This is a genomic window from Streptomyces sp. NPDC025273, assembly GCF_040638585.1.
Classification (GTDB): Bacteria; Actinomycetota; Actinomycetes; order Streptomycetales; family Streptomycetaceae; genus Streptomyces; species Streptomyces cinereorectus.
Map to the genome: position 1 here is coordinate 1 of NZ_JBEZYP010000008.1, position 54,947 is coordinate 54,947.

A 54,947-nucleotide genomic window follows, 5' to 3' on the forward strand; every position below is an offset into this window, starting at 1 on the left:
GTTGATAGGCCAGATGTGGAAGCCCGGTAACGGGTGGAGCTGACTGGTACTAATAGGCCGAGGGCTTGTCCTCAGTTGCTCGCGTCCACTGTGTTAGTTCTGAAATAACGAACGGCCGTGTTTTTTTCCGGTGTTGGTTAATTTCATAGTGTTTCGGTGGTCATTGCGTTAGGGAAACGCCCGGTTACATTCCGAACCCGGAAGCTAAGCCTTTCAGCGCCGATGGTACTGCAGGGGGGACCCTGTGGGAGAGTAGGACGCCGCCGAACAATTTTTCCGGGGAAGCCCCGTGCCTTTGTGGCACGGGGCTTTTCTGCGTTCTGAGCGTCTAGGGTCGGACCATGCGCTACGAACTGGTCATCTTCGACAACGATGGTGTGCTCGTCGACAGTGAGCCGATCTCCAACACCGTCCTCGCCGGCTACCTCACCGAGCTCGGCCACCCCACCTCGTACGAGGAGTCCCTCCACGACTACATGGGGGCAGCCGTCCACCGCATCCACGACCTGGTGGAGGAGCGGACCGGCCAGAAACTGCCCGCGGACTTCGACGAGGAGCTCCACCGCCGCACCCTCGCCGCGTTCCAGGAGGAACAGCTGGTCGCGGTGGACGGGGTCGACGAGCTGCTCGGCGAGCTCGTCGCCGACGGGGTGGCGTACTGTGTCGCCTCCTCCGGAAGCCACCAGAAGATCGCGGCCGGACACGGGAAGGCCGGGCTGGGCCAGTGGTTCGAGGAGGAGTGGATCTTCAGCTCCGAGGACGTCGGACGGGGGAAGCCGGCCCCGGACCTGTTCCTCCATGCCGCCGAACGGATGGGTGTCGCCCCCGAGCGGTGTGTCGTCATCGAGGACAGCCCGCTCGGGGTCGAGGCAGCCCGCGCCGCCGGGATGGACGTGTACGGATTCACCTCGATGATGCCGGCGGACCGGCTCGTCGGCGTCACCGGATGTTTCTCCGACATGTCGCAGCTCCCCAAACTGCTGGCCTGATCGAGCTACCCAGGGGTAGCTCCTGGCTCTACGCTCGCGGCCATGACGGATGCGCGGCTGCGGTACGGCAGAGCCTCACTGGCGCTCGGCTTCCTGGTGCAAGGGGTGACCTTCGCCCTGCTCGTGACGCGCATCCCCGCCATTCAGGACCGGTACGGGATATCCGACGGGCTGCTGCCCGCCTTCCTGGCCGCCGTGCCTGTCCTGGCGGGGGTCGCCAGTGTGGCCACCGAGAAAGTGGTCGCACGGGTGCGGCCCGGGACCGTGCTCCGGTGGGCGCAGCCCGTGGTGCTGCTGGCGCTGCTCGGCGTGGGCGCGGGCAGCGAGGTGTGGCAGCTCGCCCTCGCGCTGGGTGTCTTCGGCCTGGGCGTCGGGGCGCTGGACGCGTCCATGAACATGATGGGCGTCAGCCTGCAGCGGGCCTACGGTCGCAGCATCATGCTCGGTTTCCATGCCGCGTTCAGCCTGGGTGGTATCGCCGGGGCGTCGCTGGCCTGGGTGGGGGCGCGCGGGGACCTGTCGCTGTTCGTGTCCTGGCTGCCGGTCGTGGGCGTGCTGTTGCCCGTGGCTCTCGTCGGGAGCCGGTGGTACGTGGACGGGCGGTCCGTGCCGGCGGCGGAGGCCGGGGGCGCCGGCGCGGCGCCCGGCGCCGGGGCGTCCGTGCCGTTCAAGCTGCTGATGCCGCTCTGCCTGGTGATGGCGTTCGCGTACATAGGGGACTCGACGGTCTCCAACTGGAGCGCGAAGTACCTGCGGGACGTGCTGGGTGGTTCGGAGCAGCTGGCGACCGTTCCGTACAACGTCTACATGGCGACCACGCTGATGGGGCGGGCCGTGGGGGACCTCGGGGTGCGGCGGTTCGGGGCGGTGGCCGTCGTGCGGGGCGGGAGCGTGCTGGCCGCGGTGGGCTTCGGGGTGGTGGCCGTGGCGCCCGGGGCGTGGTGGGGGATGCTCGGGTTCACCCTGCTGGGGCTGGGGCTCTGTGTGATCGTGCCGCAGACGTTCGCCGCCGCGGGGCGGATGTTTCCCGGGGCGAGCGACGTGGCCGTCGCCCGGCTGAACGTCTTCAACTACGTGGGGTTCCTCGTCGGATCGCCGCTCGTGGGGGCGCTCGGGGACGCCTGGAGTTATCGGGGCGCGATGCTCGTCCCGATGGTGCTGGTTCTGGCGACGCTGCTCTACGCCCGGTCGTTCGACCCGGAGCCGGCCCGATACGGTGTCGGGCATGAGCGGGCGCGCGCGGCTGATGTGGGATGACGCAGTAACGGGATACGACTTCGGAGCCAGTCATCCCATGGACCCGGTCAGGCTTGCCCTGACGATAGGGCTGGTGCGGGCGTTCGGGCTCGACGGAGCGGTGGACGTGCGGTCGGCCAAGGCCGCCGGGCAGTCCACGCTGCGGCTGGTGCACCGCGAGGACTACGTGGCGGCCGTACGGGCCGCCTCCGCGGATCCCCGGGCGGCCGACCAGGCGTACGGCATCGGGACGGAGGACGATCCCGCCTTCACCGGCATGCACGAGGTGTCCGCGCTCATCGCGGGGCTGTCCGTGGGGGCCGCGGAGGCGGTGTGGCGCGGGGAGACCGCACACGCCGTGAATTTCACCGGCGGGCTGCACCACGCGATGCCCGGAGGTGCCGCGGGCTTCTGCATCTACAACGACCCGGCGCTCGCCATCGCCCGGCTGCTGGAGCTGGGGGCCGAGCGCGTCGCGTACGTCGATGTGGACGTGCACCACGGGGACGGGGTGCAGGCGGCGTTCTGGGAGGACCCGCGGGTGCTGACCGTGTCGCTGCACGAGCATCCGCGCACCCTTTTCCCGCAGACCGGATGGCCGGAGGAGACCGGTGCGGGTGCGGGGGAGGGCGGTGCGGTGAACGTGGCGCTGCCGGCAGGTACGGGTGATGCGGGATGGCTGCGGGCGTTCCACGCGGTGGTGCCGGAGCTCCTGGCGGACTTCCGGCCGCAGGTGCTGGTGACGCAGCACGGGGCCGACACGCACTTCGAGGATCCGCTCGCCCATCTCGCGGTGTCGCTGGACGCGCAGCGGGCGGTCATGGCGGCCTGCCACGAGCTTGCCCACGCGTACGCCGAGGGCGGTCGCTGGGTGGCGCTGGGCGGGGGCGGTTACGCGGTGGTGGACGTGGTGCCGCGGTCCTGGACCCATCTGGTGGGAATCGCCGCCCATGCGCCGGTGGACCCGGAGTCGGTCATTCCCTCGTCGTGGCGGGACGAGGTCTACGCCCGGACGAGGCAGTTGGGGCCGGCCCGGATGACGGACGGCCGTACGCCGTCGTGGCAGTCGTGGGAGGACGGGTACGACCCGGCGGACCGGCTGGACCAGGCGGTGCTGGCGGCCAGGCGGGCGGTGTTCCCGCTGCGGGGGATGCTGGCCTGAGCCAGGGTTACGCCAACGGTGGGGCATCGTAGGGGTTCTGGTCCCGGGACGGTCCCGGTGCGGGAGCATCGAAAGGTGTTGAGCACCGGAGCGCTGCGCGCTCATCTGCTGGCGGCCCGGCTGGCCGGGCCCGTGGCCACGTCGCGGGAGACCAGCCTGCGGAGTTATCGCCTCTTCGCCGCGAGAGATCCGCGCGTGTTGCTCGGCCTGGATCCCGAAGGGGCGTGGGGAGAGCGTGATCTCCTGCGCCTGATGGCCGACAAGTGCGGGGTCTCCGACGATCCTGGCCATGTGTCAGGTCCTGATCTGATCGATCCGGAGCGGACCCTGGCCGGTCTGCGCGCCTTCGCGGAACGGCTCGCGGGTGCTGCGCGGAGAAGGGCCCCGGTGCTGTTCGGGACGGGGCATCCGCATCGGCTGCTGGGGTTCTACGCCGGGCTGGCAGACGCCATGTCGGCGGCCGGGTGTGCGGTACTCACCCCCGCGCAGGGCCGATGTATCGACATAACGACCCGGTTCGGCGTACGCACGTACCGCCTCGACTACGTACGAGGAGTCGCACTGGTGCGTGAACCGGGCGTGCGCGCTGTGGGGGGTGAGCCCGGCGCGCACACTCATTCGCCGCTGCCGGTTCGGGCCGTTCTTGAGGGGGTCGTGGAGACCGGAGGGGTGCTGCCGGAGCTGGTGGTCGGGGATCACGGATGGGTCTGCGGGGCAGGTCAGCTGGGCATCGAGGCCATCGGCCTGGCCGACACGGACGATCCCGCGCTGTTCGTGGGCGAGGCGGAGGGTCTGGTGTCCGTCGCCGTTCCGCTTGATGACGCCGTGCGGTCCGATCACTACCGCCCGCTCGGTCGGTATGTGCTCAATCGGGCGTTTCTGTCACAGTAGGCGGCCGATCACCCCTCCTCTTCCCCACTCGCATCACGCGCCCCTAATCTGGGGAGTGAGCGCACAGCGACGAAGAGTCACCGGAGGGGAAGCCGGTGCGCGTCTCGTGCGGAAGGTACAGGTGGGTCATGGCTGCTGGCAGCGAGAGGCCTCTCAACGAGGTCAAGTTTCTGACCGTGGCGGAAGTCGCCTCGGTCATGAGGGTGTCGAAGATGACCGTGTACCGCTTGGTGCACAGCGGTCATCTGCCGGCGATCAGGGTGGGAAGGTCCTTCCGGGTCCCGGAGCAAGCGGTTCACGAGTATCTCCGCGAGTCCTTCGTGGGGGTGGAGTCGGCCTGACGTTGCCCTCGGATTACGCCCCTCACCCAGTGGCGGGTAGGCTAGGCCGACGTAGGTCGTGTGGGCCCAGACGCCCCGCACCAGTGAAGAAGAAGTGAGCGAGGGTAGTCGTGGGCTCTGTTATCAAGAAGCGGCGCAAGCGGATGGCCAAGAAGAAGCACCGCAAGCTGCTCAAGCGCACGCGCGTTCAGCGTCGCAACAAGAAGTAGGCGAACGCAGTTCGTGCATCCGAAGCCCTCCCGCCTCACCCGGCGGGAGGGCTTCGGTGTGTCCTGCCTCGCCCTTTCCGGCCATCGGTTCGGTAAAGCACGCCATGGGGTCGTCACAGGGCGACATCCAGCGACTACGGTGACGGCAAGGGGAAGACCCCGCTCGACGAACGAACGACGGAAGGCGCTGATCTTGGGAAAGATCGTGCTCGTCACAGGCGCGGCCCGGCAGCTGGGCGGCCGCTTCGTGCGCCGCGTCCAGCGCGATCCCGGTGTCGACCGGGTGATCGCCGTCGACGCGGTCGCGCCCGCCCATCAGTTGGGGGACGCCGCATTCGTGTCGGCGGACATCAGGCAGCCCGCGATCGCCAGGGTCCTCGCCGAGCACTCCGTCGACACGGTCGTCCACCTGGACGTCTCCGGCAAGGCGCTCGGCGCCGGCGGCCGGACGACGGTCAAGGAGACCAACGTCATCGGCACCATGCAGCTGCTCGGTGCCTGCCAGAAGTCCCCGACCGTCCAGCGACTCGTGATCAAGTCCAGCACGAGCGTGTACGGCTCCGCGCCCCGCGACCCCGCGGTCTTCACCGAGACGACCCCGCCCAAGTCCCTGCCCAGCGGCGGCTTCGCCAAGGACGCGGTGGAGGTCGAGGGGTACGTACGCGGCTTCGCGCGGCGCAGGCCGGACGTGGCCGTGTGCGTGCTGCGGTTCGCGAACATCCTGGGCCCGAAGCCCGATTCGCCGCTCGCCGACTATCTGTCGCTGCCGGTCCTGCCGACGGTCTTCGGCTACGACCCCAGGCTGCAGTTCGTCCACGAGGACGACGTCATCGACGTCCTGGAGATCGCCGCCCGGGAGCCGCGGCGCGGGACGCTGAACAGCGGCACCTTCAACATCGCGGGTGACGGTGTCCTGCTGCTCTCGCAGTGCTCGCGCAGGCTGGGACGGCCGACCGTGCCCCTGCTGCTGCCCGCCGTGACCTGGGTCGGCTCGGCTCTCCGTACGATCGGTATGACCGACTTCTCTCCGGAGCAGATCCGGCTGCTCACCCATGGCAGGGTCGTCTCGACGGTGCAGATGCGCGAGACGCTGGGCTTCCGCCCGCGGTTCACCACGGCGGAGACCTTCGAGGAGTTCGTGAAGGCGAGAGGGCCGGGGCTGCTGCCGCCGGAGGCGGTGAGCCGGGTGATCGGCCGGGTGGCGGAGCTGCCGCTCGCCGGGGGCCCGGCCCGCGGCGGGCCCGGTGCGGCACATTCGACTGACGGCGCCAGGTAGAGGAGCGCGACCGACGATGGCGGACGCCAAGGTGATCCCGTTCGACGACGACCGTTCGCGCTCCGGCGCGGCGCGACGCAGAGGCGTGCTGCCGGGCGGCGGACGGGGCCAGGCGCCTGCGGCGGCGCCCGGTACGGCGCCCGTGAGCGCCCTGCCGGGCGGCCAGGTGCCGGAGGCGGCGGCCCAGGAGGCCGAGCCGCCCCAGGAGCCGCAGGAGGGCTCCGGGGGCAACACCTGGGACCGGCGGATCGCGAGCGGGCTCGCGTTCCTGCGGCGGCGGGTCACGGGGGACTACGACGTCGACGAGTTCGGCTACGACAAGGAGCTGACCGACCAGGTCCTCATGTCGCTGCTGCGTCCGCTCGCGGACAAGTACTTCCGCGTCGAGGTGAAGGGCATCGAGAACATCCCGTCCGACGGCGGGGCGCTCATCGTGGCCAACCACTCCGGGACCCTGCCGCTGGACGGGCTGATGCTCCAGGTCGCGGTGCACGACAACCACCCGGCCGAGCGTCATCTGCGGCTGCTCGCGGCCGATCTGGTCTTCATGCTCCCGGTGGTCAACGAGCTGGCCAGGAAGGCCGGCCACACACTTGCCTGCGCACAGGACGCGGAGCGGCTGCTGGAGCGCGGCGAGGTCGTCGGGGTGATGCCCGAGGGCTTCAAGGGCATCGGCAAGCCGTTCGGCGAGCGGTACAAGCTGCAGCGCTTCGGGCGAGGCGGTTTCGTGTCGACGGCGCTGCGGGCCGGGGTGCCGATCGTGCCGTGCTCGATCGTGGGCGCCGAGGAGATCTACCCGATGATCGGCAACGCGAAGACGCTGGCGCGGGTCCTGGGCATCCCGTACTTCCCGATCACTCCGACGTTCCCGTGGCTGGGACCGCTGGGTGCGGTGCCGCTCCCGACGAAGTGGACCATCCAGTTCGGGGAGCCGATTCCGACGGACGGGTATCCGCCGGAGGCGGCGGAGGACCCGATGCTGATGTTCAACCTGACGGACCAGGTGCGGGAGCAGATCCAGCACACGCTGTACAAGCTGCTGGTGCAGCGCCGGTCGGTCTTCTTCTGACCTGGCACGCGAAGAAGGGGCCGTCCGAACGCGACGGCCCCTTCTTCGCGTGCTGCGGCTACGGCTCCTCGCTGTCGATGCCCAAGCCGGGCAGCAGGCCCGGGAGCAGCGGCGGGAGGGTCACCTCCGGTGCGGGGGACCCGCCGGTGGTGCCGCCATTCGGGGCGGACGTCGTGCCGCCGTCCGTCGGGAGGTCGTCCAGCAGGCCGTCCGTACCGCCGCCGAGGAGGCCGTCGGCCGGGCTGCTGTCCGAACCGGACGGCGTCGGCGTGCTGTCGTCCGAGCCGGAGCCCGGAGCCTTCGACGTGGAGGGCGCCGTGGGGTCCGTACCGGAGGGGCCGTTGTCCTCGTGGGTGGAGCCGGACCGCTTCGCGTCCCCGCCGGTGCCCGGGGTGCGGGGGAGCAGGGACTGCAGCGGGGCGACTTCCTGGTCCATGGCCTCGAAGACGGAGCTGACCTTGTCTCGGATGTCGGTCAGCTGGACGGGCAGCCGGTCGCGGAGGCTGCTCCAGCTCGCGCGGTGCGAGCGGGAGAAGGAGTCCAGCGTCTGGATCGGCCCCAGGGAGCCGTCGCGCTGGTATGCGGCGTGGAGCAGGCGGTGGCCCTCGCCGGCGTCGTGCGTCATGCCGTTGAGCGCGCGTCTGACCTCGCCGAGAGACTCGTGGTCCAGCTCGCCGGCGCGGCCCCGCTCCATCAGGCGGCGGGCCTCGTTCAGCCGGGTCGACGCCTGGTCGAGGTAGATCTCGCCCCGGTCGGCGTCGCCGTTGGCCATGCCGAGGCTGATGTCCTCCATGCCGCGCTTGAGCCCGTACAGGGAATCACCCGGCAGGGCGTCGGAACTGGCAGCGGCCACTCCGCCGAACGCTCCCGCGGCCACACCGACCGTGAGTCCGCCCGCGGTGAGGCCCTTCGCCCAGCGGGAGCGTGGGCGCAATTTCCGGAGCGGGGAGGCCCGGTGGGCTCCCTTGCTCCGTTGTTCGGGCACCGTAGGGCCCGTGGACACACCGCCTTCGGCGAACATGGTCTCCATGGCCGCGACGAGCTGCGCTCGTTGCACCACTTTGACCTCGGGATCCAATTCAGGCTTCGGTAGCTCACCGAGGCCGTTCGCCAGGGCCAACAGCGTTCCGTGGTCGGCCTGTTCGGCCTGTTCCTCGGGCTGCACGGCCGTCGCACCCTGGGGCGACTGCTCCTCCAGGGCCTGGGCGAAGGCGTTCGCCCGCCGGTGTGCCGAAACGTTTGCGATCACTGGCGGCACCTCCTCTCGTCATGACGGTCGACTCCCCTGAGGGTCCGGAAGGTTGCCCACCGGACGCGTTTCCACACGATCGAGCGCGTGTGGATGCGGTCAGGTGGGGCGACAGGGGGCCTGCATCCGGCACAACGAGGGGCGCGGCAGTTGGGTTACGGACGACCGATGATCCGACCAGTGTGTCACGAGCACGTCACGAACAGTGAGGTCAGCGGGCGTCGTCGGGCAGGAGTCTGGCGAGTGTCCGGACGGCACGGTACTGCAGGGTCTTGATCGCGCCCTCGTTCTTGCCCATCACACGGGCGGTCTCGGCGACCGAGAGGCCCTGCAGGAATCTCAGGGTGACGCACTCCTGCTGTTGTGGGTTGAGCCGGCGCACGGCCTGGAGCAACGCGGCATTGGAGAGGGACTCCAGGACGGAGTCCTCGGGGCTGCGCGCGACCTCGTTGGCGTCGAGCATCTCGCCGGTGGTCACTTCCAGACGGAAGCGACTGGACTTGAAGTGGTCGGCGACCAGGTTGCGGGCGATGGTGACCAGCCAGGCGCCGAAGTCGCGGCCCTGCCAGGTGAAGGTGGAGATGCGGCGGAGCGCGCGCAGGAAGGTCTCGCTGGTGAGGTCCTCGGCCGTCGCCTTCGCTCCCACGCGGTAGTAGATGTACCGGTACACGGTGTCGCTGTACTGGTCGTACAGGCGGCCGAAGGCCTCGGCCTCACCGGCCTGTGCGCGCTCGACGAGATCCATCATGCGCGCGCTGTCGCTGTCGGCCGTCGGCCGGCGAACGGCTGACGTGGTCGTGGCGCCGCGGCTGCTGCGTCTTCCGACCGCCGCGCCGCGTTCGGCCAGCGCATAGCAAGGGCCGGCAGGTGCAGGGGTGGCAAACGCGGGCGCGGCGTACGCGGTGGGGACGAAGCCGCGCATGTGGTCGAGGACCGTTGCGCGCAGCGTAGCCAGGCCCGAGGCGTCAACCCCGACGTGTGGGTACACGGGACTCCCAGAGGCAGAGCTTCCATCACGTGCAGTTCGAAAACCGTCACTCGTGGTAGCGGTGGCGGGCTTCTGATGCGTCTGAGGAGAATAACGCTTCGTACAGGCTGTGCTACACCCAGTTGCTAAAATCGCCGGTTACGTCGCTTTCCTAACCTCTAAGTGATGGTTAGAGCGGCACATCGTGACCGCTTACTGATCGAATTGCTTCGTGATTTGCCTGCGGGGGTGGCCGGTTGTGCTCGCCCGTACGCAACGCGACTGGCCGGAGCGATGGGTGCGGACGCTGCGGAGCCTGTCCCGATCGGCGGTACGTCCCCGGGTGCGGCCGGGGGCCGGGGACGCGTCCTGCCCGTCAGGGGCGCGTCGGGCGGCCCGGCGCGGGGGCGCAGGCCGCGCCGCGGGTCAGCGGCGGCGGCGGTGGAGGGCGACCGCGGCGGCGGTGCCGCCGGCCAGTGCGCCGACGCCGGCCGCGGCCGGGATGCCGACCTTGGCCGCCTTGCGGCCGGTGCGGTAGTCGCGCAGCCGCCAGTCCAGGGCGCGGGCGTGCTTGCGCAGCTTGGTGTCCGGGTTGATCGCGTACGGGTGGCCCACCAGTGACAGCATCGGGATGTCGTTGTGCGAGTCGCTGTACGCCGCGCAGCGCTCCAGGTCCAGGCCCTCCGCCGCCGCCAGCGCGCGTACCGCCTCGGCCTTCGCCGGGCCGTGCAGCGGTTCGCCGACCAGGCGGCCGGTGTAGACGCCGTCGACCGATTCGGCGACCGTGCCCAGTGCGCCGGTCAGGCCCAGGCGGCGGGCGATGATCGTGGCGGTCTCCACCGGTGCGGCGGTGACCAGCCAGACCTTCTGACCGGCGTCCAGGTGGGCCTGCGCCAGGGCGCGGGTGCCGGGCCAGATGCGGTCGGCCATGTACTCGTCGTAGATCTCCTCGCCGATGGACATCAGTTCGGCGACGCGGTGGCCCTTGACGATGGACAGCGCGCTGTCGCGGGCGTCCTGCATGTGTTCGGGGTCCTCGACACCGGCCAGCCTGAACCAGGCCTGCTGCCAGGCGAACCGGGTCAGCTCGCGGCGCTGGAAGAACTTCCGCTTGTACAGGCCCCGGCCGAAGTGGAAGATCGCGGCGCCCTGCATCACGGTGTTGTCGAGGTCGAAGAAGGCGGCGGCCCGGTCGTCCCCCGCGACGGGGAACGCGGGCTCCCCGGCCTCCTCGGCCGCGGTCAGCAGCTCCGCGGCGTCGGCGGGAAGGGAGGACTCGTCAGCGGGAAGTGCCGACTTCTGCGCGGCCTCGGCAGCGGCCTCGCCTGCCAGCACGCTCCGTGCTGTCGCGGGGCGTCTGCGGGGTGTGAGCCATCCAAGAGCGGCCATGCGGTAACCATAGCGATTCTGTTCGGCCGTTCCCGACCCGGCGGGATGCGTCGGTGTGAACTCTTCGGGACCGGAGTGTTGAACGGGTGACCCCCCGAGGGGCGCAGAATGAGGGTATGAGTGCCCTGCTGCGTCGTGCGAAGAAGAAGCCCGCTGACCGGGTGGTGACCCTCGTGGGGAAGCCCGGCTGTCACCTGTGCGACGACGCGAGGCTGGTGGTGCGCGCGGTCTGCGAGGAGACCGGCGCGTCCTGGGTGGAGGAGGACATCACTCGGGACGAGGAGCTGTACAAGGAGTACTGGGAGCAGATCCCGGTGGTCCTGATCGACGGCGAACAGCACACGTTCTGGCGCGTGGACCCGGCGAGGCTGCGTACGGCACTGGGTGCGTGAAGGAGGTCACCTGGTGAATCCCGGTTAACATCGTGGGCGTTTTGAGTGGTCTCGGGGGCGAGGACATGAGGAGTGTGTACCGCTGTGCCCCCTTCGGGCCTGCAACGGCCCTATGCGGTCCCGGGTTCCGGGATCCCGCACGGAATATGCGTGACCCCGGTCACTTTGACCGGACAAAACGGACACTATCTTTGTGCACGCGTTCACAAAGACATAGCCTGCTGTGGACGGGGCGGTCTTTGGACATACGGCCGCCTGCAGCCCCGCTCATCCCGCAGGAGCACCGTGGCAACTGGCCGAACTCACCGACCGGCGACCCGTAGCCGAGGAATTCCCGAGGCCACCGTCGCCCGGCTACCGCTGTACCTACGCGCACTGACGGCGCTCTCCGAGCGCTCGGTCCCCACGGTCTCCTCCGAGGAACTCGCCGCCGCCGCGGGGGTCAACTCCGCCAAGCTGCGCAAGGACTTCAGCTACCTGGGTTCCTACGGCACGCGTGGTGTCGGGTACGACGTGGAGTATCTCGTCTACCAGATCTCCCGCGAACTCGGCCTCACCCAGGACTGGCCGGTCGCCATCGTCGGCATCGGTAACCTCGGCGCCGCGCTCGCCAACTACGGCGGCTTCGCCTCCCGTGGTTTCCGGGTCGCCGCCCTGATCGACGCCGACCCCGCCATGACGGGTACGCCCGTGGCCGGGATCGCCGTCCAGCACACCGACGACCTGGACCGGATCATCAGCGACAACGGTGTGTCCATCGGCGTCATCACCACCCCGCCCGGCGCGGCCCAGCAGGTCTGTGACCGGCTCGTCGCCGCCGGTGTGACCTCCATCCTGAACTTCGCCCCGACGGTGCTCTCCGTGCCCGAGGGCGTGGACGTGCGCAAGGTCGACCTCTCGATCGAGCTGCAGATCCTCGCCTTCCACGAGCAGCGCAAGGCCGGCGAGGAAGCCGCCGCCGACGGCGCCGCGGCCGAGGACCCCGACGAGGACCAGGCGCCGCCCGTGCGCGCCACCCCCGCGCACCGGAAGGGACCCGACGGGGACATGCCCGCCGTGATGCCGGCATGAGTCTCCTGGTCGTAGGACTGAGCCACCGCAGCGCTCCCGTCTCCGTGCTGGAGCGGGCGTCGCTGGCGCCCGAGGCCCAGACCAAGCTGCTGCAGGACACCCTCGCCGCGGAACCCGCGACCGAGGGCGCCGTGCTGGCCACCTGCAACCGCATCGAGCTGTACGCGGACGTGGACAAGTTCCACGCGGGTGTGGCCGAGCTCTCCACGCTGCTGGCGCAGCACAGCGGCGTCGGCCTGGACGAGCTCACTCCGTATCTGTACGTGCACTACGAGGACCGGGCCGTCCACCACCTCTTCTCGGTGGCGTGCGGGCTGGACTCGATGGTCGTGGGCGAGGGGCAGATCCTCGGACAGATCAAGGACGCGCTCGCGCTGGGGCAGGACCTGCACACTGCCGGACGCCTGCTGAACGACCTCTTCCAGCAGGCGCTGCGGGTCGGCAAGCGCGCCCACAGCGAGACCGGGATCGACCGGGCCGGACAGTCGCTCGTCACCTTCGGGCTGGAGCAGCTCGCGGACGGCACCGAGGTGCCCGAGTGGGCCGGGGGCAAGCGCGCCCTGGTGATCGGCGCGGGCTCGATGTCCTCGCTCGCCGCCGCCACCCTGGCGCGTGCCGGAGTCGCCGAGATCGCTGTCGCCAACCGGACCCGGGCCCGGGCCGACCGGCTCGTCGAGATCCTCGGTCTGGGCGGTCAGGTCACGGCCCGCGCCGTGGAGATGGCCGCCGTGGCGGACGAACTGACACGTGCAGACGTCGTCGTCTCCTGCACCGGCGCCACCGGGCTCGTCCTGACCGCGGAGGCCGTCGCCGAGGCGCTCGGCGTCGACTTCGACATCGCGGAGAGGCCCTCCACGGCTCCCGCCGTCGCGCCCGACCCGCTGGACCAGCACGCCGCCTGGGTGGAGAACGGTTCCGCCACCGCGGCTTCGCAGGCAGCTGTGCGGGTGCCCGCGCAGGCCCGTTCCGGCGGCCCCGCCCGGCTCCACCTGCTCGACCTCGCCATGCCGCGTGACATCGACGGAGCGGCCCACCGCATCGACGGTGTGCGCCTCGTCGACATCGAGTCGCTCGCGGAGGCGTCCGCGGACGCTCCGATGGCCGCCGATGTGGACCAGGTGCGCACCCTCGTCGCGGACGAGGTGGCCGCCTTCGGTGCCGCCCAGCGGGCCGCCCACATCACGCCGACCGTCGTCGCCCTGCGCACCATGGCCGCCGACGTGGTGGCCGGCGAGATCGCGCGGCTGGACGGACGCCTTCCCGACCTGGACGAGAAGCAGCGCGCGGAGATCACGCAGACCGTGCGCCGCGTCGTCGACAAGCTCCTGCACGCGCCCACCGTGCGGGTCAAGCAGCTCGCCAGCGAGCCCGGCGGCGCCGGGTACGCCGATGCGCTGCGGGAACTCTTCGACCTGGACCCGCAGACGGTGGCCGCCGTCTCCCGGGCAGACCTGAACGACCCGAATAGAGGGCGGTCATGACCGACAACTCACCCCTGGGTGGGGAGACCACGAAGCCGCTCCGGCTCGGCACCCGGCGCAGCAAGCTAGCCATGGCGCAGTCCGGCATGGTCGCCGATGCGGTCCGTGAGGTGACCGGGCGCGCCGTCGAGCTCGTCGAGATCACCACGTACGGGGACGTCTCGCGGGAGCAGCTCTCGCAGATCGGCGGGACCGGCGTGTTCGTCGCGGCGCTGCGTGAGGCGCTGCTGAGCGGCGAGGTGGACTTCGCGGTCCACTCGCTCAAGGACCTTCCGACCACTCAGCCGGAGGGCCTCGTCCTGGCCGCCGTACCGGAGCGCGAGGACCCGCGCGACGTACTGGTGGCCCGGGACGGGCTGACCTTCGGACAGCTTCCGTCCGGCGCCCGTATAGGCACCGGTTCGGCGCGCCGCATGGCGCAGCTCAACTCGTACGCCCGGTCGCACGGACTCGACATCGAGACCGTGCCGATCCGGGGCAACGTCGATACGCGTATCGGATTCGTACGGAGCGGAGAGCTGGACGCGGTGGTACTCGCCGCCGCCGGGCTCAGCCGCCTCGGGCGGACCGGTGAGGTGACCGACTTCCTGCCGGTCGACACCGTCCTGCCCGCTCCCGGCCAGGGAGCACTGGCGATCGAGTGCGCTGCGACCAGCGCCGACCTCGCCGCAGCTCTCGCCGAGCTCGACGATCCGTACACCCGGGTCGCCGTGACCGCCGAGCGCGCCCTGCTCGCCGCCCTGGAGGCCGGCTGCTCCGCACCCGTGGGTGCGCTGGCCGACCTCCTGGCCGACGGTCAGACTGTCAACGAACTGCGCCTGCGCGGTGTCGTCGGTTCCCCCGACGGCACTTCCCTGGTGCAGCTGTCCATCACCGGTCCCGTTCCCACGTCGCACGGCGACGCGGTGGCCCTCGGACGCGAGCTCGCGTCCGAGATGCTCGCCAAGGGTGCGGCCGGTCTTATGGGGGAGCGAGCACTTTGAGCCCCACCGGCCCCGTCGTATCCGACTTCCCTGTCCTGTCCTCAGGGCACGTCACCTTCCTCGGCGCCGGTCCCGGCGACCCGGGACTGCTGACTCTGCGCGCCGTCGAGGCGCTCGCGAGCGCGGACGTTCTTGTGGCCGAGCCCGACGTTCTCGACGTCGTCCGCTGCCATGCGCGGGCAGGGGTAAGCACGCCTGAGGTAACGGTTGTTGACATGTCGTCAACAGCCGCCGGAGTGCCCGTTCTCAGGGACGCCGCCAATCTTGTCATGGAGGCAGCGAAGGGTGGCAGGCGGGTGGTCCGTGCCGTTACGGGGGACCCCGGCCTGGACGGCGACACGGGCGCGGAGATGCTCGCCTGCGCTGCCGCGGGTGTGCCCTTCGAGGTCGTGCCCGGCGTCGCGAACGCCGTCGGTGTACCGGCGTACGCCGGTGTGCCGCTGCGTGACGCGCAGGGCGCCGATGTGCGCTTCGTCGACGCCCGTACCGCCTCGGACCGCTGCTGGGCGGAGGTCGGCGCGAGCGATGCGACGGCCGTCGTGTCCACGTCGCTCGACTCGGTGGCCGCGGCTGCCGGTGAGCTGGTCTCGGCGGGCCGCAAGCCCGACACCCCGCTGACGGTGACGGTCGCGGGGACGACGACGCGCCAGCGGACCTGGACGGCGACCCTCGGGACGATCGCCCAGGTGCTGAAGCAGGCCAAGGTCCTCCCGTCGCCGGACGGGCACCAGCCCGTCATAGCCGTGGTCGGGGAGCGCAGCTCCGCCGCACAGCGTGAGCAGCTGTCGTGGTTCGAGTCCAAGCCGTTGTTCGGCTGGAAGGTGCTCGTGCCGCGTACGAAGGAGCAGGCGGCTTCGCTCTCCGACCAGCTGCGTTCGTACGGTGCGGTGCCGCACGAGGTCCCGACGATCGCCGTCGAGCCGCCCCGTACGCCCCAGCAGATGGAGCGTGCGGTCAAGGGCCTGGTCACGGGACGCTACGAGTGGATCGCCTTCACCTCGGTGAACGCGGTCAAGGCCGTGCGGGAGAAGTTCGAGGAGTACGGGCTCGACGCCCGTGCCTTCGCCGGGATCAAGGTCGCGGCCGTCGGTGAGCAGACGGCCGCCGCGCTGGTCGATTTCGGTGTGAAGCCGGATCTCGTGCCGTCCGGCGAGCAGTCCGCCGCCGGTCTGCTGGAGGACTGGCCGCCGTACGACCCGGTCTTCGACCCGATCGACCGGGTGTTCCTGCCGCGCGCCGACATCGCCACGGAGACCTTGGTGGCCGGGCTCATCGAGCTCGGCTGGGAGGTCGACGACGTCACCGCGTACCGCACGGTCCGCGCCTCGCCGCCGCCGGCCGACACCCGTGAGGCGATCAAGGGCGGCGGTTTCGACGCGGTGCTCTTCACCTCGTCCTCGACGGTCCGCAACCTGGTCGGCATCGCGGGCAAGCCGCACAACGTGACGGTGATCGCGTGTATCGGTCCCGCCACGGCGAAGACCGCCGAGGAGCACGGCCTGCGGGTCGACGTCCTGTCCCCGGAGCCTTCGGTCCACAAGCTGGCCCAGGCGCTGGCGGACTTCGGCGCGCAGCGCCGGGACGCGGCGAAGGAGGCCGGGGACCCCGTGACCCGGCCGAGTGAGCGGCGTCCGGGTGCGAGACGGCGCCGGTCGACGACCTGACGGTCGGTACGGATGTGTGGGGCCCGGCCGCTTCTTCGTGAAGCGGCCGGGCCCCTGTCCGTCGTCCCGCCTGTTTTCCCGGCTTGGGTGTCGGTAAATCGGTGATGTGTGCGGGTCTAGTCTCGAAGGATGACTGTGTACGGAAACTTCCCCGGCTCGCGGCCCCGGCGGCTGCGGACGACGCCCGTCATGCGGCGGATGGTCGCCGAGACGCGGCTGCACCCCGCGAATCTGATCCTTCCCGCGTTCGTGCGCGAGGGTATCGACGCCCCGGTCGCCATCTCGGCCATGCCCGGGGTGCAGCAGCACACCCTGGACACCCTGCGGAAGGCCGCGGTCGACGCGGTCGCGGCCGGTGTCTCCGGGATCATGCTCTTCGGTGTCCCGCTGGACGGGAAGAAGGACGCCCGGGGCACGGCGGGCACCGACCCGGACGGGATCCTCCAGGTGGCGCTGCGGGCGGTACGGGAAGAGGTGGGCGACGAGCTGGTGGTCATGTCCGACCTGTGCCTGGACGAGTACACCGACCACGGCCACTGCGGGGTGCTGACCGGGGACGGCCGCGTCGACAACGACGCGACGCTGGAGCGGTATGCCGAGATGGCGCAGGTCCAGGCCGACGCGGGCGCCCATGTGGTGGGCCCCAGCGGCATGATGGACGGCCAGGTCGGAGTGATCCGCGACGCGCTGGACCAGACCGGGCATGAGGACGTGTCGATCCTCGCCTACACCGCGAAGTACTCCTCCGCGTTCTACGGCCCGTTCCGCGAGGCGGTGGGCTCCTCGCTCCAGGGCGACCGCAAGACGTACCAGCAGGACCCGGCGAACATCCGTGAGTCGATGCGCGAGCTGGCGCTCGACCTGGAGGAGGGCGCCGACATGGTCATGGTCAAGCCCGCCGGACCGTACCTGGACATCCTGGCCAAGGTCGCCGAGTCGGTGGACGTGCCGGTCGCGGCGTACCAGATCAGCGGCGAGTACGCGATGATCGAGGCCGCCGCGGAGAAGGGCTGGATCGACCGGGACGCGGCGATCCTGGAGAGCCTGACGGGCATCCGGCGCGCGGGCGCGCAGATGATCCTGACCTACTGGGCGACGGAGGTCGCGCAGCGGCTCGGGCGCTGAGGCGGGTGGTGGCGGGAGAGCGGGTCACGGGTGCCGTGGCCCGCTCTCCCATGCCGTGAGCCGTTCGCCCTGGGGAGGCGGCTTCGGGACCCGGGTGTCGAGGGTCGAGCTCCGGGAGGGGCGGGATCACTCTTCCGGGTGGTGGCGGGAGCCGTCGGGCCCGACGCTTGAGCTTCGGGCTCCGAGGGTCGGGATGCGGGCTCCGGGATTCGAGCGCCTTCTTTCAACCGGTAGGGAAAAGAAGGGTGGGGGAAGACCTTCCCGACCTCCCGGACCCGTCACGGCCAGCAAGTATGACTAATAGTGGCCGACTTGCGGCGGAGAGTCGCGGCTGCTTACGGTGCGGGAAACGAACGACCCCGACACGGTGCTAGCAACACCAGGCCGGGGTCTCACCCCAAGATCGGAATGGAAGACGATCTCGTGGCTACCGAGCACCCTAGTCCCGCCCCGTGCGCACCCGCATCCTCGCGCCCGTACCCGATGGCCAGTCCCGGCTACGGCAAACGGTCCGCCCCGGACCAGCAGCCGCGCAGCGCAGACGACTTCATGCTGCTGCCGCCACGGGAGCGCAGCATCGCCGGGTTCATCGACCAGCTGCCCGACGGTGCGGCCATGGACGTGAAGGGCCTGGCCAAGCAGCTGCCGCTCTACGGTCAGCAGGCGGTCGGCTCCGCCCTGAAGGCCCTGTCCGTCGCCGGGTATCTGCGCCGCGTGCGGTGCCTGGTGACCGGTGAGGGCGGGCAGGTGCGCTGGGTCTTCCGCACGTTCTGGTCCGCACCGCCCGCGACAACGAGTGGTGGGGGACCCTCGTCGGCGCCGAGCGCGAGCAGCCGGCGGTCGCCGAGCCGGTGGCCGTCCAGTCGGTGGCCGTCCGGCCGGTGGCCCCCGTCGTACCGCAGCAGCGGACGCAGGCACCGGTCCCGCCCGTGCCGGAGGGCCCTTCGGTCGCGTACGCGGCCCTGGCGCGACTCGGCCGCGTCGATGCCCGTCTGGCGCTCTCCGCAGCCGACTGCGCGGTCCTGGAGCCGCTGGCCGCAGGGTGGTTGGCGCGTGGCGTGGACGCCGACTACCTCATCGGCGCCCTCGTCGCCAGGCTGCCCGCCCAGGTCGACTCGCCGGTCGGGTTCGTCCGCCGCCGTCTCACGGACAAGATCCCGCCCCATGCGCCCGCCGCCCCCCTGCCGCCCGCTGCCGGTGCGCCTGCGGGGCGGGCGATGATGGAATGCACCGAGTGCGGTGTACCCGGTCGAGCCGAGGTGCTTCCGGACGGTCTCTGCCGCGCCTGCCGGCTGCCTGGGCACGGGGCGCCACAGGCCCCCGTCGAACTGCCCGCCGAACGGGACGTGCGCGCGTACGTCGCCGGGCTTCGCGACTTGCTCAAAGCCCCCTGACCGCCTGGTCAGGGCCAGTCGACGAGGCCCATGAAGGCGATGAACGCGCATAGCACGAAGCCGGGCGCGGCCCATGCGAGCAACACGCGGGTCGGGTCCTGCCGTTGGCGCCACGGCAGGACCCAGCTCGCCACCAGCATGGCCAGCGACACCAGCAGGCCGACGCAGAGGACGCCCCAGCCCACCGCGAACGAGTCGGTGAAGCGGTCGGCGGCGGCGCCGTTGCAGGAGTCGCAGGCCATGGGGGAGAGCGCGCCGTAGAAGAGGGCCGCGCCCGCTGCGGGCAGGGTGACGAGTGTGGAGAGCAGCGGTGCGATCCAGGCGTACGGGCTACGGGGATCGAGCAGGTCGTCGGGCATGCGTACGAGTCAACCGGGGTGGGCGACCGGACACATGAGCGCTCCTACTCAGTCCCACCAGAACGACCACGTGTCCTGGCCCAGGAGGTACTTCTCGGCGTAGGTGTCCAGACCGTTCGGAGGGGCCGCCTCGATGTTGTCCGGGCAGAACGCGAAGTGCTCAGCCGCCAGCGCCCGCGCCTCCGCGTGGGTGCTGGGGGGCCGTCCCACGGACACGGTCAGGGTGTCGAAGCCGAGCGCCACGATCCGGATGTCGAAGCGGTCCTCCCAGGAGCGCAGCACCGCACAGAGCCGGGCCACATCGTTCTCGTAGTTGAGCGGACCCGACCAGCCGATCGCCGCCGGTATGTCCGCGCTGCGCCGGGCGGGCACGAGCGCCGTCCGCGCGCCCTCCGTGAGCTGGTCGGCGATCTCCGCGGCCAGCTCGTCCGCGGTCTCGGGCGTGCTCACGGACGAGACGGGTGCCAGGCCGGGCCACTGGGCCCCGTCCTCCAGCTCTTCGGAGGCGTACTCCTCCCAGAACTCGCCGAGGACGTCATCGGCATCGTGGTCACCCGGATACGAGGTCCCGCCCGGGTTGAGGTCCCAGTCCTCGGGCCACTGGCTGCGCCGTCCGCCGTCGATGAGCACCGGGAGCAGACCGAGCGGCCTGCCGGTCGCCCTCAGCCGGGCCCAGTCCCCGGGCTGCGCGGGCTCGTCGGCGTACCAGAGCAGGGGCTCGTGCCACGGGTCGTCGATCGTGGTGTCCACGAGCGTGCCCGGCGGAAGGGCCAGCAGGGGCAGGGGATTCGGGAGCGTCGCCATACAGGTGACTCTAGGAGCCGCCACTGACAACGCCCGGTTCAGCTGCGGGCGGCGAACGCGGCGAAGGTCGACCAGGTGGTGGGGGCGACGGTGAAGGTGGGGCCTTCGGGGTTCTTGGAGTCGCGGATGTGGATGGCGGAGGGGTGCGCGGCGACCTCGATGCAGGCGCCGCCCTCGTCGCTGCTGTAGCTGGACTTGCGCCAGTCGTAGGCGACTTCGAGGCAGTTACCGCCGTCGCTGCCGCTGTAGCTCGACTTGAACCACGTCAGTGCGGTGCTCATCAGTCTCCTAGCATCCGATCCAGCAAGCCCGTGGTGTCCTCAGTGTTCAGGGCTTGCGTTCGCAGCATTGCATATCTCTGAGACAGGATGCTGACCTCGTCAGGGTCGGAAATGAGCTGACTGCCACGTTGGGTCTCGGCGTACCCGAGGTGCTGGTGGTCCGCTGTCTCCAGAAGCACGAATGGGCCGTCAAGCGCGGCGTGCGACTGCCGCCCGACGGGCATGACCTGAATAGTGATGCCCGGCAAGGTCGAGCACTGCCGCAGATGCCGCACCGCGTTCCTCCTGACTTCGTTGCCACCGAGCCTGTCCAGCAACACTGCCTCGGCAATGATGAAGCTGACAGATGGTGGAATGCTGCTCCGGAGGATGCCCTGCCGTGCCAATCGAGTGGCTACTTGGGTATCGATCTCGTCTTCGGAGAAGGCGGGGACTCGGCTGCCGAAGACCGCGCGGGCATAGTCCTCCCTTTGGAGCAGGCCGGGCAGAACTTGGTTCTCGTAGAAGGAAAGAGCGAGGGCTTCACGTTCCAAGTCGATGAACGTCTCCGCCCACGCCGGGATCAGGTCCACCTCCGGCATGTTGTCCACCGCCGTCTCCAGCGCCCCCTTCGTGTCCAGCAGCGCGTCCAGGCGGCGGGCCAGGTCGGGGAGGAGGGCGCGGCGGCCCTGTTCGATGGAGGCGATCGTCTCCAGTTGTACGGCCGCCCGGTCCGCGAGCTGGGCCTGGGTCAGGTCCGCCGCGATGCGGAACAAGCCGACCAGTTTGCCGACGAGTTTCATGGCCGACGCGTTCTTGCGTTGCCGTTTCCTGGGGTGCATACGGTTCGGACTCCCCGCCCTGGTGCGTACTTCACGCGTCGGCGACCCGTACAAGAAATCTGTACGCGTTCACCCACTGCTTTCCGTTGGGTGCACAGAGTGACTCTGGTCGCATGAACGAGACGATGCAACTCTCGCTGATCCGTGAGCGCTTCTGCCGGCGTGAGCGCCGGTCGGTCCCCGCGGTACGGGAGTTCGTGCGGGGGGCCGTGACCGACTGGGGGTTCGGGACGCGGCTCGACGATGTGCTGCTGTGCGTGAGCGAGTTGGCGACCAACGCGCTGCTGCACGGGGTGCCGCCAGGGCGTGGGTATCTGGTCCGGCTGCGGCTGGAGGAGAACGGGCGGGTGCTGTCCGCGGAGGTGCACGACAGCGGGGGCGGGGTGCCCGCGGTGCGGCGGCCCGACGGGGAGTCGGGGCGCGGGCTGCTGCTCGTGGACGCGCTCGCCGACCGGTGGGGCGTGGGGGAGCGGGAGCCCGGCAAGGTCGTGTGGTGCGCCTTCACGCGGCGCGAGTGAACGGGTGGCGCCGAGGATCCCGTGCGCCGCCGCGACCCGTGCAATCAGTGGATGCAGCGGTGGCAGATCCTGACGGGCACGACAGGTCACAGCCGGAACAGCACTCCGCGCCAGGTCCAGCCGGCATCGAGGACCGCCTGGCGCAGGGGGTCCTTCATCTCCCGGGTCTCGAAACGGAACGTCTCGACCCTGCGCTCGCGTCCGTCGGGCCCCACCTCCTTGCCCCACACCCGGTACACCGCGCTCGCCGGCCCGCGGGTGCGCTGCCCGCGGACGTGCTCGGTCAGGGAGACCTCCCACTGCTCGTCGACTGCCCGCACCTCGCACTTCGCCGCGTCCAGGCGCATCCTGGTCCGCAGTCTCACGCGCAGCTCAGGAAGCTGGCATTCGGCCACCAGATCGCCTTCCTTCGGGGTTGCGTTGCGTACGCCGAAGGGGACGCCCGGCCCGTTGAGCGCCAGCAGTGCCGACCGGACCTCCAGGGGCGTGAGCGGAACGACGCCCATCTCGGGGTGCCGGGTGCCGAGGTACCTGTCCCAGAGACCCATGGCTACGCCCCCGCGCCGGTGTCAGGGCGAACCGAGCGCACGAAGTCCTGAAAGTCCCCCAGGACGTCTGCGTGCTGGGCCGCTGTGGCGGTCAGCGCCAGCCGGACCACCGCCCGCCTGCGCGAGTCATGGGAGTCCGGGAAAGTCAGGAACACCTGGGACTGGACGAGGTCGCGTGGCGTGTCGTTGACGACGGCCGAGAAGGTCAGCCACTGCGTCAGGGCGGGCGCGTCCGCCGTCCCCACCTCGCGGCGGTGGGTCACCACGACTGGCTCGGCGACCTCACGCAGGCGCTGCGCCGACTCGTCCGCGAGTTCGGCCAGGGTCGCGGATTCCGGCGGGACTTCGCCGACGATGGTGATGTTGGCGGTGAACCCGTGGTCCGGGTGCGGGTGTACCGCGGCGAAGGCCACATCCGGAAGGTCGACGTCGTCCGGCGGCGCGGCCGGGAGCCAGCCCTCCGGCAGGCGAAATTCGATGGGTACCGGCAGTTTCAGGGGCATCGTGGGCCCTCCTTCTCCAGGGAAGTACATCAAGAGAACCAGCCGTCGACGGTGTCCTTGGCCGAGCCGGCGGCGTCACCGAGCGCGTCGACTCCGTCCCCCACCACGTCACCCACCGCTTCGGCGGCGTCGCCCACGCTCTCGGAGACCTTGGCCGGATCTACGGTGAACTCAAGTCCCACAGAGCCGCCGAGGGCAGGGGAGAGTCCCACCTTGCCTCCGAGCTTGTACACGCCGTCCTCGTTCTTCTCGAAGCCCCATTTGGCCTCTGCTCCAGGACCTGCCCACCCCTCGGCCGTGGCGCCGAAGCCTATGCCGGCGATCTCGCCGCCCCCTGCGACCGAGCCCTTGGCCCCTGCGAACGCCTTGGCGTTGACGACGACACCGTCCTTGCCGGCCTTGACACCCGCGCTGGCCTCCGCCCCGGCGAAGCCCTCCGTCCGCCCGTAGGCGCCGACGTAGGGTCCGTATTCGGCCCGTCCCTCGGCGAGCCCGCGGAGGCCCGCGGACGCCTCGGCCTTCGCGTTCAGGCCCGCGTCGGTGACGCCGAAGTTGGCGGTGGCCCGGGCTCCTCCGTAGCCGTCGGCGATCCCGGAGAGCTTCCAGGAGCCGTTGGTCAGCGATCCTTGGGCGGTGGCGTGGAAGAGGTCGGCAGCGGCCTTGACCGAGCCCTCCTTGCCGTACTTGGGGCCGGTGACCTTGAACTCGGCGCCGGGCCCGGTCGCCGAGGTCTTGCCCTCGGACTTCCAGCCGTCGGTCTTCGTCGTGGACTCGTCGGATTTGGGTGCCCCGGCCTTCGCCAAGCTTGCGTCGGGGTGGGCGTTGAAGCCGTTGAGGGTGGCGTCGTCACCCTTGCCGAAGGCGTCCTTGTTGCTGTCGACGACGGCGGCGCTGAGCGCGGCCTTCACGGCCTGGTCGGCCTCGGAGACGGCCCTGACGCGATCGTCGATGTACTTCTTCCACGCGGCGACGGATTCGCGGATGCTCGTCCGGCCATCAGGGTCGTGGTGGTAGGCGCTGCGCTCGGCGGGGGTGAGTTCGGTGTAGTCGAAGGCGACGTGCCCCTGCTCGGATACGGTCATGCCGGCGGCTATCGCATCGTCGCGGGCGCTCTCGAGCTTCTTCTTGAGGTCAGTGAACATCTCGTGGGCGTCACGCAGGAGGTTCGCGATCGCCTTGGCCTGAATCTGGGCGGCGGAGTATTCGTACCGGGTGGCGGTGAAGTTCGTCCCCGCGACACCGGCGCTCACTCCGGACCAGCTCGGGCCCGTGGAGATCTTCTGGACGGTGTCGCCGTAGCGGGTCTCCACCTTGTGCAACTCGCCCGCCATCGAGTCCCACTCGGAGGCGGCCGTCGTCAGCAGCCCGAGGTCGGTGGTCATGACTTCGTGATAGGTCAGCATCGCAACCCTTACAGGTTGTTCAGCTTGGACTGCGACAGCAGTTGATCACCCACGTGGGTGTCGTTGCCCGCGAAGAGGCCGGATGCGCCGCGCAACCCGTTCTTCTCGGCCGCCAGACGGCCCATCAGCGATTTCACCTGCCGGTCCCACGTGTCCGCGACCGTCTTCAGGCCGGCGGCGGTATCCCAGCCTTCGAAGCCCTTCCGGGCAGCGCCGGTGGCTTCGTCCGCATGCTTCGCGGCCTTCTGCGTGTTGGGCTCCAACTCGTTCTCTACGGTGTTGGCCGCCGCCTTCTTCTGTGCCGGCGTCGAAGCGAAGTCCGGTGTCCCACCGCCCGGTCCGGACGGCTCTGGCGGGATGCCGTTCAACTGCATGCCCACCCGGTGGGCCGCATCGCTTTCCCGCGCACGGTCCTGACTGCCAGTCGCTGACATGTTGCATTTCCCCCGTCTCGGCGAGTGTGATCATACGATCGCCTTGACCGGTGCTGCAGCCGCCCTCACGCTGAACAGAAGAGCGGACACCGAACGTCCCCACCCTCCACGACTTCGGCTCTCCCGCGAGGTGCGCGAACACGTGGGGGGCCGTCGCCTCCCGCGGAGACCGGTGACCGGTCCGGAGCGGCCCCGTACCAGTACGGATCCACGCCTGACGTGGCGGGAGAGGCGCTGGATCACACCGCGCGGGCCCGCCGTGTCCCTGTGGGGAGGCCGCGTTCGAGGCGGCGATCAGCGCCTCCCGTCCGGCCTGGTGTGCACCCGCGTGGTCGGGTTCCGCTCCGGCCGTCAGCGCCGTCAGCGCCGTCAGCGCCGTCAGCGCCGTCAGCCCGCAGGGCCGGCCGACTCCGTTCGCAGCCGCTGGTGCGGGCCCCCTGTGGCTCGGTGTGACGCCGAGCCACAGGGGTCGCTCAGGCGGGGCTGCGCAGGTGATCAGGCCCCAGGGCGGCGGGGAGCCTCAGTACATGAGGGCGTCGTCCATGTCCGTCTGCCAGTACGTGACGGTCAGCGTGCTGTCGACGTAGACGGCCTTGGCGAGCGGAATGTCCGTCGACGGGCCGCTGGAGCCGGAGCCCTCGCGGCCCTGGAAGCTGACCGTCAGGTCCTTGGTGGAGTAGCCGCCCGTGCCGCTTCCGTCGGCGGAGGAGGTCATGACCCCGGCGTAGGCGGACTCGCCGGGGCTGAGGGTGACGACGGCCTGCGGCTTGCTCTCCTCGAAGACCTGGGGGACCGCCTGCGCCTCGCCGAACCGCAGGAAGGGGTGGTAGTAGGCGTTGCAGGCCTTCGAACCCGTGTTGGTCACGGTGAGCAGCATGTGGTTGACGGGACGGGTCACGGCCGTGAGCGTCACCTTGGAGTTCCCGCCGTCGCACGCGAGGGTGACCGGGCCGTCGTCGTCACCGGTGTCCTTCGGCTTCTGCGCGGCGGGCTCGGCGTCGGTGGAACCGGAACCCGAACCGGAGCCCGGACCGGTGGAGGCCTTCCCCTGGTCCGCGGGTGCCTTCGGGGTGTCCGTCGGCTGCTCGGACGGGGCGGCCGGCGCCGGGGCGGCGTTGTCCGCTGCCGCCTGGCCGTCCTCCTGGCAGGCGGTCAGGGTGAGCGCGGCCAGCAGTGCGGCGGTGCCGAGGACGGAGGTGCGGGCGGTGCGGCGGAGGTGACGGTGACGCATGAGGTGGTTCTCCCCGTTCAGAAAGGTCTTCAGAAGGTCTGTCGTGTCCGGGGCGCCGCGTTGGCGCGCCGGGTGTTGCTGGGTGTACTGGACAATGACGAGTGGTCAGAGGTGCCACAGGAGAGTGATGACGGTCGCCGTGGAGGCGATCAGCACTCCTGCGGCGACCGCATCCGTGAGGCTCGGTTCGAAGCGGGTACGCACTGCGTCTCCCGGGGTGGACGAAGGTGGGGTCCAGCGGTGTGTCCACATCCTGTGCGGCGCCGGATTCCGGTGGCAACGGCTGCCGGGCGGTATGGGACGGTGGAACGGTTGAATGCCCTCTGACCTGGGGAAACAAGAGTCCTTGGAACGCGTTCCCGGGATGGATCAGAGGGAGGAACGGTCGGGGTGGGTACGGAGATCCAGGACTTCGCGGCGGAGCTCAGTGGGCTCAAGGAGCGTTCCGGGCTGAGCTACGGGGCGCTCGCCCGGAAGCTGCACATGAGCACGTCGACGGTCCACCGGTACTGCAACGGCGACGCCGTTCCGCAGGACTACGCACCGGTCGAACGCTTCGCCCGGGTGTGCCGGGCGTCGGCGGACGAACTGGTCGGACTGCACCGGAAATGGATCCTGGCCGACGAGGCCAGACGCCGGGGGGCGCGGAAGCCGGGGGCGGCCGTCGCGGCGGAGCCCGTGCCCGTCCCTCCCGAGAACACCGCACCGGAACCGGAATCGGAATCAGTACGGGTCTCGGAATCGGCACAGGTTCAGGGAAAGGGCCCGGTAGCCGGACCGGATACCGAGGACGTGACGCCGCCCGAGGAGCCCCGTATCCCGGCCGGGGGCGGGCCCGCCCCCTCCCGGCGGCCCTCCCGGCGGATGCGTGTGCTGCTCGCCGCGGCGGCCGTCGTCGCGCTCACCGTGCCCGGCGCCCTGGCCGTCCGCGGCCTCACGGACGACGACGGGTCCGGCGGCGGACACACCGAGGCGGCCGCGCGAACGGCCCCGGCCGTGCCGAGTGCGAGCGAGAGGGCGAGGGCGAGCAGCGGCACCGGCGGCGTGTCGGCGACGCCGAGCCGGTCGGCTTCCCCGTCGGCCGCCGCCACCGCCGAAGCCGCACCCTCCGCCTCCGCCGGTGCACCGGCGCGGCACGGCGGCGGGGCGGACGACCGGGGTGTCCCCGTGAGCGCCACCATCAGCTCGTACAACTGGGAGTCGCCCTGCGGGCAGTACTACCTGCTCGACCGCGAGCCCGGCACCGTGCCGCCGCCGCCCGCGCCCCAGGACTCCCGCGGCTGGGCGAAGGCGCTCGGCGGTGTGGACGGGGGCGACATGATGCTCGAGCTCACCCTCCAGGGGGCGTCGCGGGAAGCGGTCGTGCTCAAGGGCCTGCATGTGCGGGTCGTGGGGCGCGAACCGGCGCTCGCCTGGTCCGCGTACTCGATGGGGGAGGGCTGCGGGAGCGGTATCACCCCGCAGAGCTTCGACATCGACCTGGACGAGGGTCTGCCGCGTTCGCGGCCGGTCGCGGGGCAGGACGGCGGCGTCGTCGTACCGGCGAAGGACTTCCCGTACCGGGTGAGTTCCACCGACGTGGAGGTGTTCCACCTCGACGCGCACGTGGAGGGGCACGACGTGACCTGGTACCTGGAGCTCGAGTGGAGCAGCGGGGGCCGGAGCGGGACCCTGCGCGTCGACGACAACGGGAACCCGTTCCGTACGAGCAGCCTCACGGGGCGGCCGGAGTACCTCTACCAGGCGGATACGGCCGAGTGGGCGGAACCCGAGCGCTGACCGGGCGCGGAGTACAGTCGGAGAACCCCCATTTTCTCCCCTTCGGTCAGGTGCCCCATGTCCAGTGATACAGACGACAGACCGGACGCCGGGTACCCCGAGCGCATCCTGCGGTTGCGGCGACGGCTGGAGCGGCTGATCGGCATCGCCGCCACCGAGGGCAACGCGCTCGTCCCCCTCCACAACGGGGACGAGATATTCGCCGCGATGCTCGGCGCGATACGTGACGCCCAGCACACCGTGGACATGATGACGTTCGTGTACTGGCGCGGTGACATAGCCCGCGACTTCGCCGAGGCGCTGTCGGAGCGGGCCCGCGCCGGAGTGCGGGTGCGGCTGCTCCTGGACGGCTTCGGCAGCCGGCTGATCGAGAAGGACCAGCTGGCGATGATGGACGAGGCCGGGGTGGAGGTGGCGTGGTTCCGTAAGCCGCTCTACCTGTCGCCGCTCAAGCAGAATCACCGGTGCCACCGCAAGGTCCTCATCACCGATGAGGAGACCGCGTTCACCGGCGGTGTCGGTATCGCGGAGGAGTGGTGCGGCGACGCCCGTAACGAGCACGAGTGGCGGGACACCCATGTGCAGGTGCGCGGCCCCGCGGTGGACGGCCTCGCCGCCGCGTTCGCCCAGAACTGGGCCGAGTGCCACGACGAGCTGTTCACCGACCGCGACCGGTTCGTCGAGCTCCGGCCGCAGGGCGACGCGATCGTGCAGGTGGTGCGCGGTTCGGCCAGCTTCGGGTGGCAGGACATGCAGACCCTGCTCAGGGTCGTCATGGAATCCGCCCAGGAGCGGGTGCGGCTCACCACGGCGTACTTCGCACCCGACACGTACTTCATCGAGCTGCTCTGCGCCACGGCGGGGCGGGGTGTGACGGTGGAGATCCTGCTGCCCGGACCGTACACGGACAAGCGGGTCTGCCAGCTGGCGGGACAGCACCACTACGAGGACCTCATCGCCTGCGGCGTGAAGATCTACGAGTACCAGCCGACGATGATGCACACCAAGTCACTGACGGTGGACCGGGTGGCCTCGCTGATCGGCTCGACGAACTTCAACCGGCGCTCGCTGGACCACGACGAGGAAGTGATGCTCGCCGTGCTGGACCCGGAGTTCACCGCGGTCCTGGACGGTCACTTCGAGGAGGACCTGACCAGGAGCGAGCTGATCGAGGGCGGCCGGTGGAAGCGCCGCTCCCCGGTGCAGCGGGCGCGCGAGGCCGCCGTCCTGCCGATCCGTCGCTGGCTGTGACGGACGCGCCCCGGCCGTCGGGTGTGCCGGCCCCGGCCGGGGGCATACGGGCCTTCACCTGCTGTTCGTAGGTGAAGGGAGTGCGCCATGAGCGAGTCCGTCCAGGCACCACCGGAAGCGACCGCGGTGATCACGGAGCCGGTGCCCGATCTGCAGCTGCAACTGCTGATCCAACTGCTGGACAGAGAGCTGCGGTCCGGCCTGCCGATCACCCTGACCCTCACCGGCGGTGTGCTCCACGGGGACGTGATCGGTCACGAGGCGTGGAAGGCCGACTGGGCGAGGAGTCTGCGCCAGGTCGAGGGCGAGGGTGCCAACCTGATCGCCGAGTTCCCCGAGACGGTGGACCAGGGAATCCGGGAGCTGGTCGCGGGTGAGGGCGCGGGACAGCTGCCGCGCTGGATCCACCTGAGGGACGTCACGCTCCTCCTCGGCGGCACGGGAGCCCTGCACCTGCCCCTGTGGCGCGGCCGGCTGGCCGACGTGTCGGGATGGGCGCTGGGCCGGCCGCAGTAGGACGTCGTGGAACAGGTCCGGGCCCGGCGCACGAGGTGCCGGGCCCGCACGCTGCCGGACGGCGTCAGAGGCGCTCGGGCGTCCTGATGCCGAGCAGCCGCATGCCCTGGTGCAGGGTGCGTGCGGTGAGCTCGACGAGGAAGAGCCGGTTCTCGACGACCTCCGCCGGGTTCTCGTCGCTGAGCACCTGGCACTGGTCGTAGAACGTGGTGAGGTGCGAGGCGAGCTGGTAGAGGTACGCGGCCAGCTTGTGCGGCTCGTACGCCGACGCCACCTCGGCCAGGACCTCGCCGAACTGGTCCAGGTGCAGGCCCAGGGCGCGCTCGGCCGGAGCCAGCTCCAGCTCCGGGTGCGCGACCGGCTTCGCTTCCCCGGCCTTGCGCAGGATGGAGCGGATACGGGCGTACGCGTACTGGAGGTACACCGAGGTGTCGCCGTGCAGCGACACCATCTGGTCCAGGTCGAACTTGTAGTCCCGCACGGCCGAGGTCGACAGGTCCGCGTACTTCACGGCGCCGACCCCGACGTACCGGCCGTTCTCGACGATCTCGTCCTCGGACAGGCCCACCTTCCCGGCCTTCTCCCGGACGACGGCGGTCGCCCGCTCGACGGCCTCGTCCAGCAGGTCCTCCAGCCGGACGGTGACGCCCTCACGGGTCTTGAACGGCTTGCCGTCCTTGCCCAGGACCGTGCCGAACGCCAGCTGGTGCGCGTGGACGTCCTCGTTCAGCCAGCCCGCCCGGCGGGCCGTCTCGAAGACCATCTTGAAGTGCAGGGACTGCCGGACGTCCACCACGTAGACCAGGGAGTCGGCCTTGAGGTCCTGCACCCGGTCGCGGATCGCGGAGAGGTCCGTCGCCGCGTAGCCGTAGCCGCCGTTCGTCTTCTTGACGATCAGCGGGACGGGGTTGCCGTCCGGGCCCTTCACGTCGTCGAAGAACACGCACAGCGCACCCTCGGAGCGGACGGCGACGCCCGTCTCCTCCAGGATCCGGCAGGTCTCCTCCAGCATGTCGTTGTAGCCGGACTCGCCGACGATGTCGGCGTCGCGGACCTCCATGTCGAGCTTGTCGAAGACCGAGTAGAAGTAGATCTTCGACTCGTCGACGAAGCCCTGCCAGAGCGCCAGCGTCTCCGGGTCGCCGGCCTGGAGGGCCACCACCCGGTCCCGGGCACGGGTCTTGAACTCCTCGTCGGAGTCGAAGAGGACCCGCGACGCCTTGTAGACGCGGTTCAGGGACGACATCGCGGCCTCGCCGTCCGCCGCCTCGCCCTCCTGGTGGCCCAGCGCGCCCGGGTGCTCGATCAGGTACTGGATGAGCATGCCGAACTGCGTGCCCCAGTCGCCGATGTGGTGGCGCCGGATCACGTTCTCGCCGGTGAACTCGAGGATCTGCACCATGGCGTCGCCGATGACCGCCGACCGCAGGTGGCCGACGTGCATCTCCTTGGCCACGTTCGGCTGGGCGTAGTCGATGACCGTCGTGCCCGCGGCCGTGTTCACCGGGACGCCGAGCCGGTCGCCGTCCGCCGCGCGCGCGGCGAGGGTCCCGGTGATCGCCCGGTCGGTGAGCGTCACGTTCAGGAAGCCGGGGCCGGAGACCTCGATGTCCCTGATCAGGTCACCCGCCGGAAGGGCGGCCGTGACCTCGGACGCCAGCTCGCGCGGGTTGGCCTTGAGCTTCTTGGCGAGCGCGAGGATGCCGTTGGCCTGGAAGTCGGCCCGGTCGCTCCGGCGCAGCAGCGGGTCCGCGGCGCCGGCCTGCGGCAGAGCTGCCGTCAGGGCGTCCGCCAGCTGCTGCTGGAGCGTGGAAGCGAGGGAAGGGACCGAAGCCATGAGCCGGCTGCCGTTTCCGTAGGAGACAAGGGGACCGCCCAAGTATCCCACGCGGTGCAAAGCCGTTTTCGCGCTGCGGTCGGTACCTGGGAGAATGGATGACGCCCCTACGAGTCCTACACGAGAGAAGGACGTGCCGACCGTGGCTCAGAGTCAGAGCAGCACCGAGACCGACTGGGTCTCCCGCTTCGCGGACGAGGTCATCGCCGAATCGGAGCGACGTGCGCCTGGCAAACCGGTCGTCGTCGCGTCCGGCCTCTCCCCGTCGGGCCCGATCCACCTGGGCAACCTCCGCGAGGTCATGACCCCGCACCTCGTCGCCGACGAGATCCGCCGCCGCGGCCACACCGTGCGGCACCTGATCTCCTGGGACGACTACGACCGCTACCGCAAGGTGCCGGGCGGTGTCGCGGGCGTCGACGAGTCGTGGGCCGAGCACATCGGCAAGCCGCTGACCTCGGTGCCCGCCCCCGCCGGGTCCCCGTACCCGAACTGGGCCGAGCACTTCAAGGCCGCGATGACCCAGGCGCTGGACGAGCTCGGCGTGGAGTACGACGGCATCAGCCAGACCGAGCAGTACCTGGCGGGTACGTACCGCGAGCAGGTCCTGCACGCGATGAAGCACCGTGCCGACATCGACGCCGTCCTGGACCGCTACCGCACCAAGAAGGACGGGGCGGCGGGCGCCAAGGGCGGGAAGAAGCCGCAGCAGAAGAAGGTCGACGAGGCCGAGCTGGAGGCCGCCGAGGGCTCCGGCGCGGCCGACGAGGACGACGGCGGCAGCGGTGCGGCGGGCTACTTCCCGTACAAGCCCTACTGCGGCAACTGCGAGAAGGACCTCACCGTCGTCACGTCCTACGACGACGACTCGACCGAGCTGAACTACACCTGCTCGGCCTGCGGCTTCGCCGAGACGGTCCGGCTCAACGAGTTCAACCGCGGCAAGCTCGTCTGGAAGGTCGACTGGCCGATGCGCTGGGCCTTCGAGGGCGTGATCTTCGAGCCCAGCGGCGTGGACCACTCCTCGCCCGGCTCCTCGTTCGTCGTCGGCGGCCAGATCGTGCGCGAGGTCTTCGACGGTGTCCAGCCGATCGGGCCGATGTACGCGTTCGTCGGGATCTCCGGCATGGCGAAGATGTCCTCCAGCAAGGGCGGTGTGCCGACCCCGGCCGACGCCCTGAAGATCATGGAGGCGCCGCTGCTGCGCTGGCTGTACGCGCGCCGCAGGCCCAACCAGTCGTTCAAGATCGCGTTCGACCAGGAGATCCAGCGGCTGTACGACGAGTGGGACTCGCTGGCCCGCAAGGTCGCCGACGGCTCGGTGCTGCCCGCCGACGCCGCCGCCTACGCGCGTGCCGTCGGCACGGCCGCCGGTGAGCTGCCCAGCACCCCGCGCCCGCTGCCGTACCGCACGCTCGCGTCGGTCGCCGACATCACGGCGGGCGCCGAGGACCAGACGCTGCGCATCCTCAGCGAGCTCGACCCTTCGAGGCCGCTGACCTCGCTCGACGAGGCACGGCCCCGGCTCGACCGCGCCGAGAGCTGGATCACCAGCCAGGTCCCGGCCGAGGCCCGCACCATCGTCCGCGACGAGCCGGACAAGGACCTGCTCGGTTCCCTGGACGAGCAGGGGCGCGAGTCGCTGCGGCTGCTGCTGGAAGGGCTCGACTCGCACTGGTCGCTGGACGGGCTGACCACGCTCGTCTACGGCGTGCCGAAGGTGATGGAGGGTCTGGAGCCGGACGCCAAGCCGACGCCGGAGCTGAAGGCGGCCCAGCGGTCCTTCTTCGCGCTGCTCTACCGGCTGCTGGTCAGCCGCGACACCGGGCCGCGGCTGCCCACGCTGCTGCTCGCCGTGGGCGCGGACCGGGTGCGTGCGCTCCTGGGTGCGTAGTCCCGCGGCCGACGGGAAGCGGGCGGGCCGCCGGACGGCCCGCCCGCTTTTGCGTGCGAGGGGTCACGCGATGTGGTCGGCGGACATCTCGTTGTCGAAGCGCTGCCTGAACCCCGCCAGCAGACGCCGCAGAAGCGGGCCGCTGCGCGGGTGGCGGACGTTGTGGACGTCGGTGAGGTGGATGTCGAGCACCGCCGCGCTCGGGTAGTTCTGGTGCTCCTGCGTGTACTCGGCGAACACCTTGTACGCGAACTCACCGAACTCGGCCTCGGCCGCGGCCCACTCGGCCTCCTTCTCCGCGTCGAGGGGCTGCGGCGGGTCCTGGTCCTGGGGGTCCTGCGGATCCTGCGGGGCCCGCACGTCCTGCTGTTCCGGCTGCGGTTCCCGCTTGCGCAGCGGGTCCTGCGGCTCCGGATGAGGGGCGGGCTGCGGTTCGCCGCCGCGGGGGTGCGGGAACGCGCCGATGGTGCCCACGTTGCCGAGCGGGCGGGTCCGGCCGCCGGGACCGGACGGGATCATCACCGGAGTGGGCTCCAGGCCCTCGACGTACGTCGGGTTGTACGCGCTCTCGTACGCGTCCTGCGGCACCTGGGGCGCGGCGAACCAGGGGCTGTCGTGGGAGCCGGGGCCCTCCTGGGGCCATTCGTCCTGGCCGGCCGGCGGGTGCTGCTCGTGCCCGTGTCGCTGCTGTGCCCGCTGTCCCTGGTACTGCTGGGGTCCTGCAGGATCGTGCTGCTCGTGCTGCGGGACGTACGGAAGCTGGTGCTGCTGCGGCTCGCCCTCGACGGCCGGGGCGGGCGGCAGCAGGGCCGGTTCGATGCCCGCCGCGGCGAGGCCGGCCGGGGCTGTCTCGGCGAGCGGGACACCGTACTTCGCCAGGCGCAGCGGCATCAGTGACTCGATGGGTGCCTTGCGGCGCCAGCCGCGGCCGAACCGGGCCTGCAGGCGGGCCTGGTAGATCAGCCGGTCCTGTTCGAGCTTGATGACCTGTTCGTAACTGCGCAGCTCCCACAGCTTCATCCGGCGCCACAGCTTGAACGTGGGGACGGGGGAGAGCAGCCAGCGGGTGAGGCGGACGCCCTCCATGTGCTTGTCGGCCGTGATGTCCGCGATCCGGCCGACGGCGTGCCGGGCGGCCTCGACGGAGACGACGAACAGGATCGGGATCACCGCGTGCATGCCGGTGCCCAGCGGATCGGGCCAGGCGGCCGCGCCGTTGAAGGCGATGGTCGCCGCGGTCAGCAGCCAGGCGGTCTGACGCAGCAGCGGGAACGGGATCCGCATCCAGGTCAGCAGCAGGTCCAGCGCGAGCAGGACGCAGATGCCCGCGTCGATGCCGATGGGGAACACCAGTGAGAACCGGCCGAACCCCTTCTCCTCCGCGAGTTCGCGGACGGCGGCGTACGACCCCGCGAAGCCGATCGCGGCGATGAGCACCGCACCGGCGACGACGACCCCGATGAGTATTCGGTGCGTGCGTGTCAGCTGCATCGCGGCCACTCGCGTTCCCCTCCCTGCTCGGTCTGTTGCGAGCGACAGCCTGGCACACGTGTACGAGCGGGTGCGGGCCGGTACGGGCGGAGGCCGTTCGGCGCCTGCCGTGCCGCGGTGCCCGCGTGCGCCCCGCATTCCCTCCGGCCGTGCATTCCCGGAACGGTCGGGCCGTTTCCCGGATTCTCCGCTCCGTGTTGATTCCGGCTGTGCGTCGGCCGGGCGGGAAAAGGAACCGCACGCTGCAAGCCGGGATCTTCTTTACGTGTACGGACAATCCGTCGGCATCGTGGCGCAGTCGATGAATTCCCCCGCACGCCCCGGTATGTGACGCGCGGCACAATCATCTACCCAGGGTGACGTGAGACGCGGGTTCGGGCAGGGAGCGACGCTGTTCCGGGGTGAATCCCTTTCGCGCGGTGAGACGCGTGCGTCACGTACAGGTGCTCCCTGCGTCGAGCGGCCGGTCTAATCCGTTGCCCGTGAAGAACCTGAGTGGTTACCGTCCCCCTGTCTTCACCGCCGCTGCGAACTCCACAGGCGCACAACGGTGGAGACGCTTCGTCAGCATCACTATTTCCAGGGGGAAACATGTCTTCTTTCGTCAGGACCCTGACTCGTCTGGCCGTAGCCGGAACGGCGATCGCCGCCACGGGCGTCACCGTGCCCGCGGCGACCGCCGCCGAGACGTCCGCCGCGTCGCAGGGCGTCGTGAAGGTGTCCTCGGACGCCGACTCCGAGACGCGTGCCATCGCCGCGAGCCGCAGCGGGGCGGTGGCACTCGCCGCCACCGTCTGCGGCTCCGGGTACGAGCTCACCGACGCCAAGGCGCTGCCCAACGCGACGACGCGCTACGGCACGCTGTTCTTCTACACCAACGCCACCACCACGAGCGCCTGCGCGATCATGGACAACAACACGTCCGGCAGCGCCAACTACATGGACCTGCGGATCTGGGCGGGCAACAACACCGCCGGCGCCGATGTCGACAAGGGCACCTTCTCGCAGTACGCGGGCCCGGTCTACAGCAGCACCGCCGCGGCCGGGGGCCGGTGCGTCGGTCTGTCCGCACTGATGAAGAACGACGCGGGGACCTCGAACCTGATCAACTGGAAGGGCGGCTACATCTTCAGCGCCGGAGCCGGTTCGGAGTGCGTCAGCTGAGCAGTGCACCCCGGTGCCGGTACGAAGGAGCGCACCTGTCGGCCTGATTCCTGGCCGGCGGGTGCGCTCCACGTCCGGTGGTCTATGACTTGACGGATGCCTTGCCGGACGCCTTGGCGGTCGGCTTGGCGGGCGCCTTCGTGGACGCCTTGGCGGACGGTGTGGCAGAGGGCTTCTCCGTAGCCGGGGCGTCGTCAGCGACAGCGGCGACGGCCTCCTTGGCGGCCTTCTCGGCGCCCTTGAGGATGTCGGCGGCGGAGGGGGTCTTGGCTCCCGCGTACCCCGCACCGTTGTAGGTGAGCGTGACGACGACGTTGGCCGTACGGGCCACGACCGTCGCGTACTTGAAGTCCTCGCCCGTCTTGGCCAGGTCGTAGGTGACGGCGGTGGCCTGCTCGCCGATTCCGTCGGCCGGAGCGGCCGAAACCTTCTTGGCGCCCTCGGTCGCCTGCGCCTTGGCGACCTGCTTCGTGTACTCGTCCGTCGCCCGCTTCGCTCCGCTGCCCAGGGCCTGGTCGGAATCGAAGCGGATGAAGCCGACGTCGAGCCAGCGGTACTGGGAACCCTTGACGCCGTTGGAGTCCAGACCGTTCCAGGAACAGCTGCTGCGGGTCTCCGTGTTGCTGGACCTGCCCGCCGTGCCGGACTTGACCTTGGTCTCGGGGACCAGGGACTCGATCGTCTTCCTGCCGATCGACTTGCAGGTGTCGGCGGGCAGCGCGTCGAACTTCGCGGGCTCGACCGTCGCCTCCGACTTCTTCTCGCTCGGCGCGGCGGACGAGTCCGAGCCCTTCTTGTCGCCGGAGTCCGACGAGCAGCCGGCGACGACGAGCATCACCGGAACGGCGGCGCAGGCGAGTATGCGGGACAGTCGCGGGGCTGATCGGTGCATGGTTCCTTCACTCGGACGGCACGGCGGTCTCGGTCGTGCGGGCGGTCGGGCTGTACGTGGGTCGGTGCGGTACGTGGGCCGGGCGGAGCGGCCGGTCCGCCCGGCGCTCCGGAGGGCCACGGTACGACGGACGGCGGCCGGATGCCGCCTCGGTCGCGGGCACCGGAGCGGGCGGCGGCCTCTCGGCGGGGGCCGCCGGTCCGGGGCTACTCGCTGAGGGTCTCGGCCAGCCTCCGGGCCAGGGCCTGCGCCTTCTCCTGCAGTTCCTGGCTGTCGGGCACCTCGGTGATGCCGGCGGGCTGCTCGGTGTACTGGACGGTCACGATGACGTTCGATGTGCGGAATACCACGCTCACGGTGCGGTGCTGCGCGGTGGATCCCGCCCGGGTGAGCTCGTCGTCGAGGAACGCGGCGTCCCCGAGGCCCTCCAGCAGCCGGGGCCGGAGGTCCTCGGTGATGCCGACGGAGGGGCCGGCCGAGGGCGAGTCGGTGGCGCCGCCCGGCGATCCGGAAGGGGAGCCGCTCGGCGTCGGGCCGGGGGAGCCCGCGACGGTGCTGCTGGGCGTTGCGCCGGTCGCCCCGGGGGCCAGGCCGGCGGCGTCCTCCTTCTTCGAGTACACCTCGTCGGTGCGGTCGTCGTCGCTCACCGAAGGGTCGTAGGACACGACGCGCTCGAAGTCGATGGAGAGGCTCCGGGACGCGTCCGGGGCGTTCGAGCTCCAGCGGCAGCCGACCTTGCGGTCGGTGTCGTAGGTGACGGTGGCCGTTCCCTCGTACACCTTCTCCTGCTGCTTCTCGGGCAGCTCGGCGGTGCCCGGCAGCAGGTCCTTGAGGGTGGAACGCGGCACGGCGCGGCAGGATTCGGGCAGCGTCCGGTACTTGCCGGGTGGTGCGGCCGAGACCGTAGGGCTGCCGGGCTTGCTGTCGGCGGCGGGGTCGTCGGCGCCGGAGCCGGCGCTGCAGCCGGCGACGAGCGCTGCGAGAAGCGCGACGCCGGGTACGTACGCCATGTGTCGCACGGTCCCAGGCTCCCTTCGGTACGAAAACAGGTTGCCGCTCGATGGCGGCCGATGGACACAATGTGTATCGCACGCGCCGCTGTGAATGCCGGTCGGCAGACCTATATGCCGACCTCGGCACCGGTTTTGCGCTTTCAGTCTTTTCGGGGGAATCGAGGGGTTATGTCGTACGTAGAGGTGCCGGGGGCGAAGGTTCCGATCCGGATGTGGGCGGACCCGGCGTCCGTCGAGGACGGCGCGATGCAGCAGCTGAGGAACGTGGCCACCCTGCCCTGGATCAAGGGCCTGGCCGTCATGCCGGACGTCCACTTCGGCAAGGGTGCGACCGTCGGTTCGGTGATCGCCATGCACGGGGCGGTCTGCCCGGCCGCGGTGGGCGTGGACATCGGCTGCGGAATGTCGGCGGTGAAGACGTCCCTCACGGCCAACGATCTTCCGGGCGACCTGTCGCGTCTCCGGTCGAAGATCGAGGAGGCCATTCCGGTGGGCCGCGGGATGCACGACGACGTCGTCGATCCGGGGAAGCTGCACGGTTTCCCGACGTCGGGCTGGGACGATTTCTGGACGCGGTTCGACGGGATTGCCGACGCGGTGAAATTCCGGCAGGAGCGCGCCACGAAGCAGATGGGGACGCTCGGGTCGGGCAATCACTTCATCGAATTCTGTCTTGACGAGCTGGGTGCGGTGTGGCTGATGCTGCACTCCGGTTCCAGGAACATCGGGAAGGAACTCGCCGACTTCCACATCGGGCAGGCGCAGAAGCTTCCGCACAACCAGGGACTCGTCGACCGTGACCTGGCGGTCTTCATCGCCGACACCCCGCAGATGGCGGCGTACCGCAACGACCTGTTCTGGGCGCAGGAGTACGCGAAGTACAACCGCTCGATCATGATGGGTCTCTTCCAGGACGTGGTCCGGAAGGAATTCAAGAAGGCCAGGGTCACGTTCGAGCCGGTGATCTCCTGCCACCACAACTACGTGGCGGAGGAGCGGTACGAGGGCATGGATCTGCTCGTCACCCGAAAGGGGGCGATTCGTGCCGGCTCCGGGGATTTCGGGATCATCCCGGGCTCCATGGGCACCGGCTCGTACATCGTGAAGGGCCTGGGGAACGAGATGTCGTTCAACTCGGCCTCGCACGGAGCCGGACGTCGGATGAGCCGGAACGCCGCGAAGCGGACGTTCTCGACGAAGGACCTGGAGGACCAGACACGGGGCGTGGAGTGTCGTAAGGACTCCGGTGTCGTGGACGAGATCCCGGCCGCGTACAAGCCGATCGAGCAGGTCATCGAGCGGCAGCGGGACCTGGTGGAGGTCGTCGCGAAGCTGAAGCAGGTCGTGTGCGTGAAGGGCTGAGGCCCGGCATCCCGCGAACGGCAGGCCCCGGACCGCACTGCGGCGGTCCGGGGCTTCTCGTCGGCCGGCCCTCGGGGCCGCAGGTCACAGCGTGCGGTGGACCTTGGAGTTGGAGGCCTGGGCGCGGGGGCGGACCACGAGGAGGTCGATGTTGACGTGGCTGGGGCGGGTGACGGCCCAGGTGACGGTGTCGGCCACGTCGTCCGCGGTGAGCGGGGCGTCGACGCCCGCGTAGACCTTCGCGGCCTTCTCCGTGTCGCCCCGGAAGCGGGTGGTGGCGAACTCCTCGGTCCTGACCATGCCGGGCGCGATCTCGATGACCCGGACCGGCGTGCCGACGATCTCCAGGCGGAGGGTCTCGGCAAGGACGTGTTCGCCGTGCTTGGCCGCGACGTAGCCCCCACCGCCCTCGTACGAGGAGAGGGCGGCGGTCGAGGAGATGATCACGACCGTGCCGTCGCCGCTCGCGGTGAGGGCGGGCAGCAGGGCCTGGGTGAGGTTGAGCGTGCCGATCACGTTCGTCTCGTACATCTGGCGCCAGTCGGCGGGGTCACCGGTCGCGACGGGGTCGGCGCCCAGCGCCCCGCCCGCGTTGTTGACGAGGACGGCCAGGGAGCGGAACGCGGTGGCGAACTCGTCCACGGCCACCCGGTCGGTGACGTCCAGGGCGTAGGCCGCCGCCTGGTGGCCCGCCTCGGTGAGCTCGGCGGCGAGTGCCTCGATGCGGTCCTTGCGGCGGGCGGTGAGCACCACGCGGTATCCGGCGGCGGCCAGCCGGCGGGCGGTCGCGGCGCCGATGCCGCTGCTCGCACCGGTGATGACGGCGATGGGGGTGGCGGCCATGGCGAACTCCTCGGACAGCTGATCGGTACGGGCCAAGGATAGGCAGGCCGTGGGCGCGCGGTTCCGGCGGTCGCGCGGCCTCAGTGGCTGCGGGGTGCGTACATGATCACTGCCATGCCGGCCAGGCAGATCAGGGCCCCTGTCACGTCCCAGCGGTCCGGACGGTAGCCGTCGGCGGCCATGCCCCAGGCGATCGAACCGGCGACGAACACCCCGCCGTACGCGGCGAGGACGCGTCCGAATTCGCCGTCCGGCTGGAGCGTGGCCACGAAGCCGTACGCGCCCAGGGCGATGACGCCCGCTCCGGTCCAGAGCCGGCCGCGGTGCTCGCGCACCCCCTGCCAGACGAGCCAGGCGCCCCCGATCTCGAAGAGTGCGGCGACGACGAAGAGCGCGACGGAGCGGGCGACGACCATGGCATCAGCGTTTCACGTGGCGCTCGCGCGCCGCGTGCGTGGGCCGTGCGGGTGGGGGGACGTGCGGCGGACCGGTCCCTGAGGTCCTGGCCCTCTCCGCCGGCGACCCGTACGTGTTCTGAGGGGCCGGCGGCCCGGTGTGTCAGGTGGTCGGCGCCGCGCTGCCCGCCCCGCCGAACTCGCGCACCGCCTCCGCCACCACAGCCGTCAGGCGGGCGTGGTGGGCGCCCCGCCAGTAGACCCGCTCACAGACCGTGCACTGGGCGAACACGTCGTACGACTGCTGGGTGCCCTGTTCCAGGCGGGCGCTCACGGAGTCCTTGTCGGCATCCGTGAGCTGCCCGTTGCACGCGGTGCAGCGGGTCCACGGTGCGAGCACCGGGGCGAACCGGCCCAGGACGTCGCGGAGCTGCTCCTGCGGTCGCTCGCTGTAGATGTACGCCCCCGCCCAGATCTCCCGGCGCCTGAGCAGCCCCCGGTCGCGCGAGAGCAGCACCCGCCGCTGTTCTGCGGACAGGGCCGCCAGCGCGGGGTCCCCGATGTCCTCGTTCTCGTACGCCGCGTCGACGCCCAGCAGCCGCAACCGGCGCGCGAGCGTGCCCAGATGGACGTCGAGAAGGAAGCGCAGCGGTGCGCCGGGGACCTGCTGGGGGCGCCGTACGGCCCGCACCTCGACCTGCTCGCCCGCGCCGGGGATGTGCGACACGGGCACGGGCGTGCCGTCGACGAGCAGCTGACCGGCCTCGGTGAGGGGGACGCCGAGGGACTCCACGACGTGACCCAGGGTCGACGAGCCGTCGGTGACGACGGTGGTGGGTCCCTGGCGGCGCTCGTGGGCGACGAAGAGCCGGAGTTCCGGGGCTACTTCGAGGGTGATCTCAGGTCCGTTCACCTGGTCAGGATGCCATTGCGCGGGGTGGGGCGGCGAGAGGTTTCCGGGAGCACGGCGACGCGGTCAGCGCGGTGCGAAGGCCGTCGGGGGGACGCCCGCCGTTGCCGTGAAGTCCCTGCCCCCGCCGTGGTGGACGAGGTGAGGCCGGGGCCTTGCGGGCCGGCCCCGCAGGCCCGGGAGATGAGGATGTTCGGCGAGCCGTTCCCCGGACCGCCCGGCGCCACCGTCTTCGAACGGGTGCCGGCCGTGACGGGCCGCGATCCCGGCTGGACTCCGAGCCGGCCCTGACGCGGGCGGCCGGTACGGACCGCGGGCGGCGCCGCATCGGCAGGCGTGCGGCCTGCGGGCGTGCGCCGGGCGGACGCATGGCACGCCCGGTGCGCGCGCACGCGCCGGGCCGTCCCTCCCGAAGACCGTCGCTGTCGAGGGAACCGCAGGTCAGGGCCACACCAGGCAGTACGCCTGGTGTCCCGCGTCGTGCAGCCGGTGGGAGAAGTCCTGCCACTCATGGAGCAGCCGATAGACGTTGAACGCGTCGCGCGGGCCGCCGCGGTCCGGGACGGTGGACCAGATGAAGGCCGCCGCGCCGACCGACTCCTCGCCGACGTCCCGCAGCGGGTCGACGACCGTCATCGGAAGCCTGACCACCGCGTAGTCGGGGTGGAGCACGACCAGCTCCAGCGGGGGCACCTTGTTCAGGGGTATGCCCTGTATGCCGGTGAGGACCATGGCCGCCACCGTCTCCGGCTTGATCTTGCTGAACATGCCGCCCATGCCCAGCTCGTCGCCGCCCAGCTCCTCGGGACGCATGGAAATGGGCACACGTGCGGCAGTCGCCCCGTCGGGGGCACCGAAGTACTTGTAGGTCACCCCCACCCGTCCACTGCTCCTGCTCCCGTGACCTCCGGCGCTGTCCGCCTGGGCCTTCCGTGCGCGCTCGGCCTCGCGCCGGTGCCGCCCTCGCCGGGCAGGCTCGGGCCCCAGGTCGTCGGTGCCTTCGCCCACTCCGCCACCGCGATGCATATCTCATCCACCCGACTACTTCTTAGGAGACACAGCCCCGCCGCGCAACCCGATCATCGTGCCAGTGACCTCCCCCACGAGCGTGCGGTGAAACACCTGTCCGCAAGACCGTCGGTGCCTCTGACACCATGGCATGTGTGAGCTTTCCCTATGACGCCCCAGTTTCGCAGACGCGAGAGGACTGACGCCCTTTCGTTGTACGAGCCTCATACGGGCAGCGTGCGCTCCCTGCTCACCGGTGGCCGAGAATTTCGGCCAGGCCCCCGAACCCCCGAATCGCAGATCAGGACCAAAGTGGCGTATTCATACGAAGCCCCAGTTTCGCAGACGCTTTTCGACCGTGCGTCGCTCGTCACGCCCGGTGGCGTGAACTCCCCCGTGCGTGCCTTCCGGGCCGTGGGCGGTACACCCCGGTTCATGGTGTCCGGTACGGGTCCGTACCTCACCGACGCCGACGGCCGTGAGTATGTCGACCTCGTGTGTTCGTGGGGGCCGATGATCCTCGGCCACGCGCACCCCGAGGTCATCGCGGCCGTCCAGGACGCGGTGGCCCGGGGGACCTCCTTCGGTACGCCGGGAGAGGGCGAGGTCGCGCTCGCCGAGGAGATCGTGGCCCGGATCGAGCCCGTGGAGCAGGTGCGGCTGGTGTCGTCCGGCACCGAGGCGACCATGTCCGCGATCCGGCTCGCCCGTGGTTTCACGGGGCGTGCGAAGGTCGTGAAGTTCGCCGGGTGCTACCACGGGCACGTCGACGCACTGCTGGCCGCCGCCGGCTCCGGGGTCGCCACCTTCGGCCTTCCCGACACGCCCGGTGTCACCGGTGCCCAGGCCGGCGACACGATCGTGCTGCCGTACAACGACCTGGAGGCCGTGCGCACCGCCTTCGCCGCGCAGCCGGGCGAGATCGCCTGCGTGATCACCGAGGCGTCGCCGGGCAACATGGGTGTCGTCCCGCCCCTGGACGGCTTCAACGCCGGGCTGAAGGAGATCTGCGCGGCCAACGGCGCGCTGTACATCTCCGACGAGGTGATGACCGGATTCCGTACCTCCAGGGCGGGCTGGTACGGCATCGACGGGGTGCGCCCCGACCTGATGACCTTCGGCAAGGTCATGGGCGGCGGCTTCCCGGCAGCGGCCTTCGGCGGCCGGGCCGATGTGATGGCACACCTCGCCCCCGCCGGCCCCGTCTACCAGGCGGGCACCCTCTCCGGTAACCCGGTCGCCACCGCCGCCGGGCTCGCCCAGCTGCGGCTGCTCGACGACGCGGCGTACGCGAAGGTCGACGCGGTGTCCGCGGAGCTGCGGGCCCTGGTGGGCGAGGCGTTCAGCAAGGAGGGCGTCGCGCACACGGTGTCGGCCGCGAGCAACATGTTCTCCGTCTTCTTCACCGACGAGCCCGTGCGCGACTACGAGGACGCCAAGAAGCAGGAAGCTTTCCGCTTCACCGCCTTCTTCCACTCGATGCTGGCCCAGGGCGTCTACCTGCCGCCGTCCGCTTTCGAGTCCTGGTTCGTCTCGACGGCCCACGACGAGCGCGCGGTCGAGCGGATCGCGGCGGCGCTGCCCGCCGCCGCCCGCGCCGCATCGGAGGCCACCGCATGAGCGGGACGGAAGGGAACGGCGGCAGGGACGTCACCGTCGTCCACCTGATGCGCCACGGCGAGGTCCACAACCCGGAGGGCGTGCTCTACGGGCGCCGCCCCGGCTACGGCCTCTCCGATCTCGGCCGCCGGATGGCCGACCGGGTCGCCGAGCACCTGGAGAAGCGCGACATCACGTACGTCGTGGCCTCCCCGCTGGAGCGCGCCCAGGAGACGGCCCTGCCGATCGCCACGTCCCACGGCCTGGACCTGGCCACCGACGCGCGCCTCATCGAGGCCGCCAACGTCTTCGAGGGCAAGACCTTCGGGGTGGGTGACGGTGCGCTGCGCAGGCCGGACAACTGGAAGCACCTCACCAATCCGTTCAAGCCCTCCTGGGGCGAGCCGTACATCGAGCAGGTCGTGCGGATGATGAGCGCCCTGGACGCGGCGCGCGACGCCGCCCGCGGGCACGAGGCGGTCTGTGTCAGCCATCAGCTGCCGATCTGGATCGTGCGGAGCTTCGTGGAGCGGCGCCGGCTGTGGCACGACCCGCGCAAGCGGCAGTGCACCCTGGCCTCGCTGACCAGCTTCACGTACGAGGGCGACACGATCGTGTCCGTCGGGTACGGCGAGCCGGCCAGGGACCTGGTCCCGACGCATCTGCTCGCGGGTGCGAAGCCGGTCAAGGGGAAGTCCAAGGCGTTCGGCGCGTAGCCCGCCCGCGCCGCCCCGCGCGGTCACCTCGTGTGCAGCACCTGTAAGGGTCTGGTCACGTAACAACTTTTGTGAATATCGGCGGAACCGTCGTGTTGCTTTCCTCATCTAAGCCATCGCCAGTTTGCATGGCAATGAGGTGAAACGACCGCAGATGGGGATGCTATGCGTGATATCAGCCGAAGGGGTCTGATCGGGGCAGGACTCGGGGCCGCAGCCGCACTCTCAGTGACCGGCTGCGGCCCCCTCGGCTCGTCGGACGGCGGACATTCCGGTCCCGACAAAGGGAAGCGGGGGAACGCCGGAGGCCCTCCGAAGAAGGACATCAGGCTCATCGGTGACGGTTCCACGGCGGACACCGGAAAGCAGCCGAATCAGCCCGCCGCTCCGGTTCCGCTGGAACCCGGCCAGACGCCACCGCAGTTCGTGATCTTTTCCTGGGACGGGGCCGGTGAGGTCGGCAACGGTCTTTTCCCGCGCTTTCTCGAACTCGCCCGGGAACACGACGCGGCGATGACCTTCTTCCTCTCCGGGCTGTACGTGCTGCCCGAATCGAAGAAGTCCCTGTACCGGCCGCCGGGCAACCCCCGGGGTGCCTCCGACATCGGCTACCTGACCGACGACCACGTCAGGCAGACCCTGAAGTACGTCCGTGAGGCCTGGCTCGACGGGCACGAGATCGGTACGCACTTCAACGGGCATTTCTGCGGAGGTTCGGGATCCGTCGGCAACTGGTCGCCGGCGCAATGGCAGAGCGAGATCGACCAGGCGATCTCCTTCGTCACCGAATGGCGGACGAACACCGGCTGGAACGACCTCGATCCGCTGCCGTTCGACTACCGGAAGGAACTCGTCGGCGCCCGTACCCCCTGTCTGCTCGGCCAGGACAATCTCCTGCCGACCGCGAAGCGGCTGGGCTGGCGCTATGACGCGAGCTCGCCGGGCGGCCGGCAGATGTGGCCGGAGAAACGCCAGGGAATCTGGGATCTTCCGCTGCAGGGCGTGCCGTTCCCCGGCCACACCTTCGAAGTCCTCTCCATGGACTACAACATCCTCGCCAACCAGTCGATGAATTCGACCAACGGCATGCCCTCGCGCTATCCCGGCTGGCGCACCCAGGCCACCGGTGCCTATGTCGCCGGTTTCGAGCGCGCCTACGAGTCGAATCGCGCGCCTTTCTACATCGGAAACCACTTCGAGGAGTGGAACGGCGGCATCTACATGGACGCCGTCGAGGAAGTGATCAAAAAGATCGCCGGCAAGCCGGATGTGCGCCTCGTCTCCTTCCGGCAGTTCGTCGACTGGCTCGACGTACAGGATCCGGCGGTGCTCGCGAAGCTTCGTACCCTGGAGGTCGGGCAGTCGCCGGACGGCGGCTGGAACACCTTCTTCAAGCAGCCCTGACAAGGGGCTTCACGGGCATCGAGGGGGGTGCGGGAGATCCCTGGAACTGCCATGCGAAACTTTTCACATGAGCTCTGGCCGCGCACCCCGACGCCGCTTCACCCTGCTCGCCGCCACGGCAGTGGCCGGTGCCCTGACCCTGTCCGCGTGCAGTGGGGACGGCGGCAGGGCAGGTGGTGGCGGCAATACGAACTTCGTCACCGGCAGCGGCGGGATCTCCACCGTGGCCAAGGGCGAACGTACGGACGCGCCGAAGCTCGCCGGCCCGACCGTGGACGGCAAGACCCTCGACGTGGCCGACTACAAGGGCAAGGTCGTCGTCCTGAACGTCTGGGGCTCCTGGTGCGGCCCCTGCCGCGCCGAGGCCAAGCACTTCGCGAAGGTGTCCGAGGAGACGAAGGACCAGGGCGTCCAGTTCGTCGGGATCAACACCCGGGACCCCCAGAAGGCCGCCGCGTTCAACTTCGAGCAGGACTTCGGGATCACCTACCCGAGCCTCTACGACCCGACCGGCAAGCTCCTCCTCCGCTTCCCGAAGGGCACCCTGAACCTGCAGACCGTGCCGTCGACCGTGGTCATCGACCGGGACGGCAAGGTCGCCGCCCGCACGCTGGCCGCCCTGGACGCGACGAAGCTCCGCGAGATGATCGACCCGCTGATCGCGGAGAAGTGACACCGTGCTCCAGCTAGCCGCGGAAGCCGGTTACAACGACACCGTGATCGGCGGCGCCCTGCTCGTGGCGCTGCCCATCGCGCTGCTCGGCGGGCTCGTCTCCTTCTTCTCGCCGTGCGTCCTGCCGCTGGTGCCCGGATACCTCAGCTACGTCACCGGGGTCAGCGGCAGCGATCTGGCCGAGGCCCGGCGGGGCAGGACCGTCGCCGGCGCCTCGCTGTTCGTGCTCGGCTTCACCGCCGTGTTCGTGTCCGGGGGCGCCCTCTTCGGCTTTTTCGGCCAGACCCTCCAGGACTACAGCGGAACGCTCTCCAAGGTCCTCGGCGTGCTGATGATCCTGATGGGGATCTTCTTCATGGGCCTCATGCCCTGGATGACGCAGCGCGAGTTCCGCATCCACAAAAGGCCGGTGACCGGGCTGGCCGGCGCACCGCTGCTCGGCGCCCTCTTCGGGATCGGCTGGACCCCCTGCCTGGGCCCGACGCTCGCCTCCGTCAACGCGCTCGCGTTCGACCAGGCGACCGCGGGCCGCGGGGCGGTCCTGTCCGTGGCGTACTGCCTCGGGCTCGGCCTCCCCTTCGTCCTGGCGGCGGTCGCCTTCCGCCGGGCGCTCGGCGCGTTCGGATGGGTCAAGCGCCACTACGCATGGGTCATGCGGATCGGCGGCGGCATGATGATCGTGACCGGGATACTCCTGCTGACGGGCGCCTGGGACGTGCTCATCCAGGAGATGCAGGTCTGGTCCAACGGCTTCACTGTGGGGATCTGAGTCCATGAGCAACACGAACACCACGGACGAGCGTGACCTCGGCGAGGCCGGAGCGCAGCTCTCCACCGCCCCGCGTGAGGAACCCGCGTCCCCCTCCGGACCCGCGATGGGCGTCTTCGGGTGGGCCCGCTGGTTCTGGCGGCAGCTCACCTCGATGCGGGTCGCCCTGATCCTGCTCTTCCTGCTGTCGCTCGGCGCCATCCCCGGCTCGCTGATCCCGCAGAACAGCGTGGACGAACTGAAGGTGCAGACCTTCAAGGAAACCCACACCACGGTCACCCCGATCTACGAGAAGCTGCAGTTCTTCGACGTCTACGGCTCGGTGTGGTTCTCCGCGATCTACATCCTGCTGTTCGTGTCCCTGATCGGCTGCATCGTCCCGCGCACCGGCCAGTTCATCGGCCAGCTGCGCGGCCGTCCGCCCGGCGCCCCGAAGAAGCTGACCCGGCTGCCGGCGTACACCACCTGGCGCACCGACGCGGAGCCCGAGCAGGTCCGCGAGGCCGCGCTCGCCCTCCTGCGCGGGCGGCGCTTCCGGTCGCACGAGGTGGGCGACGCGGTGGCCGCCGAAAAGGGCTATCTGCGCGAGGCGGGGAACCTGATGTTCCACATCGCGCTGATCGTCATGCTGGTGTCCTTCGCCGGCGGACAGCTCTTCAAGTCCGAGGGCGGCAAGCTGGTCGTCGAGGGCGACGGCTTCTCCAACACGCTCAGCCAGTACGACGACTTCAAGTCCGGCTCGCTCTTCGACACCGACGAACTCGCCCCGTTCAGCTTCACCCTGGACGACTTCATCGGCACGTACGAGCGCAGCGGCCCTCAGCGCGGCACCCCCCGGACCTACGAGGCCCGGGTGACGTACTCCGAGGGCGCGGACGGCGCACCGCGGAAGAGGGTCATCAGGGTCAACGAGCCGCTCGTCGTCGACGGCACGAAGGTCTACCTCAACGCACACGGCTACGCTCCCGTCATCTCCGTCAAGGACGGCAGGGGCAAGGAGGTCTACCGGACCGCCGTACCCCTGCTGCCCATCGACAACAACGTCACCTCCACCGGTGCGATCAAGGTGATGGACGGCTACAAGGGCGCCGACGGCAAGAAGACCCAGCTCGGCTTCCAGGCCTTCTTCGTCCCGACGTTCGCCGGCAACGGCCAGGGCACGATGTTCTCGCAGTTCCCCGCCGCCGACTATCCGGTGCTCGCGCTCAACGGCTACCACGGCAGCCTCGGCGTCGACTCCGGACTGCCGCAGAACGTGTACCAGCTGGACACGTCCAAGATGAAGGAATTCAAGGACGCCAACGGGGACAAGCTCAAGCAGCGCATGCGCCCCGGCGAGACCATGAAGCTCCCGGACGGCGCGGGCTCGGTCACCTTCGAGGGCGTCGAGGAGTGGGCCAGCTTCCAGATCACGCGCCAGCCCGCCAGCGGCTGGGCGCTCACCGGCGCCGTCGCCGCCATCGCCGGCCTCGCCGGATCGCTCTTCATCCAGCGCCGCCGGGTCTGGGTGCGGGCCGTACGGGGCACGGACGGCGTCACCGTCGTCGAGATGGCGGGCCTCGGCCGCAGCGAGTCCACGAAGCTCCCCGAGGAGCTGGCCGGCCTCGCGGGCGCGCTCCACACCGTCACGCCCACCGCACCCCCGTCCGAATCCGCGCCCGAACCATCTTCCGAAGAACCTGCCGAAGGGGCTGAGAAGTGAATCTCGCCGCCGCAACCAACGAGAATCTGGCGAGCATCAGCAACACGCTGATCTACTCGTCGATGGCCGTCTACATGCTGGCCTTCTTCGCGCACATCGCGGAGTGGGTGTTCGGCAGCCGCAGCAAGGTCGGCCGGACCGCCGCCGCGCTGACCGGACCGGACGTCGCGGGTTCCGGGGTGAAGATCGCTCAGCAGGGCGGTGGCACCGCAGTCCTGGACCGCCCGAAGGTCGTCACCCGTGCCGCGTCCGGGACCCGGGACGTCCCGGACGGCCCGGGTGCCGCGGGCGGCACCGTCAAGGGCGACCTGTGGGGGCGGATCGCGGTCTCCCTGACCGTCGTGGCCTTCGCCGTCGAGGCCGGCGGGGTCCTCGCCCGCGCCCTGTCGGTGCAGCGCGCCCCCTGGGGCAACATGTACGAGTTCTCGATCACCTTCTCCACCGTGGCGGTCGGCGCCTACCTCGTCCTCCTGGCGCTGAGGAAGAACGTCCGCTGGATCGGCCTGCTGCTGGTCACCACGGTCCTGCTGGACCTGGGCGTCGCCACCACCTGGCTCTACACCGACAGCGCCCAGCTGGTGCCCGCCCTGCACTCCTACTGGCTGTGGATCCACGTCTCCACCGCCATCTTCTGCGGTGCCGTCTTCTACCTCGGCGCTGTCGGGACGCTGCTCTACCTGTTCCGTGACAGCTACGAGAACAAGCTGGCCACCGGCGGGAACCCGGGCGCCTTCGCCCGGTCCGTCCTGGAACGGCTGCCCGCCGCCGCGACCCTCGACAAGTTCTCGTACCGCATCAACGCGGCCGTCTTCCCGCTGTGGACGTTCACGATCATCGCGGGCGCGATCTGGGCGGGCGACGCCTGGGGCCGCTACTGGGGCTGGGACCCCAAGGAGGTCTGGTCCTTCATCACCTGGGTCGCCTACGCCTGCTACCTGCACGCCCGCGCGACGGCCGGCTGGAAGGGCCGCAAGGCCGCGTACCTGGCGCTGGTCGCCTTCGGCTGCTGGCTCTTCAACTACTACGGCGTGAACATCTTCGTCACCGGCAAGCACTCCTACGCCGGAGTCTGAGCACGGCACGACACAAGGGCGCGGTCCGCATCTGCGGACCGCGCCCTTCGTCATCGCGCTCCTGACTCCGCCCTGACCGAGGCCCGCCCTGGCGTCGGCCGGGGCGATCGCCGGTCACCCGGCGTACGCAGGGGCCGGTGTCACCGGGTCAGCGGGGTGTCCAGGACAGCCTTGCGGTGGCTGAACGTCTCCAGTGAGTACCGGCCGTGGTAGTTGCCCATGCCGCTCTCGCCGACTCCGCCGAACGGCAGGTCGGACACGGTCAGATGGGCCAGCGGCAGGCCCATGCCCACCCCGCCCGACGAGGTCTCGGCCAGCAGCCGCTCCCGTACGGCAGGGGACCCCGTGAAGGCGTACAGCGCCAGCGGCTTGTCCCGGTCGTTGATGAAGGCGATGGCCTCGTCCAGTCCGTCGACCGTCACGATCGGCAGCACGGGGCCGAAGATCTCCTCGCGCATCACGGGGGCGTCGGGCGCCACATCGGCCAGCACGGTCGGGGCGACGTACTTGGCGGCCCGGTCATGGTTGCCGCCCGTCACCGTACGGCCGGAGCCCAGGAGCCCGACCAGCCGGTCGAAGTGCCGTTCGTTCACGATCCGCCCGTACTCCGGGTGGGCCGAGGCGTCCTGCCCGTACAGTGCCTCGACGGCCGCCGCGAGCGCGTCGGCCAGGGCGGGCGCGGTCTCCGGGTCCGTCAGGACGTAGTCGGGGGCGACGCACGTCTGGCCCGCGTTGAGGAACTTTCCCGCGGCGAGCCGGGCGGCCACCGTCGTCAGATCCGTGTCCCGGTCGACGAACACCGGCGACTTGCCGCCCAGTTCGAGGGTGACCGGGGTGAGGTGGCGGGCTGCGGCGGTCATGACGATCCGGCCGACCGCGCCGTTGCCGGTGTAGAAGATGTGGTCGAAGCGCTCGGCGAGCAGCGCGGTGGTCTCCGGGATCGCGCCCTCCACCACGGCGACCGCGTCCGTGTCCAGATAGCGCGGCAGCAGCCGGGCCACGGCGGCCGAGGACGCGGGCGCCAGCTCGCTGGGCTTGGCGACCACGGCGTTGCCCGCGGCCAGCGCACCGACGACGGGCGCGAGCAGCAGCTGCACCGGGTAGTTCCACGGCGCTATGACGAGGACGACACCGAGCGGGTCCTGCACGGTGTGCGCGGACGCACCGGCGAGGGCCGCCGGTACGGGGGCGGGCTCGGGGCGCAGCCAGTCCTCCAGCCGCTCCAGAGTGTGGTCGATCTCGCGGACCGTGAAGTCGATCTCGGTCCGGTAGGCCTCCTTGCGGCTCTTGCCGAGGTCGGCGCGGAGCGCGTCGGCCAGCTCGTCACCGGCCTCGGTGAGCAGGGCGCGCAGTCGCGTCAGCTGGGTGGTGCGCCAGGTGAGGTCCTTGGTGCGTCCGGTGCGGAAGGTGGCACGGAGGCGGGCGACGACCTCGGCCGCCGTCTCCGTCCTCCCGGCGGTCTCCACGGTGATGACGGCGCTCATCGCAGGGCCGCCACGATCTCGCGGGCCAGCTGCTCGGAGGAGGCCGGGTTCTGGCCGGTGTGCAGGGTGCGGTCGTGCACGGTGTACGCCCCCCACGGGTCCCCGGCGGAGTAGTCGGCGCCGAGCTCCACGAGGCGGTTCTCCAGCAGCCAGGGGGCCTTGGCCGCCAGGCCGGCCTGGGTCTCCTCCGCGTTGCTGAATCCGGTCAGGCGGTAGCCGGCGAAGGGCCAGCTGCCGTCCTCGCGGCGGGCGGCGAGCAGCGCGGCGGGGGCGTGGCACAGGACGCCCAGGTGCGCGCCGGAGTCCAGGGCGGCGGTGAGCAGCCGGCCGGACACCTCGCTGACGGCCAGGTCCTCCATGGGGCCGTGGCCGCCGGGGTAGAAGACCACGTCGTACGAGGTGGGGACGACGTCCTCCAGCCGGGCGGGGATGCGGAGCGTCTCGTCGATCGCCGCGAGATACGAGGCGACGGCGTCGGCGTGCTCCTGGCCCCCGTTGGCCTCGGCGGCGAGGCTGGCGGCGTCCACGGTGGGGGCCACGCCGCCCGGGGTGGCGATGGTGATGTCGAATCCGGCCTGGCTGAAGACGCGGTGCGGGGCGGCGAGCTCCTCGGCCCAGAAGCCGGTGGGGTGGGTGGTGCCGTCGTTGAGGGTCCAGTGGTCGGCACCGGTGAGGACGAAGAGTACGGAGGGCATGGGGGGTGCTCCCTACGAGACGCGAGATGCTGGTGAGCGAAGCTTGATATCATCAAGCAGTGCGGTTCATGTAACTGCCAAAAGTTGAGCATGTCAAATTAATGCGGGTGCGTGGCGGACACCGTTCCGGCCTCCGGGCCACGCGTACCGATCGAAGGATGACCGAACCATGACGACGGAACCGGCACCCCGCGCCGTCCCTACTCCGGACGAACTGCTGGAACCCCTCGCAGTCGTCGTCCGCGGCCACCACGACGACCTCACCGCCGTCGCCGCCCGTCATGGGCTCAGCACCTCCCAGGCGCGGGCGCTGATCGCCCTCAACGAGCCCATGCCCATGAGCGCGCTGGCCCATCACCTGGTGTGCGACGCGTCCAACGCCACCGGCCTCATCGGCCGCATGGAGGCCCGGGGTCTGGTCACCCGCACCCCGTCACCCGAGGACCGCCGTTCCAAGGTCGCCGCACGCACGGCGGACGGCACCGGGCTGGCCCACCGCATCCGCGCCGAGATGCGCGTCGTGCACGGCGCCCTGGAGGCCCTCACCCCGCAGGAGCGCACGGCACTGCTGCCCCTGCTCAACCGGCTGGGGCAGCTGCTTTCGTCATGAGCCGGCCCGGCCGGCCCCCGGCCTCATGAGGAGGCGGCGTCCCCGGACCCCGTCCCGCCCTCGCGGCGCTTGATCTCCTCCTCGCGGCGGCGCAGGTCCGCCTCCCAGTCCTTGAGGAGCGACTCGTCCTTCTCGTTCTCATCCTTGATCGACTTGAGGAACTCCGGATTGTCGTCCGGCGCCACCCATGTGGTGCGGTGGCCGCGGTGCCACTCGGAGGGCGTACGGCCCCCGGCCGGGGGCACCCGCAGCTTGCCGGCGGCGAGCCAGACGATCGGGCCGACGATCCAGAACAGCAGGATGATGAAGACCCAGGCCACCTTCGGCAGGTGTCTGGCCTCGTCCTCCGGGGTGTTCAGGCAGTCGATGAACGCGTAGATCGTCAACGCCAGCGGCAGCAGGTAGATCAAGGCCCTGAGCATGGTGGAAGGTCCCCCGAGAAGAGGTGAGGGGGCGCACTGTCCCGCCCCGGTGACGGGCCCAGGGTATCGGGTGGCCGATACTGGAAGGCATGGCTTACGACGATCTTCGCTCCCTGCTCCGTGCTCTGGAGCGCGAGGGCGATCTCAAGCGCATCAAGGCCGAGGTCGACCCGTATCTGGAGGTCGGCGAGATCGTCGACCGGGTGAACAAGGCGGGCGGGCCCGCGCTGCTCTTCGAGAACGTCAAGGGGGCGTCCATGCCCCTGGCCATGAACGTCTTCGGGACGGACAGACGGCTGCTCAAGGCGCTCGGGCTGAAGTCCTACGCCGAGATCAGCGACAAGATCGGCGGGCTCCTCAAGCCGGAGCTGCCGCAGGGCTTCGTCGGGATCCGTGAGGCCTTCGGGAAGCTCGGCGCGGTGACGCACCTGCCGCCGAAGAAGGTGAAGAGCGACAACGCCCCCGTCCAGGAGGTCGTCCTGACCGGCGACGACGTGGACCTGGAGCAACTGCCCGCGCTCTTCACCTGGCCCGGGGACGGCGGCTCCTTCTTCAACCTGGGCCTCACGCACACCAAGGACCCCGAGACCGGCATCCGCAATCTGGGGCTCTACCGCCTCCAGCGCCACGACAAGCGGACCATCGGGATGCACTGGCAGATCCACAAGGACAGCCGGAACCACTACCAGGCCGCGGCCCGGCGCGGCGAGCGGCTGCCCGTCGCCATCGCGTTCGGGGCCCCGCCCGCGGTGACGTACGCCTCCACGGCGCCGCTGCCCGGGGACATCGACGAGTACCTCTTCGCCGGCTTCGTCCAGGGCAAGCGGATCGAGATGGTCGACTGCCGGACCGTGCCGCTGCAGGTCCCGGCGCAGGCCGAGGTCGTCATCGAGGGATGGCTGGAGCCGGGCCGGATGCTGCCCGAGGGCCCGTTCGGCGACCACACCGGCTTCTACACGCCGCAGGAACCGTTCCCCGCGCTGACGATCGACTGCGTGACCATGCGCAAGCGGCCGCTGCTGCAGTCGATCGTGGTCGGGCGGCCGCCGACCGAGGACGGTCCGCTGGGGCGGGCCACCGAGCGGTTCTTCCTCCCCCTGCTCAAGATCATCATCCCGGACATCGTGGACTACCACCTGCCCGAGGCGGGCGGCTTCCACAACTGCGCGATCATCTCGATCGACAAGAAGTACCCCAAGCACGCCCAGAAGGTGATGAGTGCCGTCTGGGGCGCGCACATGATGTCGCTGACCAAGCTGATCGTGGTCGTGGACGGGGACTGCGACGTCCACGATCTGCACGAGGTCGCCTGGCGGGCGCTCGGCAACACCGACTACGCCCGCGACCTGCTGCTCACCGAAGGGCCGGTCGACCATCTCGACCACGCCTCGTACCAGCAGTTCTGGGGCGGCAAGGCGGGCATCGACGCGACGCGGAAGCTGCCCGAGGAGGGCTACACGCGCGACGGTGGCTGGCCCGAGATGGTCGAGTCCGACCCGGACACGGCGGCGAAGGTCGACCGCCGCTGGAAGGAGTACGGCCTGTGAGCGCCTCCGCGGCCGCGGTGCCGCAGCCGCTCGGCAGGCCCCGCGCGTTCCTGCGGCTCGTGATGATCGAGCACTCGGTCTTCGCGCTGCCCTTCGCGTACATCGCCG

The 54,947-nt window shown here is 70.3% G+C and carries 54 protein-coding genes, 2 rRNA genes and 2 pseudogenes (1 of these 58 running past the window's edge); 35 read left to right on the forward strand and 23 right to left on the reverse strand.

Annotation, left to right across the window (positions count from 1 at the left end):
• The 10 genes from AB0F38_RS15155 to AB0F38_RS15200 all read left to right on the forward strand — a co-directional run.
• Positions 1-73: ribosomal RNA gene (locus tag AB0F38_RS15155) — 23S ribosomal RNA — on the forward strand; the annotation flags it as partial.
• A gap of 79 nt (positions 74-152) precedes the next feature.
• A 5S ribosomal RNA gene (gene rrf / locus AB0F38_RS15160) occupies positions 153-269 on the forward strand.
• A gap of 72 nt (positions 270-341) precedes the next feature.
• Entirely contained in the window at positions 342-989 is a 648-nt protein-coding gene (locus tag AB0F38_RS15165; protein ID WP_361892212.1) for an HAD family hydrolase, read from the forward strand.
• A 42-nt stretch (positions 990-1,031) separates the two neighbouring features.
• The gene (locus AB0F38_RS15170; protein ID WP_361892215.1) at positions 1,032-2,246 is read left to right on the forward strand and encodes an MFS transporter; all 1,215 of its coding nucleotides are present in this window, start codon (positions 1,032-1,034) and stop codon (positions 2,244-2,246) included.
• A complete protein-coding gene (locus AB0F38_RS15175; protein WP_361892217.1) occupies positions 2,215-3,387 on the forward strand; it encodes an acetoin utilization protein AcuC in 1,173 nt (390 codons plus the stop codon). The genes AB0F38_RS15170 and AB0F38_RS15175 overlap by 32 nt, the downstream gene beginning before the upstream one ends.
• Positions 3,388-3,462: 75 nt before the next feature.
• Positions 3,463-4,278 (forward strand): phosphatase, encoded by an 816-nt coding sequence (locus tag AB0F38_RS15180; protein WP_361892220.1) that lies wholly within the window; start codon positions 3,463-3,465, stop codon positions 4,276-4,278.
• 128 nt (positions 4,279-4,406) lie between these two features.
• A complete protein-coding gene (locus AB0F38_RS15185) occupies positions 4,407-4,619 on the forward strand; it encodes a helix-turn-helix domain-containing protein (RefSeq protein ID WP_014046653.1) in 213 nt (70 codons plus the stop codon).
• Positions 4,620-4,729: 110 nt separating this feature from the next.
• Positions 4,730-4,828, forward strand: a complete 99-nt coding sequence (locus tag AB0F38_RS15190; RefSeq protein ID WP_003948845.1) for an AURKAIP1/COX24 domain-containing protein — start codon at positions 4,730-4,732, stop codon at positions 4,826-4,828.
• Between the two features lie 193 nt (positions 4,829-5,021).
• Positions 5,022-6,104, forward strand: a complete 1,083-nt coding sequence (locus AB0F38_RS15195) for an NAD-dependent epimerase/dehydratase family protein (RefSeq protein ID WP_361892222.1) — start codon at positions 5,022-5,024, stop codon at positions 6,102-6,104.
• Between the two features lie 16 nt (positions 6,105-6,120).
• Positions 6,121-7,173, forward strand: a complete 1,053-nt coding sequence (locus AB0F38_RS15200) for a lysophospholipid acyltransferase family protein (protein ID WP_361892225.1) — start codon at positions 6,121-6,123, stop codon at positions 7,171-7,173.
• Between the two features lie 58 nt (positions 7,174-7,231).
• Here AB0F38_RS15200 and AB0F38_RS15205 read toward each other — a convergent pair whose 3' ends face one another.
• From AB0F38_RS15205 to AB0F38_RS15215, 3 genes are all read right to left on the reverse strand, one after another.
• The gene (locus tag AB0F38_RS15205) at positions 7,232-8,422 is read right to left on the reverse strand and encodes a DUF5667 domain-containing protein (protein WP_361892228.1); all 1,191 of its coding nucleotides are present in this window, start codon (positions 8,420-8,422) and stop codon (positions 7,232-7,234) included.
• A 211-nt stretch (positions 8,423-8,633) separates the two neighbouring features.
• Positions 8,634-9,410 carry an ECF subfamily RNA polymerase sigma factor, BldN family gene (locus tag AB0F38_RS15210; RefSeq protein ID WP_361892231.1) on the reverse strand — a complete coding sequence of 259 codons (777 nt, stop codon included), beginning with the start codon at positions 9,408-9,410 and terminating at the stop codon, positions 8,634-8,636.
• Positions 9,411-9,815: 405 nt separating this feature from the next.
• Positions 9,816-10,778 (reverse strand): HAD-IB family hydrolase, encoded by a 963-nt coding sequence (locus AB0F38_RS15215; RefSeq protein WP_361892233.1) that lies wholly within the window; start codon positions 10,776-10,778, stop codon positions 9,816-9,818.
• Between the two features lie 116 nt (positions 10,779-10,894).
• Here AB0F38_RS15215 and AB0F38_RS15220 point away from each other — a divergent pair, with 116 nt between their 5' ends.
• From AB0F38_RS15220 to AB0F38_RS15250, 7 genes and pseudogenes are all read left to right on the forward strand, one after another.
• Positions 10,895-11,170: a glutaredoxin family protein gene (locus AB0F38_RS15220; protein WP_361892236.1), complete on the forward strand. Its 276-nt coding sequence runs from the start codon at positions 10,895-10,897 to the stop codon at positions 11,168-11,170.
• 285 nt (positions 11,171-11,455) lie between these two features.
• On the forward strand, positions 11,456-12,241 hold the full coding sequence (locus AB0F38_RS15225) for a redox-sensing transcriptional repressor Rex (protein ID WP_361892239.1): 786 nt from the start codon (positions 11,456-11,458) through the stop codon (positions 12,239-12,241).
• Positions 12,238-13,722 (forward strand): glutamyl-tRNA reductase, encoded by a 1,485-nt coding sequence (locus AB0F38_RS15230; protein WP_361892242.1) that lies wholly within the window; start codon positions 12,238-12,240, stop codon positions 13,720-13,722. Before AB0F38_RS15225 ends, AB0F38_RS15230 begins: the two co-directional genes overlap by 4 nt.
• Positions 13,719-14,705, forward strand: a complete 987-nt coding sequence (gene hemC, locus AB0F38_RS15235; protein ID WP_361892245.1) for a hydroxymethylbilane synthase — start codon at positions 13,719-13,721, stop codon at positions 14,703-14,705. Before AB0F38_RS15230 ends, hemC begins: the two co-directional genes overlap by 4 nt.
• Complete coding sequence (locus AB0F38_RS15240) at positions 14,702-16,369, forward strand: bifunctional uroporphyrinogen-III C-methyltransferase/uroporphyrinogen-III synthase (protein ID WP_361892248.1); 1,668 nt, start codon at positions 14,702-14,704, stop codon at positions 16,367-16,369. The genes hemC and AB0F38_RS15240 overlap by 4 nt, the downstream gene beginning before the upstream one ends.
• Positions 16,370-16,498: 129 nt before the next feature.
• Positions 16,499-17,494: a porphobilinogen synthase gene (gene hemB / locus AB0F38_RS15245; RefSeq protein WP_361892251.1), complete on the forward strand. Its 996-nt coding sequence runs from the start codon at positions 16,499-16,501 to the stop codon at positions 17,492-17,494.
• A 483-nt stretch (positions 17,495-17,977) separates the two neighbouring features.
• Positions 17,978-18,888 (forward strand): annotated as a pseudogene (locus tag AB0F38_RS15250) (MarR family transcriptional regulator).
• An 8-nt stretch (positions 18,889-18,896) separates the two neighbouring features.
• Here the strand turns inward: AB0F38_RS15250 and AB0F38_RS15255 are convergent.
• From AB0F38_RS15255 to AB0F38_RS15270, 4 genes are read right to left on the reverse strand one after another with little or no spacing between them, the layout of a single operon-like run.
• A complete protein-coding gene (locus tag AB0F38_RS15255; protein ID WP_361892254.1) occupies positions 18,897-19,247 on the reverse strand; it encodes a hypothetical protein in 351 nt (116 codons plus the stop codon).
• 48 nt (positions 19,248-19,295) lie between these two features.
• Complete coding sequence (locus AB0F38_RS15260) at positions 19,296-20,051, reverse strand: DUF4253 domain-containing protein (RefSeq protein WP_361892257.1); 756 nt, start codon at positions 20,049-20,051, stop codon at positions 19,296-19,298.
• Positions 20,052-20,089: 38 nt separating this feature from the next.
• A complete protein-coding gene (locus tag AB0F38_RS15265) occupies positions 20,090-20,332 on the reverse strand; it encodes a DUF397 domain-containing protein (protein ID WP_361892260.1) in 243 nt (80 codons plus the stop codon).
• On the reverse strand, positions 20,332-21,114 hold the full coding sequence (locus AB0F38_RS15270; protein WP_361892263.1) for a helix-turn-helix transcriptional regulator: 783 nt from the start codon (positions 21,112-21,114) through the stop codon (positions 20,332-20,334). Before AB0F38_RS15270 ends, AB0F38_RS15265 begins: the two co-directional genes overlap by 1 nt.
• A 152-nt stretch (positions 21,115-21,266) precedes the next feature.
• Here AB0F38_RS15270 and AB0F38_RS15275 point away from each other — a divergent pair, with 152 nt between their 5' ends.
• A complete protein-coding gene (locus AB0F38_RS15275) occupies positions 21,267-21,671 on the forward strand; it encodes an ATP-binding protein (protein ID WP_361892265.1) in 405 nt (134 codons plus the stop codon).
• Between the two features lie 86 nt (positions 21,672-21,757).
• Here AB0F38_RS15275 and AB0F38_RS15280 read toward each other — a convergent pair whose 3' ends face one another.
• From AB0F38_RS15280 to AB0F38_RS15300, 5 genes are all read right to left on the reverse strand, one after another.
• Positions 21,758-22,219 (reverse strand): hypothetical protein, encoded by a 462-nt coding sequence (locus AB0F38_RS15280; protein WP_361892268.1) that lies wholly within the window; start codon positions 22,217-22,219, stop codon positions 21,758-21,760.
• A 2-nt stretch (positions 22,220-22,221) separates the two neighbouring features.
• Entirely contained in the window at positions 22,222-22,722 is a 501-nt protein-coding gene (locus tag AB0F38_RS15285; protein WP_361892271.1) for a hypothetical protein, read from the reverse strand.
• Between the two features lie 29 nt (positions 22,723-22,751).
• A complete protein-coding gene (locus AB0F38_RS15290; RefSeq protein WP_361892274.1) occupies positions 22,752-24,104 on the reverse strand; it encodes a hypothetical protein in 1,353 nt (450 codons plus the stop codon).
• Between the two features lie 29 nt (positions 24,105-24,133).
• Entirely contained in the window at positions 24,134-24,559 is a 426-nt protein-coding gene (locus AB0F38_RS15295; protein ID WP_361892277.1) for a hypothetical protein, read from the reverse strand.
• A gap of 520 nt (positions 24,560-25,079) precedes the next feature.
• Complete coding sequence (locus tag AB0F38_RS15300; RefSeq protein ID WP_361892280.1) at positions 25,080-25,790, reverse strand: DUF4232 domain-containing protein; 711 nt, start codon at positions 25,788-25,790, stop codon at positions 25,080-25,082.
• A 390-nt stretch (positions 25,791-26,180) separates the two neighbouring features.
• Between AB0F38_RS15300 and AB0F38_RS15305 the strand changes: the two genes are divergently transcribed.
• From AB0F38_RS15305 to AB0F38_RS15315, 3 genes are all read left to right on the forward strand, one after another.
• On the forward strand, positions 26,181-27,569 hold the full coding sequence (locus AB0F38_RS15305) for a helix-turn-helix transcriptional regulator (RefSeq protein ID WP_361892283.1): 1,389 nt from the start codon (positions 26,181-26,183) through the stop codon (positions 27,567-27,569).
• Between the two features lie 57 nt (positions 27,570-27,626).
• Positions 27,627-28,820: a phospholipase D-like domain-containing protein gene (locus tag AB0F38_RS15310; protein WP_361892286.1), complete on the forward strand. Its 1,194-nt coding sequence runs from the start codon at positions 27,627-27,629 to the stop codon at positions 28,818-28,820.
• 87 nt (positions 28,821-28,907) lie between these two features.
• Positions 28,908-29,336: a hypothetical protein gene (locus tag AB0F38_RS15315; RefSeq protein ID WP_361892288.1), complete on the forward strand. Its 429-nt coding sequence runs from the start codon at positions 28,908-28,910 to the stop codon at positions 29,334-29,336.
• Positions 29,337-29,400: 64 nt separating this feature from the next.
• Here the strand turns inward: AB0F38_RS15315 and argS are convergent, their stop codons facing one another.
• Entirely contained in the window at positions 29,401-31,173 is a 1,773-nt protein-coding gene (gene argS, locus AB0F38_RS15320; RefSeq protein WP_361892291.1) for an arginine--tRNA ligase, read from the reverse strand.
• Positions 31,174-31,306: 133 nt separating this feature from the next.
• On the opposite strand from argS, the gene lysS reads away from it, so the two are divergent.
• Positions 31,307-33,067, forward strand: coding sequence for a lysine--tRNA ligase (lysS, locus tag AB0F38_RS15325; RefSeq protein ID WP_361892294.1), 1,761 nt, complete (start codon positions 31,307-31,309; stop codon positions 33,065-33,067).
• A 63-nt stretch (positions 33,068-33,130) separates the two neighbouring features.
• On the opposite strand, the gene AB0F38_RS15330 is transcribed toward lysS, so the two are convergent.
• Entirely contained in the window at positions 33,131-34,567 is a 1,437-nt protein-coding gene (locus AB0F38_RS15330; RefSeq protein ID WP_361892297.1) for a DUF2637 domain-containing protein, read from the reverse strand.
• 582 nt (positions 34,568-35,149) lie between these two features.
• Here AB0F38_RS15330 and AB0F38_RS15335 point away from each other — a divergent pair.
• A complete protein-coding gene (locus AB0F38_RS15335) occupies positions 35,150-35,722 on the forward strand; it encodes a hypothetical protein (protein ID WP_361892300.1) in 573 nt (190 codons plus the stop codon).
• An 82-nt stretch (positions 35,723-35,804) separates the two neighbouring features.
• On the opposite strand, the gene AB0F38_RS15340 is transcribed toward AB0F38_RS15335, so the two are convergent.
• Both AB0F38_RS15340 and AB0F38_RS15345 read right to left on the reverse strand, forming a co-directional pair.
• The gene (locus tag AB0F38_RS15340) at positions 35,805-36,614 is read right to left on the reverse strand and encodes a DUF3558 domain-containing protein (protein WP_361892303.1); all 810 of its coding nucleotides are present in this window, start codon (positions 36,612-36,614) and stop codon (positions 35,805-35,807) included.
• Between the two features lie 206 nt (positions 36,615-36,820).
• Positions 36,821-37,624, reverse strand: coding sequence for a DUF3558 domain-containing protein (locus tag AB0F38_RS15345; protein WP_361892306.1), 804 nt, complete (start codon positions 37,622-37,624; stop codon positions 36,821-36,823).
• 171 nt (positions 37,625-37,795) lie between these two features.
• Between AB0F38_RS15345 and AB0F38_RS15350 the strand changes: the two genes are divergently transcribed.
• A complete protein-coding gene (locus AB0F38_RS15350; protein ID WP_361892308.1) occupies positions 37,796-38,989 on the forward strand; it encodes an RtcB family protein in 1,194 nt (397 codons plus the stop codon).
• Positions 38,990-39,073: 84 nt separating this feature from the next.
• Here AB0F38_RS15350 and AB0F38_RS15355 read toward each other — a convergent pair whose 3' ends face one another.
• From AB0F38_RS15355 to AB0F38_RS15365, 3 genes are all read right to left on the reverse strand, one after another.
• Complete coding sequence (locus AB0F38_RS15355) at positions 39,074-39,832, reverse strand: SDR family NAD(P)-dependent oxidoreductase (protein WP_361892311.1); 759 nt, start codon at positions 39,830-39,832, stop codon at positions 39,074-39,076.
• Positions 39,833-39,912: 80 nt separating this feature from the next.
• On the reverse strand, positions 39,913-40,248 hold the full coding sequence (locus tag AB0F38_RS15360) for a YnfA family protein (RefSeq protein WP_361892314.1): 336 nt from the start codon (positions 40,246-40,248) through the stop codon (positions 39,913-39,915).
• A gap of 142 nt (positions 40,249-40,390) precedes the next feature.
• Complete coding sequence (locus AB0F38_RS15365) at positions 40,391-41,140, reverse strand: Mut7-C RNAse domain-containing protein (RefSeq protein ID WP_361892317.1); 750 nt, start codon at positions 41,138-41,140, stop codon at positions 40,391-40,393.
• A gap of 114 nt (positions 41,141-41,254) precedes the next feature.
• Between AB0F38_RS15365 and AB0F38_RS15370 the strand changes: the two are divergent.
• Positions 41,255-41,428: pseudogene (locus AB0F38_RS15370) on the forward strand (TIGR03086 family protein); the annotation flags it as partial.
• A 150-nt stretch (positions 41,429-41,578) separates the two neighbouring features.
• Here AB0F38_RS15370 and AB0F38_RS15375 read toward each other — a convergent pair.
• On the reverse strand, positions 41,579-42,163 hold the full coding sequence (locus AB0F38_RS15375; protein WP_361892320.1) for a hypothetical protein: 585 nt from the start codon (positions 42,161-42,163) through the stop codon (positions 41,579-41,581).
• 294 nt (positions 42,164-42,457) lie between these two features.
• Here AB0F38_RS15375 and hemL point away from each other — a divergent pair, with 294 nt between their 5' ends.
• From hemL to ccsB, 7 genes are all read left to right on the forward strand, one after another.
• Positions 42,458-43,765: a glutamate-1-semialdehyde 2,1-aminomutase gene (gene hemL / locus AB0F38_RS15380; RefSeq protein WP_361892323.1), complete on the forward strand. Its 1,308-nt coding sequence runs from the start codon at positions 42,458-42,460 to the stop codon at positions 43,763-43,765.
• A complete protein-coding gene (locus AB0F38_RS15385; protein ID WP_361892326.1) occupies positions 43,762-44,460 on the forward strand; it encodes a histidine phosphatase family protein in 699 nt (232 codons plus the stop codon). The genes hemL and AB0F38_RS15385 overlap by 4 nt, the downstream gene beginning before the upstream one ends.
• Before the next feature lie 165 nt (positions 44,461-44,625).
• Positions 44,626-45,864, forward strand: a complete 1,239-nt coding sequence (locus AB0F38_RS15390) for a hypothetical protein (protein ID WP_361892329.1) — start codon at positions 44,626-44,628, stop codon at positions 45,862-45,864.
• A gap of 67 nt (positions 45,865-45,931) precedes the next feature.
• Positions 45,932-46,537, forward strand: coding sequence for a TlpA disulfide reductase family protein (locus tag AB0F38_RS15395; protein WP_361892332.1), 606 nt, complete (start codon positions 45,932-45,934; stop codon positions 46,535-46,537).
• A gap of 4 nt (positions 46,538-46,541) precedes the next feature.
• The gene (locus tag AB0F38_RS15400; protein WP_361892335.1) at positions 46,542-47,306 is read left to right on the forward strand and encodes a cytochrome c biogenesis protein CcdA; all 765 of its coding nucleotides are present in this window, start codon (positions 46,542-46,544) and stop codon (positions 47,304-47,306) included.
• A 4-nt stretch (positions 47,307-47,310) separates the two neighbouring features.
• A complete protein-coding gene (locus tag AB0F38_RS15405) occupies positions 47,311-49,008 on the forward strand; it encodes a cytochrome c biogenesis protein ResB (protein WP_361892338.1) in 1,698 nt (565 codons plus the stop codon).
• A complete protein-coding gene (gene ccsB / locus AB0F38_RS15410) occupies positions 49,005-50,081 on the forward strand; it encodes a c-type cytochrome biogenesis protein CcsB (RefSeq protein WP_361892341.1) in 1,077 nt (358 codons plus the stop codon). Before AB0F38_RS15405 ends, ccsB begins: the two co-directional genes overlap by 4 nt.
• Before the next feature lie 140 nt (positions 50,082-50,221).
• Here the strand turns inward: ccsB and AB0F38_RS15415 are convergent, their stop codons facing one another.
• Positions 50,222-51,565, reverse strand: a complete 1,344-nt coding sequence (locus AB0F38_RS15415) for an aldehyde dehydrogenase family protein (RefSeq protein ID WP_361892344.1) — start codon at positions 51,563-51,565, stop codon at positions 50,222-50,224.
• Positions 51,562-52,260, reverse strand: coding sequence for a type 1 glutamine amidotransferase domain-containing protein (locus AB0F38_RS15420; protein WP_361892347.1), 699 nt, complete (start codon positions 52,258-52,260; stop codon positions 51,562-51,564). Before AB0F38_RS15420 ends, AB0F38_RS15415 begins: the two co-directional genes overlap by 4 nt.
• Positions 52,261-52,429: 169 nt before the next feature.
• Between AB0F38_RS15420 and AB0F38_RS15425 the strand changes: the two genes are divergently transcribed.
• Positions 52,430-52,870, forward strand: coding sequence for a MarR family transcriptional regulator (locus AB0F38_RS15425; RefSeq protein ID WP_361892350.1), 441 nt, complete (start codon positions 52,430-52,432; stop codon positions 52,868-52,870).
• Positions 52,871-52,893: 23 nt separating this feature from the next.
• Here AB0F38_RS15425 and AB0F38_RS15430 read toward each other — a convergent pair whose 3' ends face one another.
• Positions 52,894-53,292: a PLD nuclease N-terminal domain-containing protein gene (locus AB0F38_RS15430; RefSeq protein ID WP_361892353.1), complete on the reverse strand. Its 399-nt coding sequence runs from the start codon at positions 53,290-53,292 to the stop codon at positions 52,894-52,896.
• An 89-nt stretch (positions 53,293-53,381) separates the two neighbouring features.
• Here AB0F38_RS15430 and AB0F38_RS15435 point away from each other — a divergent pair, with 89 nt between their 5' ends.
• Positions 53,382-54,839, forward strand: a complete 1,458-nt coding sequence (locus AB0F38_RS15435) for a menaquinone biosynthesis decarboxylase (RefSeq protein ID WP_361892356.1) — start codon at positions 53,382-53,384, stop codon at positions 54,837-54,839.
• Positions 54,836-54,947, forward strand: partial view of a menaquinone biosynthesis prenyltransferase MqnP gene (mqnP, locus tag AB0F38_RS15440; protein ID WP_361892360.1) — the 5' end (the start) only. Its footprint extends 794 nt past the window's final position; only the first 112 of its 906 coding nucleotides appear in the window; it begins with the start codon at positions 54,836-54,838; the stop codon falls past the right edge of the window. The genes AB0F38_RS15435 and mqnP overlap by 4 nt, the downstream gene beginning before the upstream one ends.

Bases quoted from the DNA above. Each gene is read 5' to 3' on its own strand.
- AB0F38_RS15415 (WP_361892344.1), bottom strand. From the start codon at position 51,565: ATGAGCGCCGTCATCACCGTGGAGACCGCCGGGAGGACGGAGACGGCG.
- AB0F38_RS15265 (WP_361892260.1), bottom strand. From the start codon at position 20,332: ATGAGCACCGCACTGACGTGGTTCAAGTCGAGCTACAGCGGCAGCGAC.
- AB0F38_RS15175 (WP_361892217.1), top strand. From the start codon at position 2,215: ATGAGCGGGCGCGCGCGGCTGATGTGGGATGACGCAGTAACGGGATAC.
- AB0F38_RS15200 (WP_361892225.1), top strand. From the start codon at position 6,121: ATGGCGGACGCCAAGGTGATCCCGTTCGACGACGACCGTTCGCGCTCC.
- AB0F38_RS15280 (WP_361892268.1), bottom strand. From the start codon at position 22,219: ATGGGTCTCTGGGACAGGTACCTCGGCACCCGGCACCCCGAGATGGGC.
- AB0F38_RS15255 (WP_361892254.1), bottom strand. From the start codon at position 19,247: ATGCCCGACGACCTGCTCGATCCCCGTAGCCCGTACGCCTGGATCGCA.
- AB0F38_RS15295 (WP_361892277.1), bottom strand. From the start codon at position 24,559: ATGTCAGCGACTGGCAGTCAGGACCGTGCGCGGGAAAGCGATGCGGCC.
- AB0F38_RS15350 (WP_361892308.1), top strand. From the start codon at position 37,796: ATGTCGTACGTAGAGGTGCCGGGGGCGAAGGTTCCGATCCGGATGTGG.
- AB0F38_RS15270 (WP_361892263.1), bottom strand. From the start codon at position 21,114: ATGAAACTCGTCGGCAAACTGGTCGGCTTGTTCCGCATCGCGGCGGAC.
- AB0F38_RS15300 (WP_361892280.1), bottom strand. From the start codon at position 25,790: ATGCGTCACCGTCACCTCCGCCGCACCGCCCGCACCTCCGTCCTCGGC.
- AB0F38_RS15385 (WP_361892326.1), top strand. From the start codon at position 43,762: ATGAGCGGGACGGAAGGGAACGGCGGCAGGGACGTCACCGTCGTCCAC.
- AB0F38_RS15290 (WP_361892274.1), bottom strand. From the start codon at position 24,104: ATGACCACCGACCTCGGGCTGCTGACGACGGCCGCCTCCGAGTGGGAC.
- AB0F38_RS15390 (WP_361892329.1), top strand. From the start codon at position 44,626: ATGCGTGATATCAGCCGAAGGGGTCTGATCGGGGCAGGACTCGGGGCC.
- AB0F38_RS15170 (WP_361892215.1), top strand. From the start codon at position 1,032: ATGACGGATGCGCGGCTGCGGTACGGCAGAGCCTCACTGGCGCTCGGC.
- AB0F38_RS15315 (WP_361892288.1), top strand. From the start codon at position 28,908: ATGAGCGAGTCCGTCCAGGCACCACCGGAAGCGACCGCGGTGATCACG.
- argS (WP_361892291.1), bottom strand. From the start codon at position 31,173: ATGGCTTCGGTCCCTTCCCTCGCTTCCACGCTCCAGCAGCAGCTGGCG.
- AB0F38_RS15310 (WP_361892286.1), top strand. From the start codon at position 27,627: ATGTCCAGTGATACAGACGACAGACCGGACGCCGGGTACCCCGAGCGC.
- AB0F38_RS15375 (WP_361892320.1), bottom strand. From the start codon at position 42,163: ATGCATCGCGGTGGCGGAGTGGGCGAAGGCACCGACGACCTGGGGCCC.
- AB0F38_RS15355 (WP_361892311.1), bottom strand. From the start codon at position 39,832: ATGGCCGCCACCCCCATCGCCGTCATCACCGGTGCGAGCAGCGGCATC.
- AB0F38_RS15345 (WP_361892306.1), bottom strand. From the start codon at position 37,624: ATGGCGTACGTACCCGGCGTCGCGCTTCTCGCAGCGCTCGTCGCCGGC.
- AB0F38_RS15260 (WP_361892257.1), bottom strand. From the start codon at position 20,051: ATGGCGACGCTCCCGAATCCCCTGCCCCTGCTGGCCCTTCCGCCGGGC.
- AB0F38_RS15425 (WP_361892350.1), top strand. From the start codon at position 52,430: ATGACGACGGAACCGGCACCCCGCGCCGTCCCTACTCCGGACGAACTG.
- AB0F38_RS15395 (WP_361892332.1), top strand. From the start codon at position 45,932: ATGAGCTCTGGCCGCGCACCCCGACGCCGCTTCACCCTGCTCGCCGCC.
- AB0F38_RS15165 (WP_361892212.1), top strand. From the start codon at position 342: ATGCGCTACGAACTGGTCATCTTCGACAACGATGGTGTGCTCGTCGAC.
- AB0F38_RS15420 (WP_361892347.1), bottom strand. From the start codon at position 52,260: ATGCCCTCCGTACTCTTCGTCCTCACCGGTGCCGACCACTGGACCCTC.
- hemB (WP_361892251.1), top strand. From the start codon at position 16,499: ATGACTGTGTACGGAAACTTCCCCGGCTCGCGGCCCCGGCGGCTGCGG.
- AB0F38_RS15285 (WP_361892271.1), bottom strand. From the start codon at position 22,722: ATGCCCCTGAAACTGCCGGTACCCATCGAATTTCGCCTGCCGGAGGGC.
- AB0F38_RS15230 (WP_361892242.1), top strand. From the start codon at position 12,238: ATGAGTCTCCTGGTCGTAGGACTGAGCCACCGCAGCGCTCCCGTCTCC.
- AB0F38_RS15335 (WP_361892300.1), top strand. From the start codon at position 35,150: ATGTCTTCTTTCGTCAGGACCCTGACTCGTCTGGCCGTAGCCGGAACG.
- AB0F38_RS15405 (WP_361892338.1), top strand. From the start codon at position 47,311: ATGAGCAACACGAACACCACGGACGAGCGTGACCTCGGCGAGGCCGGA.
- AB0F38_RS15275 (WP_361892265.1), top strand. From the start codon at position 21,267: ATGAACGAGACGATGCAACTCTCGCTGATCCGTGAGCGCTTCTGCCGG.
- hemC (WP_361892245.1), top strand. From the start codon at position 13,719: ATGACCGACAACTCACCCCTGGGTGGGGAGACCACGAAGCCGCTCCGG.
- AB0F38_RS15215 (WP_361892233.1), bottom strand. From the start codon at position 10,778: ATGGCCGCTCTTGGATGGCTCACACCCCGCAGACGCCCCGCGACAGCA.
- AB0F38_RS15220 (WP_361892236.1), top strand. From the start codon at position 10,895: ATGAGTGCCCTGCTGCGTCGTGCGAAGAAGAAGCCCGCTGACCGGGTG.
- AB0F38_RS15360 (WP_361892314.1), bottom strand. From the start codon at position 40,248: ATGGTCGTCGCCCGCTCCGTCGCGCTCTTCGTCGTCGCCGCACTCTTC.
- AB0F38_RS15185 (WP_014046653.1), top strand. From the start codon at position 4,407: ATGGCTGCTGGCAGCGAGAGGCCTCTCAACGAGGTCAAGTTTCTGACC.
- AB0F38_RS15435 (WP_361892356.1), top strand. From the start codon at position 53,382: ATGGCTTACGACGATCTTCGCTCCCTGCTCCGTGCTCTGGAGCGCGAG.
- AB0F38_RS15340 (WP_361892303.1), bottom strand. From the start codon at position 36,614: ATGCACCGATCAGCCCCGCGACTGTCCCGCATACTCGCCTGCGCCGCC.
- AB0F38_RS15430 (WP_361892353.1), bottom strand. From the start codon at position 53,292: ATGCTCAGGGCCTTGATCTACCTGCTGCCGCTGGCGTTGACGATCTAC.